Raw genomic sequence first — 57671 nt, 5'->3', positions numbered from 1 at the left:
TGTTTTAGCAGTAGCAGAAGTTTTAGAAGATTTAGCAGCAGTAGTTTTAGAAACTTTAGACATGATATAGCTCCGATTAACGCTCGGATGACGAAGAAAATCCCAAATTTTCTTCACCACCAAACGCCAACTAAAAAATAATTAACGATTAAAATTTGGTAAAGAAAACTAATATTGGGAAGTTTCCTGTCTTTATATTAGGTTCTTTTTTATACCCATGCAATAACGGCGCAAAAAAAAAGCCAATCCTCGAAAGAATTAGCTTTGATAAACGATGATAGTGAAATCAAGGTTTTTGGTAAATTGTAAGATATAGGAATGGCAACAATGTTAGGAAACATAATCACCATCACACATAAACTCACAATATTCTCGATGCAATCTTAAAGCTTCATTCAAAGAATGAATGTCCTCAAGACGTTGAATGTCCGAATCCCCTTCTAAAAAGTGTCTTTTAAGAAGTAATGATTGACTAAGAATGTGAAATTCTTGAGCCAATAATTCAGGTGTTGGAAATTTTCGATCAAGAAGAAACTCTGCAATTGAAACAACAATATTGCGATAACGATCTGAAAGATCATCGTAAACAACATCTTCACCGACTAAAGAAGCCAAGTACACAGAGTAATTTGACGAATATTCAGAACCTTTAATAAGTTCTAAAAAAACATCATTGTCACAGTAAAGCTTTTGGCAGTCTGCAACAACATCCACGAATTGATCAACAGTAAGTGCTTTAAATGATCCTTTACGATCATAAGCATAATTGATCTGTTTTAAAGTAAACATAAAATCACTAGGACTATATGCATACTCTTTATTTAAACGAGAAAAATAAAACTCGCTAAATAAATTCGCAAATGGGAAATTACTCGATTTACGAAACCAAGCTTTAGAGGTAATTGCCTCAACTTGAAAATCACCGACCTTAAAACTACAACAAGCATTAAAAGCTTCTTGTAGGAATAAAACATCATTTAATGAATACGAATATTCATTAAGAATTGAATTAGATGCAACATAATCCAAGACCTTGTGATGTGTCCACCCAATAACAGACTTACCCTCTTTAATTGGATAAACTTTACGGCCACGATTATACAAACAATTCATTGTATAAACGTACAACGAATAAATACCGATTAATTGGTAAATATTCATATTTGGCAGTTTTGACCAATCAAAAGAAATTGATTCAATTGTTTTGGATGAACCAAATATTGAACCTAATGGAGTGAGGTCGGTCTTATATTGAAGCAAAGCCTCAACATTTAAACCATTTCTATTCAGATGGAAGATTGGACGCTGATTAACAGCACCACCTTGAACAAATTGAGTAAATAAAACACCCAATTCGGTAGATACAGGTTGTGCAGCAACAATAGCGATTGCATTAGACATAATATAGCTCCGATTGACGCTCGGATGACGAAGAAAAATTCCAAATTTTCTTCACCATCCAACGCCAAAACAAAAAAATGATTGACGAAAACATAGGTGAAAAAAATCTAAATTAAGAAGTTTCCTTGAGATTTATCTTACTGACTTAACTTGCATAAATCAATGATGTACTTTTCTTGGCCATAAAAAAAAGCCACTCAACGAATTGAATGGCTTTTATAAATTAATGTAGTGAACATTAATCTTGTGATGAATCTTCAAGTGAAATTCTGTCTTTAATTCTACGAATAAGATCAGGAATTAGAACGACAGGAAAGAATACGCCAAAGGCTAAGAATAAGTAGCTTAACCACTTATAAGTTATTGCAATTCCTGTGTCTATGTCGCTAAAAACATCAATTAGTTTAAATGCGACAAAAGGCGTTCCTATTAGGAACATTGCCATAAATAAAACTATAGCACCTACTTCTAAATCCCAACTACCTATCGCCATAAAGACGATAAATAAAAGACATCCCACAATAGCGAGTTTTAAGCCAAAGAAGAAAAATGGCGAAATGACTAAAGCGAGAAAAATTCCGAAAACAATTGAATCTTCGGTTGTTAAATTTGCGAGTAAGTTTTTCATTTGGATAGCTCCGAAAAAATCGGATGATCAAGAATTTTCATTCTTATCATCCGATGAATAAATGATAAGAATTAAAAAAAATTGTTGATCTAGGTTCGTTCTAATTACCGAGAAGAAAAACAGAATTTTCCATCTTTGGTAATTTTCAGTAATTTCTTACTGAATAGACCCTTAAGCCTTTTAAAATTTAATGCGGATTGTTCATCCTCAAAAAACTTTGAGTTTTCAATGGACGAGAAATTTCCTGAAATAATTTCAGAAAACTCCTGTTCAGAAACCAACCAAACTTTAGTTGTGCAAATGTTTGACATGATATAGCTCCGATTAACGCTCGGATGACGAAGAAAATTCTAAAATTTCCTTCACCATCTAAACGCCAACATAAAAAATTAACGATTAAAAATTTGGTGAAGAAAACTAAATAAGAGAGCTTTCTTAAATTTGATATTACTTATTTTTTGTACATTGTTCAATTAGTAAAAATAAAACATTTTAAAAATATTTCTGAATTAAAAAGGCCACAACAATTTGCATTGTCGTGGCCTATTGCTCGATGATGAGGTGGTGCGTACTTCCACCCACTTTTAAGCGATCAAAGTCTTATTCATCTTACATATATCCGATTAACGCTCGGATGACGATAAAAACCTAAATTTATTCCAAAATGTGACGCAGAGCTAACTTACATCACCATCCTTAAAGGAATAAACCTACTATCAGGTTTGTATGGATACATATTAACATCATTAAATATATACCACAATATTATATTTATCTATTCTATTGATTTTTATAAAATACGCCGTGTATTTTATTTTGTGATTTGTATATCTATTATTATCTTTACATGCTTCATGTAAAAAAAAACCAACTCGAAAAAGTTGGTTTTATTAAATCTAAAAAGTGATTTTAGACTTAGTATTAAAATAGATTTCTTTCAAGCAAATGAAAGTGTAAAGAATCCATAATGCGACTTTACCGTATGTACGACAAATCTCATTATTCACCGCCCAAAATGCAAAAGAAACTTTGGCATTGGTTAGCCTTTTTTTGAACTGAACATAATTATCCACGATAGTGAACAGAGTAATAGCCTCTCTTTCACCGTTTCGATATTGTTCAGCAAAACTCACGTTAGTACGTGGGTTTCTTACTGAATAAGGCAGAGAATTGTATTCTTTTTCCTTTTCCGCATTTTTTGTAAAACCACGCAAAAAAGCGAAAATCTTTGCAGCTAAAAGAACAGCAACATAAAACGTAGCAACCCAAAATACATCATAAATGAATGGGAAGTAGTAGGCTATCCAAATAACACTTGAAAACAATGACAAATACATAATATAGCTCCGATTAACGCTCGGATGACGAAGAAAATCCCAAATTTTCTTCACCACCAAACGCCAACTAAAAAATAATTAACGATTAAAATTTGGTAAAGAAAACTAATATTGGGAAGTTTCCTAATTGAGATATTAATAGCGCACTATTTTTTTTGCAATAAAAAACGTGCAGATCGCACGTTCTTTAAATTCGATAGGCTTAAGCTTTAATATCGCCGTGTGATTCTTTGATCTTAATCGTGTGCTTTTTACCATCCATGAAAAAGACGATAACACGGTTCTTGCTATCCACCCGAGAAATATCATTGGCAAACTTATTCACTTTTAAATAAGCATCTTCCAAATCAAATTCCTTGCCATGTTCAATGCAATATAAAAAATACTTCTTAGCAACCTTATCACGTGATGTTAGTGCGGGCTTAACATCACCTTTCATTGATTCGGGTTTCGTAAAAATCACAGAAAGGATGAAATAGAAAACTATTGTTATAAATGTAGCAGCCACTCCAAAGAAATAAAAAACTGCAATGAACAAACCAATTACGGCGATATTCCATAATGTAGTCATCCCCTGCTTCACCTGTTGATTCAATACTATTGCTGTCATCTTATATACTCACTATCAACAAATACACTCTTTTTTCTATACCTCACACAAGCCTTTATTAAATCTATCTTGTTTCGTGTGGTATATATAAATTATATTCGTCTTGTGTTTTATGTCAACAATAAACACTATATGTTGTGGTTTTGGCTTTGACAGAAGATGTGAGATTTTTGACACAAATCTTAGGATTGATACCTGAAATAAAAATGTATTTTTATTTTTATCATACACTTATGACAATAATCATCAGGAATAGTCTTAACTTACACGGCGAAATATCAGGATTAATCTTAAACTATATGACACAAGTAGATTGTGGGGGATTATCAAATTTCAGGCAAAAGTAAAGCTCAACAACAAGTGATGAGCTTTCTTTGGTGAGAACAATGTCCTCTGCAAAATATAAAAATAGGTTAAAAACCCTAATATACTTTGTCCACGTTCATTCAACCTAATGCTGAATGACTAGAATGTAAATCAATTATGCCACATCAATCCCGACTATAAAAGCGGTTTAGATCGCAATATCAAGATTTTGAATCTCTATTTCAGGTTCAAAAAACTGTAAGTGGCTTGTAGCGGGTAACTCTCTCGTAAAGTACGGAAGAATTTTACCCTTACGCTCATAATCGGTATGCACATTAAAGAATTTAAGCTGATTGTCTTTGGTTAAGACCATATCGCAAGACACGACATAACCAAGTGTTTGTAGTGCTTTACGTGCATGGCTCTGATACTTATAGAACTGTTTGTCATGCGACACAAAGTTCCTTATGCGTGGATACATCACCATCCCAACAATCAAACCATTATGTAATGCCACCCATGCGTGTGCGATCAACTTAGCATCTAGATATTTTTTCTGATGTTGATTAGGGGGAACTATGTCACCCTCTTTAGAAACAAGGTTATGAGCAAGGAAGCGTTTTTTACACTTCTGAAAATTATAAAACTTATGTTTCACTAATGGTTTTTCAACTGCTGATGTAACCTCTACATTCACAGTACCATCTTCATGTAAACACAATTGCCCTGATGTAATACTTCTAATACGATCTAAACCCAACACATCATTTAACTTGTTCATCGTGAATGTGCGTTGCTGTTTATTCAAATGCTTTGTATTAGGAAGCATGACACACGAAAGGATTTCTGTCTTTTTGACACAGATCAGGAAAATACTTTTTGTCTTTTTCATCATTCAATAATATTCCCTGCATCAAGAACAGGCTTGGTTGTATCAATCTTACGATAAACCAATGATGATACGTTACCCGCATTCGCAATTCGATAGTTGTCCTTGCCTCGTTTAATATCATCTTGGGTTGGGTTGTAAGCCTTATACATCTTGATTGCCAATTGGCGATATTGATTGGTTGTATTCTTTGAGTTCAGCATGACCTCTAGGTAATACACCATTGTAGCTAAACTCTTGCTTAATACGATCCCCTCTGCTGCTAATCGTGCGAGAGTATATGATGCTTCTAAGTCACCTTGTTTAGAGGCGATTGTCAAAATGTTAATTACTCGTTTTGCTTCTTCGGGCTTAAGGCGAATCTTGGTTACGTTTAAAATACCGAATCTTGTTTTACATTGAACGAGATAATTCACGTTTAAACAGCGTGTATATTGCTGTATCGCTTGTGGGTACTGTACGTTCTTTTCCATAAGCTGACCACGCATGTAATATGCACGATACATTCCTTGCCCTGCTGCTAAGGCAAACAACTTGTCGGCTGTATCAAGGTTTTGAGGAACACCTCGACCATTCAAATAAAGAATACCTAAGTTGTATATTGCTGCTGCATCATTCGCTTGTGCTGCTCTTTGCCAATATTGACCCGCCTTAGTTGAATCTGTCTTAATCAGTTTGGGTTCCTGATCCAAGATATAACCACTTAGAACCAATGAAGCAGCATGACCACGTTTCACTAATTTTTCTAATTCGGGTAACGCCGTTTTGTCGTGATCTTCTAGTAATCGCTTTCTTAGCTTTGTGTAAATAACAGAATCGGGCGCAAATTTTGAGTTATCCATTGTCGGAAGTTCGGGCAACCAACTTGGGCGTTCTAATAACTTGTTAGAATTTGGCTCAATCGGAGCAGCGTAGGTGATACCGCCATGTATTAATGAACCCGCCATCAACACAAATGACGCTACGATACCCTTCTTTATCTGTAACATCGTTTAATTACCCAATAATAATTTTATTTTATTTTATATTTATGTTTGATGTTTTTCTATATTCCATAATAAAATATTTTTTAATCATTTCTATTTTGTTTATGCGCCATGTACAAAACATTTGAGTTATTTTATAAATCTCTATATATCATTGCGTTTTGGTCTGTAATATTTTTCATTCTTGAAACAAGAAAAATTAACGAATCATTCTTAGATGTTGCAACATCGACTTTACTTGGTTGGTGCTTGTTCTTTATTGTGTTTAGCTTGTTTACACTCTTTATCTCAAGTAGCTTCCACCTTGAAACAGAAAAAAATAAGAAAAGCATTACAGGTGGTGTGGTTGAAGATGGAATGAAGTTTTCTGTCGGTGGCCATATTAAGTTTTTAGATTTATTACCCCCATCACTTTCTATTGAATCGAATATTCTTAATGATTATTCAAATAAAATACCCAATGAGCAGAAAATCCGTGATGCTCAAAAACAAAGCCTAGCCATTAATGAATTATTAACCCATGAGGAAGATTTATCTTTTTCTGAAAAAGAAACCTTTTTAAAGAATGAGGGGGATGGTGCTAACATTTACGTGAATGAGGTGACAGAAACTCCTCTACAAGCCCTTACAGATGAAGAAGTTGTTAATAAAATGCTTAGTGGCTTTGAGGGCCAATCAAAAGAAGATATTGAGCGTGAAGCTAATGAGGTTGTCCAAGTAGAAACCCTTTCCGACTTAGATAAATCTCGGAGTATCACCAAAGGGATTCTTTTCTACCAATATCAATTTAATGCCCTATTGAGTTATGTCGTAAACAAAAAGATTGATGAATTTAATAAAGACATTAAGAAAAACAAAATCAAGGTAAATGGCAAAGTTATCTCTAGCGCAGAGCGTGATAAACGCCTCGCCGTGTTAGTCGATGAAGCAGCCGAGCTTAAAGCTAAGATTGAAGTCACTATTAAACAAGTATTAGACACCTTACCAAAATTTACATATAGCGGTATCGTGAGTACGACACCCGCAATTAAGCCTCGTAAGCAGTTAGACCTCAAACACTATCAGCTTGTTATCTTTACAGCCTTATTCCCTTATATTTCTTGGTTCGATCTACGCTCACATAGATCACTAAATACGATTGATCCTGAAAAAATCAAAGATTTCATGGAAAATCTTACCGAAGAAGAAAAACTTAAGCTCAACAAAAAAGAGTTGGGTTTAAGTTTGCGTGATAAGCGTGTGCTTTGGAGCGCACGTAAAATGTATGACGTATATCTAAACCGTGATAAGGATATTGTTGAAAAAGGCTTTAGCCCATTTAACATGCCAATCTCTATTGATGAAAACGGCGAAATGTATAACCCACTAGAGGAAACAGTTGCTCTATGTGAGTTATTGCGACAAGCACTAAACACTCAACCTGTCGCATTAGAAAAACCAAAACCAAGAGTTAAATACCACGTACTGAATGACATGGATATTATGGGCCTTGTCACTTCAATCTTTTATGAAAAAAATCGGTTTATCCAAACCCAAACTCAAGATCGTATCGGCTTAATTCGTGATGGTTATATCTATCTCGACATGGATTCATTTATTCCTAAATTTAATGGTCGCCTAAGTCAGCGTTTCCCTCACTACGCCAACTTAAAAGATTACAACGAGGCAATTTTTAACTTCTATAAACGATTAGTGAATATGAATCTCTTGGCTATGCGTGAACTAAGACCAAGTGATAGTCATATCGAAATCTATGACTTTAAAACCAATGGCGAGTTGTTTACGATCCGTTGGGATTACCCTAAAGGTGCTACTGTCACCATCAAGAACACGCTCATTATCCATGCTGCTCAATTGTTCCATGATCTTCAACAGCAGTTCCAAGATACTGTCGCAACACCTACTTTTGAGGGTGTAAGCGAGTTCTTTGCAATTCCAAACTCGCAACACATGCTCATTGTTAAGGATGCGATTCAAAAGCGTGAGGAATTGGAAAAACAGCAAAAGGCTCTTGATGCAACAGTTAAGAAAGATGCCGATAAGCAGAATCAAAGAGGCACAGAAAATGCCAATGATTTTGATGGAATGAATGCTAATTCAGAAGAACCAACTACAGAGCCAAAAAACACTACACCAAGCAATCCTAAAAACACTAATTCAGGTGTTACAGGTGGTGCAAATGGCAAAGGCTTAGAATTAGATGTTACCCCTGATATTGAGCAGTATATTGAATCAAACCCTCAAGCGTTATTAGAGGTCAATCAAGGGGCCATAAACCAAGAGAAATACAATATTATTGATGCTGATAAGAACATCAACTTACAACATCAAGTCTTATCCCTACACAAGATTGAGAAGAAAGATCGTAACAACCCTCAAGATAGCTCTAGAGTTTTTGTTATCTATAAGAAGAAGCAAAAAGAACTCTTTACCCTTAAGTATGATCGTGGTCGTGTGGATGAGTATGCAAAAACAATTGATCTCACCATCATTAAACTACTCCACTCTATACATAAAGGCATGAGCGTAGGTTTACCCCTAAGAAATATTAATAAGCTCCCTAATTCATCAAGTAGAGGCATTGCTATTGATGGTAATCACATCCACAAGATATTTGACCTCTATGAACAAATGGCTATGTTCTCTAAGAAAGGTAGCTCTAATCTTTGGCGAGTAAGCAAACAAGAATTTATCAATAATGCTGATGATAAGTTTGGTGAAACTTACGACCAAATCGCCGTGATTGAGTGTGTTCAGATCACAGACACACAAGAAGAATACTTGGTGAAAAAACTCAAAAATGACCTTTGGGATGCCAAAAAAGCTAAAGCCTTATTTCAGATGCTTAGTCACAAGTTAATCGAAATTGAACCACAACATAGTCGCCTAAAAATCAATTATGACAGACAGGGAGCGTTCTTTATTATGCCGAAACGAAATCTAGGTCGTTTACATCGGGTTGGTTTAGAAATTAATAGCTTTCTCACTTACGTGAATCAGTATTCAGATGAGATTCCACAAGACATGCAACGGTTCGCTAATGCATTAGATTCAATCATTATCAAAGAAGAACCTTACATCAAAGTTAATCTCATTGAGGGTTAAAATGAAAAAATTATTTAGTTCTTGGAACCGATTGGCGAACATTCAAAGAAATTTCAATATGACCGATTTGCGTCATCTTGCTTTGGGTGGACGTAGTGATGGTTGGATGCTGTTTTTCTTTATCGTGGGCTGTGTTGCTGCTAATCCATTCTTTATTGAAAACATCTACTATCGTATTTGTATCATTGTTATATGTGCTATTCCTTGCGCTATTTTAGCCTTCTATAACAAGATTAAGTTTTTCTTTGAAAAAGAGTTTATGTTTGAACCCATCATGGAACAAGATAGAGCTAGGCCATTCCAAATGGTATCTAGTGATACGATTGGAACCGTAGAAGATAATGCAGGGAAAGGTATTTGCATGGGTTATACCACAGATACAGGTGAGCCTGTATTTATCCCATACAGCCATATTTCACAGCATATCTCTATCAATGGATCAACAGGTACAGGGAAATCCGTTCTTGCAGCCTCAATGATGGCTCAACAGATGCGTAACGGCGGTGGCTTATGCTTTATTGATGGTAAGTTATCAAATAAGGAACTCTTGGCTGTATGGCAACTCGCTTGTTGGGCGGGCCGAGAGCTTGATCTACTTATTATTAATGCAGGGAACCCCGCTTTTTCTAATTCGTATAACCCAATCTTACAGGGTGATGCTCAAGAAGTATCAAGCCGAATTATGATGCTTCTACCTGACACAACAGGCAATGCAGCAGCAGATCACTATCGTAGTTCCGCACTTGTTGCTCTACAAACCATTATTGGTGCTTTCCAATGTATGAAACTACCATACTCGTTTGTAGATATTAATGCGGTGATTTCTGATATGGATGCTCTAACCCATATTCAGCATAAATTACTTATTGAGTACCCCGATGCTAGTGAAACAAAAGCATGGCAAAGCTTAATGAAGAACTATACCAAAGATGGTTTTTTTAACTTTGATAAGTTTACTGAACGGTTATCAGGTCTTGCAGGGCGTTTATCACAATTCGCAGAGGGTACGTTTGGTCAGGTCATGGGAACCTACAACCCTGAAATTGATTTTGAGCAATGTATTCTACAAAACAAGATCATCTATGTGATGCTCCCGACTATGGCTAAAAATGAGCAATCAGTCGCCCTAGCTAAGATTATTATTGCTGATATTCGTACCGCTATTTCGCACTTTCAGGCACTTCCCGCAGATAAACTACCTAACCCGCCGTTTATGATTATCCCTGACGAGGCAGGATCGTATATTGATGAGCATGGTTGGGGGCGGATATTTGAGCAAGCTCGAAGCAGTAGGATTTTCCTCTCTCCATGTTACCAAACATACGCAAACCTTAAGCCTAATGGCTTAGAAACACTGTCAGAAGTGGTTATGGGTAACACCTTGTTCAAAGTGTTCTTTAAGCAATTATCTACCCTTTCAGCACAACAGGCAGCAGATGAGATCGGAACGTATAAGGATACAACTTGGTCTATTGGTACAGGTGAGGGTAAAAGTCGAAGCGGTGATGAAGTCGATACCAACCCGATTCAAAATCAAGGTGACAATCGTGCGTTAAACATCACGCAGCGAGAAGAAGAAGTTTACCATGTGAAACCTGAACAGTTTAAATACATCCCTATTGGTGACTGCATCATGTATTACGGCGGTACTCACTTGTATCACTTACGTGTTCCTTTATCTGAACTCACTCCTGATGCCATGAAAGAATTTGGGCCTGTTCAATTTAATCACTATGCAATGGATGAACTTGAGGGATTAAACCTCATTGAAGTTATCCATAATTCAGTCTAGCGAAAATGGGTGTGAACTATGTTTGATACTGTCGGTATTCAATTGTTCCTAGTAGCTCTAATCGCTGCTTTGCTACTCATTTTAATTATTAAACCATTGAGGGAGTTATTCTTTTGGTTCATTAAAGACATTGTTATCCCTTGTGGTACTTGGCTAATGCGTTATGTGCTTTTATTTGGACTAAAGGCAGTCAAGAACATCTTAATTGGTCATTTGGAAATAGCCAAAAATATGCTTTACCCACGAAGCATTATCTTTGTGAATTTGGACGATCAACGTAAAGACCGTGATAAAGCCATGAACCGTAAGAAAGGGAAATAACTTTCCTTTCTTACAATAAATATCTATTTGATATTCACCGATCCATAGGATCGCAATTAATACTTAAAATGCGTTAGATCGCAAATAGGAATTTCTAATGAAACTTAAATACTTACTTATCGCTGTTCCATTTGTTTTTGTTGGATGTGGTCAAAAACAAGATCGTTCTCAAGAACAAGCTCAAGCCCAAGCACAGGCGCAAGAAATGAACCAAGCTCAAGCCCAAGCACAGGCAGAGCAACCAACTCAAAACCCACAATTACAAGCTTCTCTACAAAATATTAAAAGCGGTTTAATTGAGTTATCAAAACGCCAAGACCCGCAAGTTTCACAAATTTATGCTGAAATTGGGCGTTTACAGCAAAAAGGCGTTGCTAATGCACAAGAACTTGATGCAGTTCAAAATACGATTAATAGCCACCTTGCACAGCTTCCGACTACAAGTGCGGGTGTTGCTCAAGGTGCTGATGGTAATTCATCACAGATCGTTCAAGATATTAACCGTAGCATGGGTAATGCTCCACAAGGCGATCAGCAACCTGCTCCACAAGGTACAACAACTAGCGACCCTCAAATCGAACAATTAATTGTGAATTTAAGCAAACAAAACAGCCCGAAACTTGAAGCTGTATTAACGGCGTATCAAAACGCAAAAGCCGATGGTATCACCCCTCAAGAACGTGCCAACATTCTAAAATTGGCTCAATAACCTCGCCAATATCCAAACAATATGGTGTTATCCATATTGTTTGGGTAAAAATAAGGCAATATGTTTCCATTTGTTTCAATTGATCACAAAACAACCAAATAAATTTAAGCCAATAAAAGACTGTTTTTTAATCATTATTTACTTTTCCCTTGTCATTTCCCTGTATTTATCCGCTAATTTTGTGAATATCTTTCTTTAAATTAAAGCTCAAAGAATAGACTTTATCTGTCTTGTATGTTAGTTCCTATTGATTAAATAGCTTAGTTTTTTTTACTGTATTTGTGCAGAGTTTATTTAGGCTTAATATTTCGCAAATTATCGCTTTATTCATACACTTAGCCAAATACAAAAAAGATGATTTATTTCTATATGTGTGGTATATTTGCTGTATTGAAAATAGAATTACAGTAGGATTTGGTATGGCTGAATTATCAAAAGATGTGCGTGAACAACTTTCTGAATTGGTGAATAAACCAACTCCTGAACAGGAAAATTGTCTTGCACACGCCTTAGATATGCAGCCATTTAAAATGACTGCTTATGCGGGTACAGGAAAAACATCAACACTTACTATTGTGAGTAAGGTTTTAGGCAAAAAAGGGTTAAAAGGTCTTTATATTGCCTTTAATAAATCTATTGCAGTAGAGGCGAGTTCACGTTTCGACCCAAGCGTTAAATGTGTGACATTCAATGCTTTAGCGTTCCGAAGTGTGCCAATTAAAATCAGTACCAAAATTAAAAATCCTCGTAATTACCCAAAACAATTAGCAGAGATATATGGATTATCAACCGAATATTGCAAATACTCTGAAAACCATTTGCAAGAAATTAAAAACCGTTCATTGAAGTCTTATTACAATGTTATTGAGCAAGGCTCTAAGAACCGTGTAACAGGTGCAATGAAGATGCAAATCGTGAATGAGGCTATATTCCGTTATTGCAAATCAGATTCTAAGGAAATAACACTTGACCACTTCCGTTGCCCTGATTGGATGAATCATTCTGATTTTGATTTCTTGTCTGCTAAATTGCTTCCTGTGGCTCAAAACCGTTGGAACGACTTAATCAGCACTGATAACGCATTCAATATTCCACATGATGTTTATGTGAAATATTGGGCCTTAACCGACCCTCAAATTAGTGGTTACGACTACATTATGATGGATGAAGTTCAGGACGCAGATAAGTTAATGAGTGCGATCTTACAGTCGCAAAAAACACCTGTTTTTTATGTCGGGGATAGTCACCAATCCATCTATGGTTTTCGTGGAGCTATTAACACGATTAAGAACCTTGATCTCAAAGATGCTCGTTTAACACAGTCATTCCGCTTTGGTGAACAAATTGCAAATTACGCAAATAGCATCCTATCGTTACTTGGTGAAACTACCCCACTAATCGGGAACCCAAAGGTTGAATCAGGTGTTTACTTGCAACATGGTGATGGAGTTGAAGTTGATGCTATCCTTTGCCGAACCAACAAGGGTGCTTTCAGCGAGTTCATGCTTCAAACCAAGCTTAACCCTGATCGCAAATTTGCAATGGTTGCTGACATTAAGGAAATCCGTAGTTGGCTCGAAGCTGCACAAATGTTGCAAGACAAAAAAACAGTCAATCACCCCGACTTAAGCTTTTTTACAACATGGGATGAGGTACTTGAATATACGCAGTTAAACAAAGCTGATAATGATTTCAACTACATGGTTAGCCTGTTAGATCACTTTGGTAATGATTTTAAGCAGTTGTTCTCTATCCTGAATAACCTAAATGAAAATGAAGATGATGCAGACACGGTTATCTCAACCATCCATAAATCCAAAGGCCGAGAATGGGATCGGGTTTTATTGTCTAGCGACTTTAATCTTGAGCTTATGACTGATAAGTTTGCAGGGATTAATAACCGTGCAGAATCACTAGCATCTTGGAAATCTGAAAATCCAAATGTGTACATTGAAAATTGGGAAATTGTTGATTTTCCTGAATCACTTACACTTTACCCAAGAGAGAATGAAGTTATTGAGGGGCAATTAGAGAAGTACCTCACTCTAAATCCAAAAATGGCTGAACAACGCTTTCGGATTATGGATATTCTAGATGAAGAATTGCGCCTTATTTATGTTGCTGTTACCCGAGCTAAAAAGGCGTTATATGCAAAGAATCTTACTGACTTCTTTGTTTTAATTAAGAAGTTAGAAGAAAACCTAGATTGAAATTTATAGGCAATAAAAAAGGCAACTTTTAGTAAGTTGCCTTTTTTTATGACCAATCGTTACCGAGCAGCACCCGCATAAGGTGAAATAGGTAATGATGATGCTTCAATTGAAGCTCTCATTAATGTCGCATACATTTGAAGCGAGTTTGAAATATCAAATTCCAACGGCGGTTGATTACGATAAGTATTTAACGCATCTTCAAAAGCTTTGATGTTGGCATCGTAGTTTTGCGGTTTTACAGTGGAAATATTTGTACCGTTATATAAACCTTTTGATGCACTCAAAACAGCCTCACCCAATTTAATTGCTTGGGTGCGCTCTGTTACCATCCGTAATTTTTCACTTAAAGTTGCAGCCATATATGGTTGTGCTGCAAGTGGGGCAATATAAGTTGGTATTGAGAAAGGATCGTTCATTGAGAAACGCAGTTCCCCTTCATTTAAAGTTGAGTTAGCAACCATTGATTTACCAATGATGCCATTATTTCTACCATTGCTTATTTGAGCAAGGATACTCTCAATTGGTTGTTCATCAGGCGAATCAATATTGTAAAAAACTTTATTTAGATTTGCACGAATGCCTTTATAGAATGCACTCAACTTTGTCGAAACAAGCTTATTACAGGCGTTTTCATCATCCGTTTGAAAACCGTTGTCTTTTGCACAATAGAAATAACGATCATCGTTTTTATCAGGTGCGATCAAATCATTAAATTTCAATACCGAATCATAAGTTTTGGTTTTTGGCTCACAAGCACCCGCACCACCTTCACATTTATCATCAAGAGGTTGCTCATTCTCATAAACCGTTGTTCCTGTTAGGTTCATAATTAACATACGAGCTTCAAATTTTGTTTGCTCATCTTCTTCCTGACCATCAGGAATTATGGCTTTTTCATTACGGTTAGCTACCATTGCACGATATGCAGGGTTTCCGTAATACGGATTTTTTTTCACCTCTTTATCGGTACGAGTTTCATTCGTCCCATTTTCTTTTCCTGTTAAAGCAGCCCAACCTGTTTTCCATCGTCTTGCAACACCTGTGAAATAATCCTCATCATCACCATTTTCAGTGCCTTTTAACTGTTTAAAGCTTTCAGTTAATGAACCCATCATGTCACCCGATGATGCGATTTGGAAAATCTTTCGAGCAGCTTCACATGAGTTTTTCAAAGCAGCATTCATTTGTTGAAGCTTATTCGACCACACGCTCAACATTGATGATAATGGCTGACTAATGGCGTTAATACCTAATTGGAACAACAAACCCAACGCATTTTGAGCAACAGCACGTAATAAGGCAGTTAGCTCTTTCGCATTAATGAAAGAGAAGCTACCACCAAATAGGTTGATCCCGCCACATCCCGCACTCGCTCTTGGAATATCTAATGATGCAATATTAATTGGCTTGATCGGCACACGCCCTACAAAAGAACCACCACTCACAACACCTCGTTGCTGTGCTGAAAAGTAGCCCGCACCTGTGGTATTGGTGTACATATCACCCATAAAGTCATCAAGAAATCCCGCATTACCTACGCCGACTTGACTACTTAAGCCTACAACAGTTGCTAATAATGCACCAATTCGCATAGAGCGAACTTGTGATGGTATAGCACCCAATTTAAATTCAGTTACGTCTTTCATATATGCTACCTATCATTAATAGCCCATTGTCTGCTGTATCAGATCAACAATTTTGCTTGGGTCTTTATCTAAATCACTCTGTACTTTTTCCATCTTCTTCATTTCATCAGGTGTTAATACCCCTTTCTCATACGGATTCAGAAGTTTTTTCATGTCTTTTGACACAACATTGTATTTGTCAGCGACTAATAAAATTCGATTGGTTAAAGCCCCACTCGACATTAAACCCTGACTAATCACATAAAAGTTGTTAGGTGGAGCCAACATTACAATTGATGGTGTGATCCGAATACGCAAAGTTTTAGCTTGACCACGATCAGGATATACAACCTCATTCGGTGGCATATTTGATAAACGATTTCCATCTGTTGATATATTCATAACCTTGAAGTTATGAGCAATTTTTAAGTCTTGTAAGTATTGATATTGTGCCACACAAAATGAGCATGTTGAATCAAAAATGAACCACAACCCTACATTTTTAGACAGATAATCAAGTACCTTTTTCTCGTTTTCAGCATTCTCTCTTGTGAAAACACGGTTCGCAGCGTTATCAATTGGAACCCGACTATTTTCATCCAATAATGGATCAAGTTGAGTGATTGTTGTCGCAGCGTTTGCAAAGTTTTGAGCCTTATCTAGCACAACTTTTTGTGCATACATATAAGCTTGAGTTTCTTTACTTGGATTACCTTTCTCATCATAAGGACGATCCATTGCAGCTTGAAGCATTTGTGGCATTTTGGCTTTTAGCCATTCTGCTGACATAGGCTTGGCTGTTGGTTCTGTTGCTTGCATGACAATAGGCTGATTAAGCAACCCTGTCTTTTCATCACGAATATCAACTCGTCTAGGTTGATTATCACCAATATTTACAACATTATTTGTTGGTTGTTGCTGCTGCTGTTGCTGTTGCTGTTGCTGTTGCTGTTGTTTGAGAATTATTGCCTCTTGTTGCTTCTTTAAAGCCTCAAGTTTCTTTTTCCGTTCAGCTTCTTGATCTTCATACCAATACCACCCTTCACTACGTCTATCGTAGAAGTTAGGTGATTGTTGTGTGCTAGGTTGGTTTTTTATAGCCTCTTTACGTTGCTCTGAAATATCTGCATTTGTTGCAGTATTCAAAGCAAGCAAAGATAACAAGCATAACGTGGTCTTTTTAAACTTCATCATTCAACCACCTACCTTAGAATAAAATTGGCGTAGCCAAATTAATCTTAACATTCTGTTTTATTGGTAAATAACCCCAATAGCGACTGTCATAAGATCGCTCATAACTACCCATAACGAACAAGGCGTTTTGAGGAATGATGTAATCCTGTTGAATCTCGGCTTCGGTCTTGTGTAATTTCACCAATGCCTCTGCATGGATTTGTCCATACTTTTTTCCATTCACAAGCACATCCATACCAACAACCTGAACGTGATCACCTTGTTTTCCAATCACCTTTTTAATGATTGATACATTGCGACTAATGTGTGGTTCCATCTTGTCTGTATGGAACATGATGTATTGGCCACGCTGTAGCTGATCGTAAGAGATATAATTTTTCTTAACCGAGAAGAAGATATGCTCATTTGAGGAAATATTACTTAAATCAACACCTAAGCTATATTTATTCGAGAAAGCAACAAAGTAGTATTTAAAGAAAACGATAAAGCCAAAGAATATCGCTATCGTCCATAAAACTGCTAATTGCTTACCTTTGGTTGCTTTAGCAATTTCACCAAAAAAGTTGGTGAAATTTTTAAAGATCATCCCGAGATAAAGAGAAAATTTAGATTTTTTAATATCCATATACCCCCCAATTACTCAACATCAATCGACTGACCATTTGGATTAGTCATTACATCTGATTGTTGTAATTGTTGTTCAGCAGCTTGATTGGCTTTAAATAAAGAATCGGTTTGAGCTTGTTGTGCAACTTGTCCAATATTTGCATTTGAGAAATTCCGCAATGCGTCATATTTCTGAACACTGTTGTAATTAATATCAAACTCATTAGGGCTTACAGGCGGGATACCCATTTCTTTAAGAATATCTAAAGTCACATCTTGATCGTCATTTACAGCATAAATTGCTGATCTATCCATCACGACATAACCTCTATCTGTATAACCCTCAATCACACGGCGCAAATTATCACGATACTTGTTGGCGTATTCTTGGGATTGTTCAGCAGAAAGTTTTTTATGCACCGCATCCACAGTCGCAGAAGTGGCAAGTTTATCCATATTGATTACGATTACTTTTGATCCACTTGAAAACGATGGAAGTTTTAAATAACCGAGATAATTTAGAACACCAAGTACCGCAGCCAAAATAAACACACCAAAGCCTATCGTCCAATAACGATTTTCCTTTTCCTTTTTACTGTAGTATTCGTGCAACTGATCTTTAATATTCAGGTTTGAACTAATCTTTGAAACAAGCACTTTGTACGATAAGTTAGTCTTGTTTTTCTTTAAGTAATCAACAAAATCCAAAAGGCTGATATTTGTTTTTTTAGCGTCATTGAGTTCCTGTACACTAAAATTAACAACTGTTTCCTCGCCCTCACTTAGCGTTTCAGGGCTTACAACACCTTGTATGATTTGCAAGAATTTAGTCTTGTCATACTTGCCATCAACATACGCATCTTCAAAAATCTTATCGTTAATATTCATCACTTGTTACCTAAATCAATTCAAAAAGAGCGAGGCTTCTTTAATCCACCTCACCCGACTTAATTAGCGGATTGAAACGTCCTCAAAGTCAAAATCGTCATCTTCTTGGACTACCCTACCTTTTGCGGATCGGGCTTCTTTCTCTCGTTTCTGAATATCGGCAATAATGTCGCTAATCACTTCGCCATTTGATAAGCGTTTAAGTACAGGTTTGAAGTATTCACCTGTTGATGAGAATAGAATGCGCTCATAATCGTTCAGAATTAAGCGAACAACTGATGTTGTTCCATCATCATTAGAGAAAATTAATGCTTCTGAATATTGTCCTTTAGCAAGCTTCAACGACTTGAATAGGTCAATCGTGTAAGGATCAGTATTGGTTAGATAACCCTCTTTAACGAGTGAATCAATCTCATTGGCATGATATGGCAAATAGATTGTGTAGTTCGCATTGACAAGAATCTTACCAATACTTTTTGACTTAGCCACACTCTGAATATTTTGAGTAACAAGCCAAACACCCGCAGAGTATTTACGCAAACGAGCATAGAAGTCGGCAATATATTCGGCAACTACAGCCACGTTTAGATAACTTGTCACTTCCTCAAAGAACACGAATTTACGAGGGAATGTTTCATTGAAGTACATATCTGCTTGGATACGAGATAACAAAAGCATCATTACAACTGTTTTAAGCTGTTCATTTTGCTTCAAGCCCTCTAATTCCAATACGATTAGCTGTGCATTCAAATCAAGGTTGTTATCACCATTGAAATAACGAGCATGTTGACCACGTTCTGTATAGTCATGCAACTGACGACCCATACGAGAAATTTCAGGTTCAGGTTGTTTATTTAAGAACTCGGCAACATCGGTAATCGTTGTCTTTTGAGCAGCCACACTAAACGATGATGTAATCGCACGTTTAATTGATGAAATTTCAAAGTCATTCAGAGGTGTACTTGGTGATGCCATTTGCATGACAATTTTAGTCAACCAATCCAAGTCCTCATTAATATCAACGACTAGGGTGAATGGGTTTAAGCAGACTTGGCTTGATTCTGAAAACTCAATATAAGTACCGCCTAGAGCAGCACAAAGTTTTTCATAAGAACGACCTTCATCAAGCAATCGGATCATTGCACCCGATTCATATTCTTGCTGAATAAAGTTGTTCGTAAATACGGATTTACCACCACCCGTACCACCAAACACCATGCCATTATGGTTTTGACCGTGCATAGGATCAAAACCAAAGTAGTTTCCTCTACGTGTGTAGTAGATTTGGCTGAAACCTGATTTTAGGTTTTGGAAATCACTAAACACAGGGGCGAATGTTGATGCATGTGCCGTTGTCATTGTTTGAATACGTGAAGTATTCCGTAATGATTCAATGCTTGGATAAAGCGGTAACGTATTCCAAAACAACGGAAATACGATTTTAGTATCGAGTGTTAAATTTAGGTTTTGTAGCTTGTAATAGTTATGCAAGGTAGCTGCTACACGTGAAAGTTTAGCTTTATCCTTGTGCATCAACACGACATTGAAATACAACTTACATGGGATTTGCCCTTGTTTTGTATTGTTGAACATCACCTCAAGACCATCTAGACGATCACGAAGTTTTGGACTCATTTTACGTGCGAATGCTGTAGCTGTATCTTGCGTTTGAAGATAGTTTAACTCGATTGAGTTGTTTTCAGCTTGTGTATCAGGAATGATGATGGTGCAGTTAATCACATAAGGACAGCCCACTTGCATGTGCGATCCCATTGCATCCCCGACTAAAGCATCCATAAGCGCAATCGTGTTGTACTTAGGCAATGCCTTAACAGACAGAACGCCAAAATAAGTATCATCAACTTGAACGAATTGTTGATCCGAGTTGTTGATAGTCGTAGTTTTTTGGAAAATCTGTTCTGATGTTTTTTGAAGATCATCATACGTGTAATCGTAAGATGAGTATGGGTAAATGATAGAGCGAACTTGAGCTACATATTCCTCTTTACTTAATTGTCGAATGTCATAGAAAATCGAGTTTTTAAGTGCATCAAAAACAGTGAAAACCGTTTCCTTCGCTCGTTCTAGATCGTATTCACTTAACTTTAAGTCGGCAGGGACTTTGACACTGATTAATAATCGGTTGTCTTTTAAAGTAACCTCATTAGCCAATGGCGCATATTTGGTTGAGCGTTTAAATGATTTAACTCGCTCTGTTAATGTACCCAACAAGCCTTCTTTTTGTTTTTCACTAATATTGCCATTGTCTAGAATGGCCTGTCTTTTGATTTTGAAATAGTTATCAAGAGGCTCAAATACGTGATTGGTTGCGATATGCGTCAATTGAACAATTGAATTGGGTGGCAACTGTGACGATAGCGCACCAACAAGCAGTCTAAAACGCTGATCATCCATACCGTTAAGGGTTTCTGCTGTAAAACACGCACCAATATACGATTGCTTATTATTGTTTTGGCAATAAAAAAAGTTATCTTCCGTAGGGCTTTCCACAGGCGTTAAACCCGAAACACGCTCCCTTTTCATCATTTTTGAAATACGTTTTGATGCTAGTTCAGCCATAAATGTTCTCTGACATTCAAAAATATTAAATTAATGTTATTATATTAAATATATGGCAAATATCCACATAAAAAAGAAAATTATTTTTATAATATTATATATATTCTATTAATAATTTATTTTAGTTTATAAAAACATTACTTATCTTTTTGACTTCTTTTAATTAATATTTAAAATTATTAAGATTTTATTATTAATCATATTTTTCATATACTTACAGAAATTTCAAAAATTCACACCACGCAAGACCACCAAAAACCACCAACAGCACCCACATAAACTTTTCTATTGGTTTAGTTACAAGCCTTTCCACAAACTTAATCCCCAACCATATATGCCCCAATACTTTTCTATAGACGAAAAAAAACCGCTTAAAGCGGTTTTCCTTCCGATAAAACTATCTAATTAGATAGTTGCACCGAAGAATGCCATTAGAACTTTAGGGCCATATAAAGCAACAAGAGCAATACCAACAGAAAGAATAGCACCAACTAAAGACTTAGCAACGAATGCAGAGTAAAGAGTTAATAATAAGCCAAGCATTGCAGCAAGCAAACCACCTGTACCATTCATAAATGTTAATAACCAATTCACAGGCGCACCAAGTACAGTACCCGCAGTAGCAACGTCACCCGCTTCACCTGTAGTTGCATTCAAGTCAGTACCTAATGATGATTCCTCAATCGCTAAAGCATTGTTCATCATAGCGAACAAAGTTACAACGAATAGAGAAAGACATACATAAGACGCAAAACGGAACGCTTTGGTTTTTGTAACTGCATCAAGATTGAATTTTGACATCACTAATTGCATGGTTTGATCCTTTTTAAAGTTTACATTTTTTTCGTAGCTACATTTCGTAGCTACATTTCGTATGTAACTACTTTGTACGCATGTTTGATTTTACCTACTTTTTTATTAATTTCTAGTCTTTCAACAGGTTTTTTTTAAAAAATATTATTTTTTTGTTTCGCCATTTATTATTTATATTTTTATTTATATTTATCTAATAATTTATTTTACATTTGTAAATAAAAAACAAAAGTTATCAGCACACGCTTTGATCAATAAAATTAAAAACCCATAAAAAAAGCTAACTTACGTTAGCTTTTTTGCTTTTCAGATGCAAAACTATTAAAAGTTTGCATCCTGATTATCTTCTTGACCCTGACCAACTAATTCATTTTGTTTCTGTAATGATGGTGAAATTGGTTTAGGTTGTTGCGGTTTTGGATTATTAGCATCATTAATACTTTGTGTAATGTTTGCTACCTCTTTATCACTCGCATTTCGTGCATCTTCACCCGCTTTTGATGCAGTCATAGATTCACTTGCCGACTTAAAATCAGCTTGGTTTGGTGCAGTTATTGGTGTATTACGCATTACCGATTCACCAAAGTTCCAACGGCGAGGCGTAATCTCTGTAAACATATATGAACCCCAATTCAAGGTTTCATTTTCATCTTTCCACGGAGCTACCCAAATACGCAGTACACGTGGTTGCTCTAGAACAGGCATCGGGTTTGAATTTGCTTGGAATTGTGGTTTAGCAAAAATATTCATCATTTCTGCTTCATTACCATTGCTCACACCTTTTACTTCTGTAGTTTGAGCTTTTCTAAACATACCCTGTTTCTGTTGGGTTTCATGGCCATGACCCGCATGATCAGTACCATCTAGAGTGTTTTGATAAACACCCAATTGGTCGCCATTGGTCATGTCATAAATTTGAGTAGGTGTTTTACATACCACACCATCAGGCAGACCTGAACAACCATACTTTTCGTTGTAGCCATTCATTGTACAGCCTGTTGCAAACACCGATGCAAGAGCGATTGCTAGATAAGTTTTCATTTTCATTCTTTAATCCCCTTCATCGGGTTTGTTAAAATCACCGTAACATTACGACCCGCATCAATTTCTACAACTGACACCATTTGTTCAGCCATATCCATATAGAAGTTTGCAACACGATCCAAAGCATTACCAACACCACTAGCAGCAGCAATTGCACCCGCATCACCGATGTTTGGAGCTTGGTATTGAGTTTGACTACCACCTGAAATGTTTAACGATGGAACACTTGATGGTGCAAATTGCTTACCTAGACCCGCAAGAGTACCCGCAAAGATAGAACGAGCAATCGCAGCACCTTGTTTAGTCACTACACGACCACGCATACCACCTTTACCATCTTCACCAACCACGTAAGCGGAAATTGTTGTATCAATAGAAGTACCATCTTTAAAGATACAAGAGATTTTTTCACCACGCATATCGGCACGTTCTGTTGCCAAGTTACCCACCCCTGATACAAGGACGAAACACTCTTTAACCATTTGTGCATAACGGTTTGGCAATACAGCATTTGCTTTCACACGAACCAAAGCGGGTACAGCAGCAGATGATCCACGACCACTTGTAGGTGCATCCATACCGTTAAGCAAAACACCTTGAAGCATACTTCCTGTTGGTAAACCTTTTTTCAAAATGATTTGCGCTTGAACCGCAGGATTTTGTGCTTTTGGTTGTCCCGCAGGGCGATAACCATTACTTTGAAAATTAGCCGACTTCTTATCACTTCTAATCACTTGGAACGGATCAGCTTGTGGAGCAGTTTCTCTTGGCGCAATCACTTCGTCAGGCGTAGCAGTTTGCGGTGGCATTTGAGGCTGTTCATAAGGGTTTGGTGCGGGTTGTTGCTGATTACCTGTATTCGCTACATTTTGATCAAGACCTTGCAATGGTGGTAAATTCACACCGCCATTTGATGAATCATCACGACCTAAACGCATTGATTTAACTTCATCCGTAACAGATGCAAGTTGTTTAGATAAATCAGAAATTTGTTGGCCAACAGCCTCATTCCCTGTTTTATAGTCACTCGCAATTTGCTGTTGATTTTGGAACAACGCTTCTTGTTGCTTACGCTGTCTTTCGATCTCGTTTTGGTTTAAACCACGTAGATCACCAATCCCGACTTCACCTGTTTTTGGTGCAACCATAGAAGTTTTTTCTACTGTAGAAACACTTGGATCAGCTTGGCGTTTTTCAGTTGCTTCCGCTTTTTTCTTATCGCCTAAGTATTTGGCAAAGAACAACATAAGCAAAACAACCACAACACCGATAATGATTCTTCGTTTGGTCGGATCAATGGCTAACCATTTTTGTTTCATTTCACCCATTTGGGCTTTGGTTTTATCTTTAATACTCATTGTTCCACCCCATTAATCATAAACCGATTCATCACCATTACCTGTATCGGCAATAATGATGACTTCTGTGCTTTTACTTGGAGCTAACTTAATATCGCCATTAAACGAAACCGCACGTACTCCTTTATGCCAAAAAGATGGTTCAGACAGTTCCACATAGTTACTTGATACGTTTTGAGCAACATATACAAAGACATTATTTTCAACACCTGAATAAATAGTCTTTGGACGCAACACTACAGCACCAATACGAACAATCGCTTTACCTGACACATTTGAACGAGAGTAACCATCAGGTAGTTTCCCTTGTGCAACAGCAGCCATTGTTGAACGAAGTACGTCTGTATAATCCGTAGGGATTTTTCCATTAGGATTTGACAGGCGATCTTTTAACGAGCTTTCAAGTGTTAATGTAATGTTTTGAGTAGCAATCGCTTTTGGAACAAGCGTAAGTGATGCAACAGGACTGTTATTCGCTAAATTGTCATCTTCACGAACAAAAATACCAATTGGTTGATCACTTTCCATGATCAAGTAAACATCTTGACCAACGACTTTGTATCGTGCGCCACCATTAACTAGAACGATTGGATTTCTAAACGGCGTATTGATACGGTTAATGTTGCCTTGCGAAACAGGAACAACGTGTGTGTCATCATTATCAATAACAACAGTTTGTTGCTTAAGCGTAGCAGCATCTAAAGTAATAGGTGCGGGAGTTACATACGATGGGCGTGTTAATGTCGTATTTGGCTCTTGGGAAATCGCAGTACGTTGATTCCCACCAACATTCATACCTGTTGGTAATTGTGGTGTTGGTGGTGTTGCGTTTTGTGGTAATGCAATATACCCATTCGCACCTTTTTGTGGTGGTGGAATATCATTGGCATTACGGAAAATTGCCTGATCCGCACTTACTTGTGTACTCACACCCACAGTACCGACAACAGACGCAGATAAGGGGATGCTTAGTAATAAACGCTTGACGATGCTTGTTTTAATGTTCATTAATCAATCCTCTTAGTTACTAGATTGTTGTTGTTGTGGTTGTTTTTGCATTTGCTGTTGAGCTTGTTCAGCACGGATATAAGCAAGTGTGCGTGGTTTATTACCATCATAAGAATTGAAGTGGACAACCATTGGCTTCCCTGCATTCATCTTAATAATGTATTCATAAACAACAGGCTGTTCTAAGACACGTGAACCCACCATTGAAGATTGCAACATCCCTTGAGCAAAGATTTTTCCTGTTTGTTTTTCATAAAACATATTCTTTAGAACAAACCATGAAGTGAAGTTTTCTTTTGGAAGTTTGTTTGCTAAAGCAACAAGAGATTCATCCATTTGTCGTTGTAAAGCGGGTGACAAAAATTGGTTGATCGTTTTGCGAGTATTTTCAATATTTTTTGGTGTAGTTTGACCAATAATATTAGAGAAAACAGCAGCCATTGCCTGATAGTATTCAACATTGGCACTGTCTTTTTGGATTTGGTATTCCTGATCAATGATCGGTGGCGCAATAATGATGCGCTCACTTTTTGTTGAGATCGTAATTGCTTGAACAAGTACAACTATCGACAAAACAAACGTGGAAAACAACGCACCAATTGCTACTTTGTGGGTAGTATTCCAATCTCTATTAAACAAAGAATATTTCATTCTTTATACTCCATGATTGATCCATTTCTGAAATATTTGTTGAGAGGAACGATACCCCACCGATAAGGATAGTGTATGTAAAACCCATCCATTGATTTTTTCTTAAATTGCACATAAAACTTGTAGAACACGAATAGCAATCCGATCATCACGAAGAAGTTTGTGTGCGTGAACAAACAGGCAAAAATAATCACAACGATAAAGCCAAATTCATCCATTTCCATAAACAGTAGGAATGGTGGGCCATCTATGTTGTCAGGAATTTGCAAAGGGGTTAGTGACATAGCTTACTCCACAACATTAATGGTAATAACAGCCCTACGGTTTTTCGCACGACCCGCTTTTGTCTTATTGCTTGCAATCGGTTCTAACTCACCTTTACTTGCACTAAGAATGCGCTCCGCACCAATACCTTGTTTAACCAACCAACGCTTAACAGCATCGGCACGTTTTTGACCTAAGCGTTGGTTGTATTTTTGAGTGCCGATAGAATCTGTGTGACCAACAATATCAACTTGAATGTCAGGGTTATCCAAAAGACGTTGAGCAATTGCTTTTAGCTTGCTTAAGTCGCCTTTCAAGATCGCCTTATCAAAGTCAAAATGTTTTTCATCAATAATGGTTTGTTCTGTGACTTGTGTTGGGGCAACACGAATCCAAATCACATCATCCTCTTGCTTTAAACCGCTTGAGATTTCATCACAGCCATTGCATACAACGGTCTGCTCTTGCGGTGGAATAATCACAACAGGACTTTCCGCAAAAACTTTCAATTGATTAAAAGTTGGTTGAGGAATTGTTTGAACAATAAGTTCAGGCGTTTCAACCTGTTTGGTTGCACAACCTGTAACAGCTAAGGACGCTGTAACCATTGCACCTAAAAGCAATTTCATTTTCATTGGAGTGCAGCCTTATTTTCACTTATATATTTGGATGTAATCGCATTAGCAAAATCCACGAATGAAGTTCTGCTATCCGCAATTGGTTCAGGGTTGATTGTGTAAATCCCACCAACGGTTAAAGTTGGTGTGTATCTAATGTTGTATTTCGCACCAAGAATGGCAGCGTTTTTTACAAGGTTTTTGGTTTTGGTTGTACTCCAAGCATCCATATAACTTTTGGCGTTATATCCCGCAGCTTTCGCAGCAATTAAGAAAGTTTTTTGGCTTGATGGATCAAAGTTCTTATTCTTAATTAAGTAGTAGGCATTTTTCTGAAATGCATTAATCTTCGATTTATCTACCGACCATGCAGCGTAATAAGCGAATGCCCCGACTAAACTATTTGGCTCTTGGGTTAAAACAGGAACTCGTACATAGTGAAAGTTCTTTGGTAACGTACTTCCCCAAATAGACATTTCCTCGTCATACTTTTCACCAAAATCACAGGTGTAGGTAAAAAAGTAGCGAACCACGTTGTACTCATTCCCAACATTCACACGACCAAAAACTTCAACAGATTGTTTTTCTTTGGTGCTTGGGTTTACAGCATCTATACGCCCTGTTTGCATCAAATCATCGGCATGAACTAATGTCGAAGCTGTAGCAATAGCTAATAATGTCGGGATAATTTTTTTAAGCATCAGGAACATCCCCACATTCACGGATTTGTTCAAGCGAACAAAAGTGCATTTCCACCAACGTGTCACTTAACGATCTACGTTGAATCAATGGGGTGCTTCTTAATAGTTCCTGAACATACTCAAGTTGATATGGTGTGATATAGCCAAGTGCAATTAAGCATTCGCTTAAAACCATACCTTCCATACTTGCACTAGATTTAGAACTAGAAAGCGACATTGCTTCCTCTAGTGAGGTTTTACCTTCCTCTGCTAAACGAACAACACAGGCATCTAAGGTTTCATACTGTTTTTGTTGCTCTGCAAGATCATAAATGCCCTTAACATTGCCAAGTGACAATTGCTCACGAATTTCATCATTCATTACAAGGTATTCAATTACAGGAATACGCCCCTCGTAATATTCGTTAGAGAAGCCACGACCAAAAAATGAGTTTGCCTTATCAGGGAAGCCACTCTTACGAAGCCACTCTTTTTGTTCAGGGGTAGCTTCCTCAACATTACGAACATCTTTACACTTACGAACCAAACGCTGTGCGCTCACCGCAATTAGTGTTTCATTGATGTGACTTGCATCAACACCCAATTCCATTAAACGAGATAAAGCACCTACAGATGAGTTAGTGTGCAAGGTACTTAAAACCAAGTGACCTGTTTGTGCTGCTTCAATCGCAGTCTTAGCAGTTTCAGAATCTCGAATCTCACCGACTAGAATAATGTCGGGGTCTTGTCGTAAGGCAGCACGTAAAGCTTGGTTAAATGAAATATTGTTTGAAACACTCACATGCTGAACATTACGAACTGTATATTCAGGTGGGTTCTCAATCGTGATAATTTTTTTGTCGATTCCATTAAGCTCATTTAAGAAGCTATATAAGGTAGAGGTCTTACCTGAACCTGTTGGGCCTGTAATTAGAATCAAACCATGAGCCGATTGGATATTCTCTAAGATCGCCGATCTAACAGATGGGGACATATCAATCGTATCAATACTACGCCCCGAGTTTGACTGATCCAATAAACGAATAACAATCGAATAACCGTGAGTTGTAGGAATACTACTAATACGCAAATCTAAACGGTGGTCGTAACGCAACCATCCATTTGCATCTACCGCATGACCTTTTGCAAAAGATTCCTCAATCATTGCTCTCGCATAAATCTTTTCACGAATCGCACTCATTTGAAGATCAGTCAAAATATTTCCGTATAGGTGTAAAGAATTGTCTTTACGGATTCGACAGATGTTGCCTTGTTCCAATGATTCAAAATGAACATCGGACACCTTTTCTTGCATGGCAACCTTGAACAGTTCATTTAGGAAATTTACGGCAAAGCCTTCAAATTTGTCTGTCTTTTCTTTTGATTGAATAAAACGTGGTGGCAAGCGACCATACGATCCCTCTATCTCAACCACATCAACATTATCTCGTTGGTTGTAAAACAGAGCATTATTTGAATGGGTTTTATCATTTAAATCTTGTGACATAATCAAACTCACCCTTAATAATTATTTGTGTTTTCGGCTTTTTTGCGGTTTTCAGAATCTTTTTCCTCAAAGTAACTTCCATCACCAAGAATCTGATCTTTGTACGCATCCCAATCGCAAACTACAGGTGGTACTCGGTCTGAATAAAATTGGATTCTAAAAAACAAGGCAGCACGTAATCTTGATCTCGCACTAAAGCGATCAATCGCATTTAGTGTTTCAGCATCACCCCACGGTTTTACGATTACCTTAGTAACGTCAGTACCAAGACGAATAGGCAGGGTTGCACGATCAATACGCTCACAAGGACTGCTCGTAATAAGCACGTAGCAGAAATAAACAATTAAGGTTAAGCAAACGACAGCAGCGATTAGCATTCTAATAATAATCATAGTTGCCCCGCATGTAGCCTATCGAGATTTGCACTAACCTTTCTGATATAGATAAGTTGCTTCCATCGGGTAACTGCATTATATGCGCCAACGGCATCACTCCAATTTTTGTACTGAACATAGTTATGAGCAAGAATCCATGATGCAACCTCTATATTTGTGCAAGGCTCATAGAGTTCCGACATTGAAATATTGAACTGTCGCTTTAAACGAGGTATCCAATATTGATTGATTTGCATTAATCCGTGATCCGTACCTTTTCCCAAACTTCCACTAATGCTTGGTCTAAAAGAACTCTCTGTTTGAGCAATCGCTAAAAGCAAATCAACAGGTACGCCGTATTTTCGAGAAGATTGATAAAAACATCCCATATATGCAGGGGGTGTTTTCATTCTGAATTGGTTGTTTGGTGTGTATGCCACTCGTTGTAATGCTGTGTTTGCTTGTCCATTTGGAACAACATAATTAGCATTTTGAACTACAGGCATTTGCTGACCAACCACAGGTGCGGTGCTAACCACATCTTGAGTAGATGTATTAGTAGCATTATCAGAATTACTTGCGCTTTCCACTTCTACAGGCTTTGGCTGCTCCTTACGGATAACAGTAATTTCAGCGTGAGAAACAGACGCACACATTGCAGATGCAACCGCAACATAGCCTAACTGTCTAACAAACTTTTTCACATCAAACCCAATTAGAATAAATATTAACGAAACTTATTACTAAGTATAATCTGAATTTATTTAATTTTGAATATTATTTTAAAATGATTTTATAACTTTATAATAAATATTATTAGAAACTTTGATTAACTTTTATAAAAACCTTTCCATAAATGATTTTTTATTTTTTTACAACATTAAAAAAAAGATAAGGCCACCTACAAAAGTAGTGTGGCCTTGAGAAACTTTACGAGTTTCCAACGTGTGCGATTCAGGCACAAACCGATAAGGACATAGTTTCTGTTCAGTACCCTTACCCTGAACCTGTGGTTATCAACTCACAGACAATTTCCTCATTAGAGGCAAGCGACTATTGGTAAGCTCAGGACTTGACTAGGCTAGTCAAAACTTCGGTGCTTAAACCCAATATAGGCATGAATCGTATTTTTGTTCCACGATCAGGACTTCGTGATTGTAAGGACGCTAGGATTTAAAATCCATCGGTGCAGAACTTACCACAGGGGCAAATTTAAAAACTAATTTAAATAAGCAAATCCTAACTGTTTATCGGCGCAAACCGAAGCGTGGTCATCGCTATTTTTCTTACGAAATAATCACTAACCTGAATATATATTGTGCCACCAATAATATACCCAATATCCGTTAGCTTTCTTCTCTTTGCCAATGAGTTTGCATTGTTTCATAAATGCCGAGTATTTCAATCCTCACTCACTATGATTTAGTGTGATCTTTTGATAATCACGCATTGCCTTTCGTTCAATATTCGCTTACGTTTTTATTCGCTCGAAAATACCTAATTCACATAATCAGAAATAAATCCAACTACATAAAACCTAATCAGCAATTCTCCCCCTCTCATTAATCTAAACTTATTCCCCATTCAAGACAGGTTTTCATTCAGAACATCTATATCCTAGAGCCACTAGGTATAATCATTGATGTGAGAGGTTCCCACGTTAGCATTAACGATCTTCGTCATTATAAGTCCCGACTTAATATTCAATCGAAATTGAAACTAAACAAGAAATATAATCGACAGTCAGTACGCCTATCCAATCCACCATATATTAACACTTCCCGATTTTTACGATAAAAGTTCCGAAAACTCGTATTATTGGTCAATATATAATTTCATTTTGGGTAAAGCACTTGACTTACACAAAGCAACATCTCGATAAATCAAATCAGTATTATATGCGTAAACCGCAAATAACCATTTATAAGATTATCTTCTACGTGTCACCTTTACAGGCTTGAGCTATCCATTGATCTTAAAAGCCAACTGAAAACGTCATCTCGACAAGTCATTTCAGCCAACCTCGAAGTACCGAACAATCGAAGCTTCCTCTCATGTCCCTAGTATGTCGCCATACTCTCAAAAGCCCACCTGTGTGCCATGCATACCGCCCTTCGTAGAAATTGAAGCGGTAAACAGAGGTTATTAACGCATCTAGCAATCCGTGCAGATACTCACCTTCTTCGTTAAGCAGGGTTAGTTATGTCACCATAACGCCCGTTTCCGTGTCGCCCAACTTATCAAAAACACACCAATCAAGTTCACATTTCATAGCTCACTCATTTAGTGGATTTTTTGGATTAGGTCAAAAGAGAGAATCTCACTCTCTAGTGCCTTTCGCAGCCGCACCAACTAGGTTTCCCACGTATGCAGCTTCGCATGATTGAATGCAAAGTATGGCTGTACTTACACACAAAAAATCACTACTAAATCATTAAGACCGAAACAGTTGCTACCTCATTGGCAATCCGTAGCAACGCCTTCTCGAATCTTGGATGGCATCGTAAAAATACCCCACCTGATACTGAAAAACAAGCCGACCAACCGCCTGACAGGAACTTTTATTTACTGAAACCGCCTGAAAAAGCAAAAAAACCTTAAAATAACTGAAAAAAACCTGTATAACGTATGTAAACCGATGGGGTACTTTTATTCAAACCGCCAAAATAGGGGTAAAAACAAAACATGATTAAATATTGCACAAAGCTTGGAAGCCTGCTGAATGAGCTAATTCGTGCCGTTGCGAATGGCGGTGCGAACTATTGGATGCAGTCATCTATCCCTCTTGCTAATGTAAATACTGTCTTTCCTAAACTCATAGCGAAATACAACCTGAACGATTCAGACCACCCTAGAAAGTTAGACCTAGAGAAAGGAAAACCTGTTTGGACAATGATCGTTTACAGTGATCCGTATGAACTTGGATACGTGAAGTTTTGGTTACTCACGACAGGATATAAAAACGCTCGTAGAACGTCTGATAAAGAAATACCTTTGATCCCACAGTTAAATAAAGACCTGTGTAAAAGGGAAAAACTCAAACCGATTCACACCGCAAACCCAAACGACCTGCTAAGAGTGAAAGAGTACGTTTTGGGGCAATATGTGCATTACACAGACCTTCGGGAAACATTTGCTAGAACCCACCTGTATCCTGAAAAATTCGGACTTACCCTCACCTCTGAAAAGTTAGACCACCTGAACAGTGAAGCGGGTAGCTCTCTGTCAATTCAGTCAATAGGTCGTGGGGAAAAGGAATCCCTAGTGCTTGATGGAAAACCTACCAACAAGCTAAAAGAATCCTTTGAAAATAAGCGAAAGGAATTTGGTTTTATATTCCTACAGGAAGATTATGAAAATAAAAAATATACTCCTGAACAAGTTAAATCATTATTAAAATCTACCTTTGGGATAATCCTACCTGATGGAACAGACTTTAATGATGCTCTTAAGCTACTTACGCTCAAATACCGTACCGCAGAAGAAAGACACCAATACATTTTCCGTTGTAATTCCAATAAGATAGTGCGTTTTACTTGGTATCTATCAGAAGATTACATTGAGAAAGCGTATTACACGCTAGATAGTGCAGTTAAGGTATCGGTACGCAATCCTGAAAAGATTGAGCAAGCATTTAAGCGTTTATATGCTAAGGCTAACTTTCATGGAGTGCGTCATCAAATTGGAGTAATTTCAGCAAAAACAAGGGCTAAGATACATAAGCTCACACCAATTCTTTACAAACGCATGGTGTTCCCTACTACCTTGCATTATACCCGCTTCTCTAAAAACGATATTAGTAACTTCCAAGAGTTTATCGTTGATACTGTTATTGTCTATATTGAGGATAATAAACGTAGCGTCCAAGCGGAAGAAAGAAATAAGCGGTTAAAATCTTTGAGAACAGGTATTCGTAATAAATACCCACAACTCAAAAATGCCACTCCCGCACAAATTGAAAAAATCATTAATGATTCAGGTCATAAACTTGATCCATTCAATGTTGAAGTTACGGAATTGGAAATATACGATTTCTTAGCAAAACATAATCAAATGAACCCAAATTTATTCTCAAATCAATTCTAAAATCTAATTTAGAATAAAATTTGAACAGCACTTTTTTTTAACTTTCCCTTTGAGAGAATTTTCTCGGGGAAAGTTTTTTGCATTTTGGCACTCTAGATCACTAGCAGTATAGGTTAGAACTTTCCCATCTTTTTAAAAAAAGTTTCCCTTCTTTCTGTGTTTTTTTTAATCACTTTCCCATCTTTTTAATTTTGTCTAAAAAAAGCGTTGTAAAGATATGAAAGTATTGCTGTTTTTGGCGTTTTTGAGATGGGAAACTTTTTGCCCCTTCGCCGTTGATTATAGTTATCCATAAAATTAATGATAGATCACTATTATTCGTGGCATAAACTTTTTTTCTCTATTTAATTTTTGGGTGATATTCATTGGGTGTTGTATTCCTATATACAGGGAAATGACACTTTCAATGATTTTATAAAAACAAAATATCTCATAATCCATTGTTTTATATTCATATCATTTGGCTATTATAGTTTTTACGATTAAATGTCGTTTTTAATCACAAAAACTTATTGTTGGTTTAATATCGCTATATATCGCTTCTTTATCCCATATACAGCCATAACTACAAAGATTGAACTCGCATGATCTGCTGTCTAATGGAATTTCAACGGCGTGATTCCCCGACTAAAACTATCGTGATAGATCGTATTTTTGTATATGTTCCACGCTTAGGAAATTGAAAAACAGAGAATGCTTTTATGCTCTTTTGGGTGATGTTGCAGCTAGAATTTTGGCTTCGAGATTTCAAAAAGTCGTGATCGTTTTACTTGGTAGAATGACACATGGATCATCAAAAATAGATTCCTATCTGAAAGCATTGGTTGCCTACCTCTAGGACATTGGTTCCTGATCTTGGGCCATAGATTGTTTACCACCTATAAAGCAAAACTTACCAATCACTCTTTTAATGTTTACCAATACGATTATTTTTTTACCATTTTTAGGTTTTATCTTTACCAAGATCACGGAATGGGCTTACCACACAGATCGGCTTCCCCTCACCCACCCAAGTACGGCGGTTCGCTTACAGTAGATTTTGGATTAGTTCTTGGTTTTTTTTAATTAGAGATTAGCTAATGTTTCATTAATTAATACCCTTATATATATAAATCATTTCTTAAATGGTATTATTTTTTATACCCCTAAAATAATTATGTTTTCATAATTGAAAAACGGAAATCACGAAATGTTTACGACTGTATGTACCACCCTGTTTGTTTTATCTATTGCGTATTTTACCTTTAGGCGTGGCTATCGTATTGCTTCGGGGATCATTGTACTTATCGCCGTTATTTCATTTGCAATACTCTATCGTGGGGAACAGCAGTACCTCGATGTAGCAGATAAACAGATTGGGGAACGCAGAACAGCAATCCTTGAAATGTCGGTCTATACCTTAGACGCTAATCCAAACAAAGAGCAGCTTTCAAAAGCCATTAAGGTTTATTCAGAAGATGATGGTGTATTCAGTAACCGTGACTATGACAAAGTTAAGAAGTTCCTACTTCCTAATATCGTAAAAGAAGTGAATAGCCACTTTAAGAATGCAGATCAAGAAGAAGCTGCTTTGGATGATATTACAGGGTATAAAGCCCCTAAGTAGAATGGATCACTTTTCACTAGATATAAAAAAAAAGGCTTCAAAGCCTTTTTTTATTCCTCGTCAGATTCCTTTATCAGAGGTTTGGTTTTCTTGTACAGGATTTCAATCTGATCTTCATTCAAAATGAACTTCACAGTATGAATGTAGTATTCAATCGCAATCACAATAAAGCCAATCGCAATAATTAGAAAATAACCCAATGCCACTTTGACATTGAAATCAAGAAACATACTAATCATGGTTAGCGTTAAGTATCCACCACCAATGGCAATCAGAGTTGCTAAACCCAATACAAAATAAGCTTCATTACGGAATACTTTTACAAGCGTATTCCGCTTCTTTTCAGTTTGATAATTGATCTCTTGCATCGGGTAGCCCTCTTTTTCTTTATCCTATAATTGTATCATAAATACTCTATTTTTAATATATACCACAGGAAACAAAATAGATTAAAAACAATGGTTTTGGTATAATGCACATTCACATAAGAACTGTATGGAACCATAGAATGAGTGAGCTTATTACACAGGAATTGAATACGCCGTATCAGCTTATTAAATGTAATGAGCCTGATGTACTCATTATCGAAGCGACTGATCCCAATGGGCCGACTATCACCAATGCAGCGAAAGCAGTTGTGAAAGATGTGGTTCAAAAATATGGTCAGCAATTTAATCACAAGAACGGATTGATCTATTTAGATTCAGATGGCTACTTTGATATTCTCTCTATCGAAAATGGCGAGTTCAAAAAATACCTTCCCCTACGTGCGACTACAGTTGAACAGGCTCTTGATTTGCGTAAAGCAAAATACGTGGCAAGTTAATTCAGCTACAAAAAAATAAAGCCTAGTGATCTAGGCTTTTTTTATACGTGAGATTTAGGCTATTGGTGTAATTAAGGTGTCGGGGTTGCTTCTTTCGAGTTGATCCACCGATTTTTATTCCCGCCGTTTTAAAAACCTTCGCTCACGCTCATTACGACCTCGCTACCGCTTGGCCATGAACAGCAAAAAGCGTTTTCAAAGCGTAAACTCGCCTTTTTTTGAAGTCATTTTAAAGTCATGGGAAATTCATCTAAACACTTGTTTTTGATTGGTTTTATCGGTTAAATATTTGTAATTATCTTGTAAATTTCATTGCTCTAGTGTGGTATATATTATATAATTGTACCTATCAACTAGGGAGCAACACTATGAAACTTAAAGCACATTTCAGACAAATCGGTAAAGTTACAGGTAAGATCGTTGTAATCACAGCCGTAGATGCAAGCGGTTATACCATCACTAATGACGCATACGCCGTATGCAAAGAAGCCTTGAAGCGTTATGGCTCATCAAGCTTCAATCACGAAAATGGCTTGATCTACGAGGATTCAACAGGTCGCTTTGATATTCTCTCAATCAAGAATGGCGAGTTTTCAGATTTTATCCCATTGGGAGCCACATCGGTGAATGAAGCCATTACCATGCACCAAGCAAAATTCAACTAAGGGATCAGGGGAGCAATCCCCACCCCTGACCATTTTTAAAAAGTTCCACTTTTTGCCTAGCCAACCCCAATGGCTAGGTTTTTTTTCGCCTGAAATTCCCTTTTTCCTAAAAAAGCCTTCGCTCACGCTCCGCACGACCTCGCTTCCGCTTGGCCATAAACAGCAAAAGCGTTTTCAAAGCATCGACCCCCGACTAAAAATGCTTGTTTAAATCCACTATCGGTTATCTATATAAATATCGGTTTTTGATTGAAAAAACTCCACTTGCCAACCTATACACTTTTGTTAATTTCATTGTTTTAGTGTGGTATATATTATATAATCAAAAGATCAACTAGGGAGTAACACCATGAATACAACAACAAACAACAGCAACAATACCCCAATCCTAAACTTTGATTTCAGTGATTTTGGCACTGAATCAATCGAGCCAAAAGTTATTCATAAAAAATTCAACTTTGCTATGCACCATACCATTGAGCTATATAACGGCTTTATGAACCGTGCGACTGATGAACTTAAATCAGATACACATGATTTTGATCTACAAGATTACATCATGGGTAAAGGTGATGATTCACTTAAAGGTAATCACCAAGAAATTTACAACCCTGTTGTAAATGGTGACTTGATCGAATTTGACACCCTTTTAAACCCTGCTATCGAAAGCATCCAAATTTGGGCGAAAGAATATTACTTATCATTCCAATTGATTTGTCAGCTTGACCCTGAAAATAAATTGGATGTAGTCACTAAAACCATCTACACCTTTCGATACGGCGAACTTGTAGATTCATTCAGTTTTTCAAAACGTGTTCGATAAACCAATGGGCGAAAGCCCATTATCCAAACCCTGTATTCACCTAATTAAATTTAGGTGAATTTTTCTTTGTCACCCCCTAGTGCAGCTTGACCACGAACACTTAACAGTTTTCGCCGTTGTTATGCTGCTTTTAAGCCTTCGCTCACGCTCATTACGACCTCGCTACCGCTTGGCCATGAACAGCAAAAGCGTTTTCAAAGCAATGATCCCCGACTTACCCATACAATGTATGGTGCGGATATAAGTTTTTTGAATTAATGTTGGTAATTGATCGGAAAAACTAGAACTGTCTAAAACGACTACCACTTGAGTAGTCTGTTTTGAACTTCATTATCAAGCATTCCCCATGCAACCAATAGACGACTATCCATTTCGGCAAGATCAATTTTCTTGTTGCGGTACTGCTTCAAGAATAACCCCTCAATATCCACCCCTTTAAACATTTCAGCATGAATCATGCTGTCGAAATGATTGGTCATTTCCAAACTGTTTTCAAAATGAAAGTAAATATCCTGTAAAGCTCGGCTATCCGCTTCTGTCGGAATACCAAATCTGCAATTCTTAGCCAAATGGCTAGATGCGTATTCAGCCCCCTTACGAACAACATAATCAAACTCGCTTTCATCCCAAAGCATGTCGCTTGGTGCGCTTGATTCATAAAAAACAATCTCACCTGATGACACAGGGATATTTTTACTTACAGAACGTGCGCCCGAGAAAAACGAATAGAACTCGCCATTTTCAGAAATAACGCCCCATGCGTTATTTGCTGATGTGCGATATACAGCCCCACCCTCAATAATGCTATATCCCGCCACAACTGAATTTTTCAAACTACCGCCGTGACGCACGAAAGCACGTTCAAACCATTGCAAGTTTTGCTCATTAAAATTATATCGAGAACGGTTATACGCCCCCTCACCAACGGTATAATAATCAGATTCATTGGCTGATCTGAATTGATCCATTACCGCATTGAATTGTTGTTCTTGAATTTTGAATAATACTTTCATTTTTTAGCCTTTAGCTCTCTAGTTGATGTAACCATTTTAAGCCAACACAAAAGCAATTCCTTTTTTCGCAAGCTTGCGGTGCTGATTAAAATATAATCACAATTCGCCATATTCACTAAAAAGCCTTCGCTTGCGCTCAATACGACCTCGCTTCCGCTTGGTCATCAACGGCGATCCCAAAGCGTAATCCCCGACTTGGGTTTTGATGGGTTAGGTTTAAATATTGGGTATCTTAATAAGTTGCTGAATTTGATTGAAAAAATAACGTATATAATCAATACTTTTTTGTGAATTTCCTTGTTTTGGTGTGGTATATATTATATAATGCCATTATCAACTAGGGAGTAACACCATGACTGTTCAATCAGCTACACCAATCGCAAAAGAAATTAGTTTTAATACAGGTTGCGAGTTAGAAAACCTATATCTTTATTCACCTCAAAATGAGCAATTCGTTAATACCATTATTGCTTTTATGAACCCTGATAAAACAGCATACGAAATGCTTGATATTGACCTTAAAATCAAGCGACTTGCGACTAAGGCTGCTTTGCATCTTGAAAATATTGTCTTTGCTTTGGCTTCAAAAATTTCTGATGACTATAACGGCGGTATGTGGGCGTTTAACGATAGTCAAATTTACATTTTAGATTCTGACGATCAATTTACAGTATCTAACCCAAATAAATACAGTAACGAGAGCTTAAACAATATTGAGTTTAGCTTGTTTGTTCAAATATCAGCACTTCATTATGTGGCTGCAACGTCTGATTGTGAAATCACAAATGAAGCCCTTTCTTATTGGTGGGATAAAACACGCCTTATTGCATTTAATCCTGATAATGGATTTGATTCTTCTACACTTTATAGCATTGAATGATAATCAGCCCTTTCAAAAGTCACCGCTAAGGTGGCTTTTTTTTGCCTTGATGTTTTACCTTGCTATTTTTCCACACAAAAAGGCCTTCGCTTGCGCTCAATACGACCTCGCTTCCGCTTGGTCATCAACGGCGATTCCAAAGCATGATCCCCGACTTGGTTCTTGATGGGTTAGGTTTGAACATCGGATATTTTAATAAGTACCTGAATTTGATTGTAAAAATAGCATAAATAATCAATACATTTTTGTGAATTTCCTTGTCTTGGTGTGGTATATATTATATAATTGCATCATCAACTAGGGAGTAACACCATGAATACACAAGCTTTAATTCAGAATATGAAGTTTCAAGAAGTTTCTAAAGAAGAAATGAACGAAAAATTAAATTTGCTTCCCCCTTGCCGTTGGGAGCTAGAGCGTGGATTTGAAGCGTTTGCCATGATGGAACCGCTTTTTTCTGATATTCACACATTCTATATGAATTTGGGTGGTCGCTTCTTTCGATTCCAAGCACCATACAAAACACCGTATGCAGTTACACAGTACCTTTGCAATATTTTCATGCAGGGTAAAACGGCTTAAGCCAATCTCGTTAAGATTTTCGCAAGCTTGCGGTTTGTGAGAATCTTAACCTAAACACTTAAAATAGACACATCAAAGCAAATAGCACGGAAATTTAAAAAATGAAAACTATCGTTAATTTAACTCAACATTCTGCATCACAAGATCAAATTGCTGTGGGCGTGTTCGACCTTGCTGATACAACAGCGTTAAAAGGTCTTTTAACCTTTGCTGATCTACCAACGGCGCAAGACATTCAAGAACGTGCGGAAAAAATCGCACAGCTTGCGAAAGCTGAAAACGTCACTTCCGCTATGGTTGGCGGTGCGGGCTACCTTATGCCTAAACTTGAAGCTGAATTGATTAAGGTTGGCATTAAACCGCTTCATGCTTTCTCTCAACGTGTATCCGTTGAAACCACCAATGATGATGGTGAGGTTGTGAAAACAAATGTGTTTAAACACGTTGGCTTTGTTGATGGTTCGCTATCTTAAGGGGATAGCTCATGTTGAAATTAAAAAAGCACTTCAACCAATACAAGCAATTTTATTTAAAGCTTTCTTTTCTCTTGGGTTGGGCTTGTGCATTGCTCTTAGTCCTATCCATGAATAAGCCTTTTGATTGGGTTGATGTTTTATTAAGCTGTCTTGGTACGTTGTTCCTATCTGTGACGATTGTATGTTTCGCCACGCTCAATAAAGATCGAAATACTTACTAAATTGGAGTATCGCCGTGAATCTTGTAAAAATGACCACCATTAGCCATAGCCCAACAGCTATGCAGAAGAATCGTGATGCTTCAATCGCATTTAAACAAGCTGAATCATCAAATCAAACCTTAGCTATGATTATTAACCCCTTTGAGGTTGGCGTGGTTGATGGTTATAACGTGTTTAGTCGTGCCAAAGCGTCTATGACTGATTACCTAGATGCTTTAAATCTCACATTAGAGCAAGCCAAGCAACTTGACGCTGAAAATGAATATATTGAATTTCATCTTGCCGACTTTGCAGAGCAATCTTTTACATTCAATGTAAATACACCTATCGAGTTTGTTGAAGATGGTATTTTCCTTGCCACCGACATTTATGGAAAAAAATATCAGATCATCATTGATTATCGGATATAAAGCCCCATATATATATTATAGGTTGATCCCTTTTTTATATCCTAACAGTCCCCCAACCGTTAGGATTTTTTTTGCCTATAAAAAGCCTACACACCCAAAAGCCCCTCGCTCACGCTCGATACGATCTGCGCTCCCGCTTGATCTTCAACAGCGACCTCAAAGGTTGGTTCCAACTTTGGCTCTTGCGCCGTGCGCTCGAACATCGGTTATCTAAATAAGTGCCTTATTTTGATAGGAAAAACTATTGATATAATCAATACTTTTTTGTGAATTTCCTTGTCTTGGTGTGGTATATATTATATAATGTCATTATCAACTAGGGAGCAACACCATGAATACATTAGCTTTAATCCAAAAACCTTTCATCATCCAATCGCTTAACGGCTTGTTCTGCTATGGCACGTATCAAGCGGAACATGACCGCTTTTTGCGTCATTTCGCTGATGACGAAGCTTCACAGAATGAAGCTTCTAAGCTGTATCATTCAGGTGCATACACTGAATACCATCTAGGTGAAAATGATGCTCATGTCATTTTTGCAAATGACGCTGAAATCACTTTCGTTAAGGATGGCTTATTCCTTGCGACTGACATTTGTGGTGATACCTACAAAGTTGCAGTCGTTTATCAGCCACAGATTGAAATCAATCTTGATACGCTGACAAACCACGCTTAAGCCTTTCGCCTAGCCCTTTCCATCGGCTAGGCTTTTTTTTGCCTGTCGCACGTGCGCCGTGTGCCAAAAAGCATTCGCTCACGCTCATTACGACCTCGCTTTCGCTCGGCCACCAACGGCGATCCCAAAGCGTAACCCTCAATTTTAATTCTTGATTTTATAGGTTTTCATATCGGTTATATAAATAAATACATGGATTTGATTGGAAAAACTTTAATTTTTATCTAATAATATTCCATGTTTTTCCTTGTTTTGGTGTGGTATATATTATATAATTGCATTATCAACTAGGGAATAACACCATGTATATCAACCAATTAAATGCAGTTAAAAATGCTTTTGCAGAAAACAAAGTTTTTGCTTTGGATTCAAATGTCAGCAGCCACCTTTTTAATAAAGGTAAATCAGTTATTGAGGTTTCAAAATCTTTTGTTGTGGTCGATCAAGATCAAAATAAAATCGTATGCCGTGCGGTATGTAAATTCCCATTCACACGTAATGAACTTGGGGAAGTAACTTCATTCCAAAACAACGCTCAATTTATTCAAAACCCAATTTTAACGACTGATTACCCTTATGCGCTTCAAATCACACTTGAGGGTATGTCTGTTGAATTTGGCTTGTTTATTGATAAATCTCTAGCTGAAATCAAGGCTCATATTGAGAGCTTCCTAGATTATGAAAATAGCTTTTATATCGCTATGGACTACCTGAACCAATTGAACTTAAAAAAAGTGGCTTAAACGCCACAGTACCAATAACCCCACCATTTAAAATAATGGTGGGAAAGTCATTAAACCCCGCCCCTAGTTTGATACCTAAAGGGGTTTGGCATCTCGCTCCGTGCGAGGTGTGTTTTTGGCCATTCGCTTGCGCTCCGCACGATCTACGCTCCCGCTAGATCATCAACGGCGATTTCAAAGCACTGATCCCCCGACTAAAAATTTGGTGAAAGGTCAGATTCCCTTTATTTTTCATGGTTCGGGATATTGTTGTATAATATCTTTAGTTGCTAAATTTCTAGTGACACATCACCCATGTGATTAGATGGTCGGTTAAAAAAAATAGACTGCATGGCTCATAGCGATATATCACTTATGTGATTAAAAATAACCTATACATTTTTGTGAATTTCCTTGTCTTGGTGTGGTATATATTATATAATTACCCTTATCAACTAGGGAATAAACACCATGAAAACACCCATTATTAAAGAAGTTCACATTAGCACCATTGCCGTTGGTGATACCGTAATGCACAAGGGACAAATGCTTACAGTTTGTCGTAAGGATATTTCAAAATCCTTTTGCGGTCACTCAATTTTTGGTGATTCTTATCGTTCAGGTCGCATACCTGTTAAGCGTGTCTTATTCGCCCAATGGCGTTCAGGTCAATTTAGTCATTACGCATAAACCAACAAAAAGGGATAAAACAATGAATCAATCAAAAAAGTATGACTTAATTTTACTTGGTTGTGCGACAGGTATTGCAGTTGTCGCACGTAATAAAATAGTAAACGGCGATTATGCAAAACTCACTTTGTTGAGTGGTGTTCATTTACTTAATCCTTATCACTCATGCGCCGTGTATCTCTGATAAGATCATTGCGTTACATCACTTTAGGTTTTGATATGCTTTCACAAGATGAATATCTAGAAAAAGTAAATCCAATTCGACAACCTGTTCAATCTGATACGGTGTGTGGTTTAGACTTTTTAAATGAGTGGCTTAAGTTGGAAGAAGATTCTTTCGGCAAGCCTATTAATATGGTTCCTGATTTTCAGCGTGGTCATGTATGGACGCACGATCAGCAAACCAAGTTCATTGAGAATGTACTACGTGGTTTAGTCGATAAAAGTGGCTTAACCATTCGTTTTAACCACCCAACCAAAGAAGCCCTTAATCATACAAACGATATAACAGGTGAAATTATTTGCCTTGATGGTTTACAGCGTTTGGAAAGTCTTAAACAGTTCCTTGCAGGGAATATCCTACCGTTTGGTATGTCTTATGCAGAAATACCAAGAGTATATCTTTATTGCTCTCATACAACTTGAATAATTATATTATAAACAATTGCTTATGCTAAATCACTATATTTAGCCTTATTTTTGATTTATATTTTTAGAGTGCTGATATATACCAACGTATACTTCTTTATTTTACTTTTAATAAAAAAGTTTGATTTTAAAATATTTAGCTATAAGAATTTGGTTAATTAATTTTTAGAATAAATAGTTATTTGTTTTTATGGATTTTGTGTTATAATATCTATTATAAAGTTCTTGTGTGTTGAGTTATTTATTATGTCAGTTACATTTAATCTTAAATTTATTGGGCAAGATAAAAACAATACTATGAGTGCGTTTCAAGGGAAAGAGATTGAGATAGTGAACCCTTATGTAATTTTAGATAATGATACATATAAGGGATTATCTATTTTTCCAACTAAAAAAATAGCTGCTGAATTCTGTCAGAAATGGAATTTTCAAAAATCGTTGATCAGGAAAGTTGAATCAAGATTCCAATCTGGTTGGGCTGTTGGTTTAGGACGTAATCTTTATGTTCCTGATCTTGGTGAGGGTATGCTTATCGCAAAAGCACTCGGTTGTGTTATTGAGTCTGTTATTGATGAACGTAAATATGTGAATCAAAAAGCTACTACTATTTTTTAATATTCCTCCGTGCTAGGTCGCAACTGGTACTTGCTGTGGTTGAGTTCTTTATTGCTCTCATACAACAATGCTCATTATCCGTAAGTTCTATTGATGTGTTAATGGGATACTTTTCAGATGAGTATGATGTAAATTTTGGCGTAACTGCTCCATCTTTGGCAGAAGCAAAATCTTTGCTGCACCCTTATTTAATCAATCTAACTGAAACATTTGATGAAAGTGCCTTTGCTTTAGATATTGATTATGCAAAATTAAGTCTAAGTGACGCTGTTAAAAAAATCGTCCTAAGTGATGGTGTTGATGGTAAGGACTTTGGTTATATTCAATATAAAGATAGTGGTGATGTTATCCTTACCCTTTTTAGCGAAGATGATCACGGTATTGAAAAGACATTCACCATAACAAGCGACATTGAAGAAATCTCGGCTGAAACGTGGGAAACCCTTAAAAAATACTCTGCTGTAAGGGACGTAACCGAGCTTGCCTTAAAAGGGAAAGAGCTTAGTCAAGAGATCAGCCTAGCATAAATCATAAGTGAATCATCATGGTTCAAGTACCCATGATGATTCATTTCACATACAATGAATAAAGATTCATTTAGCAATCTTGGGGGGTAAAATGAAAGAAGTTTTTAGTGTTAAAAATATGCTAAGGGCGATTGTTTTTCCTGTGATATTTGGCGTGATCTCAATGATATTCATTAATATGATCATGCCTATCGCCAATCTAGATTTTATTGGAAGTTCAGAACAAACTAAATTCAATATAATTTTCCCAATTTTTTGTATTTTCGCAATGGTTGGGGTTGTACATATTTCTATGTTGATCACGTATAAACTCATACCCGAGAATAAGGAAATAGATACCGCATCTGTACCAAGAGCAAAAAGTAAAATTACCTTAAAAGATTGCTTGGTACTTGGGGCGATTGGTGTCATTTTAATAGCCTATTCCCTTATTTTTAGCATTTTTGATTTATCAACGATGCAAACAGTCGTTTACCTATTGTTTGGAATGTTCCTAATCTCATTTATTACGATCTTCCTTCGATTCTATGCTGCAAATAGAGAAAAAGAAAAAACGACCACCGATGAAGCTCCATAGACAAAAATCAACTTGCCTGTCACACGTGCGCCGTGTGGCATAGGCCATTCGCTTGCGCTCCCTTCGATCTTCGCTCCCGCTAGATCATCAACGGCGATCTCAAAGCGTTGGCTCCGACTTTGGCTCTTGGTGGTGGTGGGTTTAATATCGGTTATCTATATAAGTATCGGTTTTTGATTGGAAAAACTATAAAAAATAACCCATACATTTTTGCTAATTTCATTGTTTTAGTGTGGTATATATTATATAATTACCCTTATCAACTAGGGAGTAAACACCATGAAAACGATCAACACTATTACTTTACTTGGCAACATCGGCAAAGTTGAGATTGTCGAGTTCAAAGATGAATCAATCATCACCAAAATTTCATTAGCGACTAATAACCTTGTGGGTGGTGCAGAACAAACCCAATGGCATACCCTTGTCTTTAAAGGTCGATGCGCTCATGTAGTGTCTTTGCTTCAAAAAGGCGATCAATTGATGGTGAACGGAATGATGACTTATCGTTCTTGGAAAGATAATCACGGTCAATCACGTATTGCGCCCGAAGTCATTATTACGGATTCGGTAGGCGAGTTCTCAATTATTACAGGTCAAATCGGTCAAATTCCTGATCACCTAAAAACAAACTTCCAACGCCAAGCACCACAGCAACGCACACAGGCGCAACCACGCCAAGCACCGCAACAGCGTACCCAACCACGCCAACAAGCACCGCAACAGCGTCCACAGGCGCAACCACGCTACCAAGACCAATACCAAGATCAGTACCAAGATCAGTACCAAGATCAATACGACCCGCAATTTAATGATGGGCCGTTTGATAATGCGCCGTTCTTTGATGAAGAACAGTATGCGCCACAGCCACAGGCGCAAACACGCCAAGCACCGCAACAGCGTACCCAACCACAGGCACAACCACGCCAAGCAGTTTCAGCACCACGCCAAGCACCACAGCAACAGCAACAACAGCCGACCTACATTAACAACTCACAGCCACAGGCTCAAACAAGTGTTAAAGTTAATCAGGTCAGCTATGGCAAGCCAACAAACATTAGTTACAACTACAACAGCAATTAGTTGTAACACCACCCACCATTTAAAATGATGGTGGGATTCTCTTTAAACCCCGCCCCTAGTTTGATACCTAATAGGGGTTTGGCATCTCGCTCCATGCGAGATGTGTTTTCGGGCCTTCGCTTTCGCTCCGCACGATCTTCGCTCCCGCTAGATCATCAACGGCGATTTCAAAGCGTAATCCCCGACTTGGCTCTCAAGGGGCTAAATTTAGTATCAGGTATTCTAATAAGTTGCTGAATTTGTTTTAAATAATTACAAAAACAAGCAATACTTTTTTGTGAATTTCATTGTCTTAGTGTGGTATATATTGTATAATTACCCTATCAACTAGGGAATAACACCATGCAAGCAAATCTAACAATTAACGTAAAATCAAGAACCTCATTTGTTGTGGTCAATCATAATATTAATCGTAGCGGTAAAGGCTACCTCACTCAAATCAACAATAATGGCGTAAGTCCTTTAAGCACTGTGACAGGTGAATTGGTCGATCAGTTCATCAAAGTGAATCTTGATGTGTTCGCACAGTCTATGGAAGCCTATGCAGCCACCAATATTGCAAACAAAGTTCCTTTTGGAATTAAGTTCAATGATAAATCCCTTAATACAAACGATGCCTCAATCCCTGAAATCCTAGAAGCGGTTAAAACAGGTCAGTTTATCGTTGATGGTCAGGTTGGTATTGGTGCTGTTAGACGTATCGCAGCCATTGCAGGGCTACAAGTCGAACAGGTTTACAATAAAAAAGCGGTTACGGCTGTCACCCTAAAGGCTGAATAAGCCACCCCTTTAAAAAAAGTTACCCTTTTTGCCTAGCCACCCCCAATGGCTAGGTTTTTTTTGCCTGAAATTCCTGTCGCACGTGCGCCAAAAACCATTCGCTTGCGCTCCGCACGACCTCGCTACCGCTTGGCCATGAACAGCGATTTCAAAGCGTTGGCTCCGACTTTGGCTTTTGATGGGGCGAGTTTTAATATTGGGTATTCTAATAAGTGCCTGAATTTGATTGGAAAAACTTTAAAAATAATCCATACTTTTTTGTGAATTTCCTTGTTTTGGTGTGGTATATATTATATAATTGCATTATCAACTAGGGAATAACACCATGAAAACTTTAAACAAATCAGAACTTAAACAACACATCGAAAAATTAGCTCAAGCGAGAGCTAATTTCAGCAAAGAAGCTTTTTTGAGTTATATAGATGATTCAGAGGCTTTATTAAAGCGTCATATTCATACCATAATTGATGGTGATATGTTCGGTTTCCGCTTTACTGTTTCAAATGACCATAAAGCCATTGAACCAAACGCCGTTCAGCATCTTAAAGTTGGTCAGATCGTCACTTTTATCAATGACTACGGTTGTGCATTTCCAAATTTAAAAGTGCTTGGTTTTGACCATGATAAATACGGTAATACTGTTTACCTCAATACTGATGGTTATTGGGTTGGTCATCAAGCATCTAGCCTTGTCGTTCAAGATGGTTGGATCGGAATCACCCAAGATCAGATTGATTCAATCACCCAAGATCAGATTGATTGCTTTAAGCCTTACGATTACGAAATGAAAAAAGAACAATCGTTATTAAAGAAAGCAAGCTAATTGCTTTCTTTCCCTCTCAAATTCTCAATCATTAAACCCCGCCCCTAGTTTGATACCTAAAGGGGTTTGGCATCTCGCTCCGTGCGAGGTGTGTTTTCGGGCCTTCGCTCACGCTCATTACGACCTCGCTTTCGCTCGGCCACCAAGAGCGATCTCAAAGCATTAGCCCCGACTTTGGGTTTTGATGGGTTAGGTTTTAACATCGGGTATCCTAATAAGTACCTGAATTTGATTGGAAAAACTATAAAAATAATCCATACATTTTTGTGAATTTCCTTGTCTTGGTGCGGTATATATTATATAATTACTCTTATCAACTAGGGAGAAACGCTTATGTTTCACGGTAAAAATGCAATTCAATCAGAAGCAACTTACATTGCTTCTTTCATTGGCGAAAACAGTATTGCTTTGGATATTTACTATATCCGAGAGGAACACTGTCTTGCTATCGTTCATAGCGATAATGAGAGCCGTAACCGCATCATGTCGGTTGATACCTTAACTTCTAATCCTAGATTAGATGGTGATTGGCTAAGAGCTTGTGACGCTCTTAAATCCTACAAATACGCTCACCGAGCAAGCCTGAATTAATCAGGCTTTTTTTTTGTTATTTATTTAAGAGGTCAGCCTATGTTTATTCCTGAATTAGCCGTGATTACAAATATTATTATTCCGCAAAATTTGCGTGATGAAGTCCTTGAGATTGCTAAGGACTTGGAAAAAGATATGCCCTTAGATGATCAGTATTTTGAGGGTTTTCAAATTGAAAACGTCAATAGCAAAGGTGCGTTATTAACTCATTTACTTTTAGAAGATCAATTAAATGATTCGGGTGCTAGTCATGCTGAATTACTATCCAACAAACTTATAGAGCTTAAAATTCCACACAATTTCATTGTTAATGGTTCAGAAGAAAGACTGACTTTTATTAAGTTATATCGCCCTTCATCTGTTAATCGTGAAGAACTACAATGGTCGGCTTGCCTGAATATCGGTGATGATTCTCTATTTGTTGATGACCAACTCAAAAATAAGATTTCCAAATCAAGCGAGTTGCCACAATATTCAATTGATACCATGATCAAAACCATTTTTGCCGAGCTATATTAATAGCGAATCACGCCAAGCCTTGTACTTGGCAACCCAAAACCCGCCTTCGCTTTCGCTCCGCACGATCTACGCTCCCGCTAGATCATTAACAGCGACCTCAAAGCATTAGCCCCGACTTAGTTCTTGATCGGTTAGGTTTTAACATCGAATATTTTAATAAGTGCCTGAATTTGATTATAAAAATAACAAATAAAATCAATACTTTTTTGTGAATTTTATTGTTTTGGCGTGGTATATATTATATAATTACCCTTATCAACTAGGGAGTAACACCATGACTTATTTAAACAGTGAAATTATCGAAAAAATAAAAAAATGTTTTGAGCTATCAAATTCTAGCAATAAAAATGAGGCTGCTGTTGCTTTAAAACAAGCTCAAAAATTAATGAGCCTTTATAATATTTCTCACTTAGATATTGAAAAATCAAAGATCAAAATTAATGAATATCACCTGAATAAAAGAGTGAAAATTTGGGAAGCGCAATTAACGGCTAAAGTAGCCCAAATGTTTTATTGCGAGGTGGTTTATATTCAAACACCGAAAATGACTTATGCCTTGTTTGTTGGTAATAGCATTAATACTGATCTTGCACAATATACGCTAGATAGCCTATTAACCTTTGCCAAATATGATCGCAAAAAATTCCTTAGATCAATAAAAAATTATGGATATTCACCAAGCCGTAAAACAAAACTTGCTGATGATTATCTTTTTGCGTGGGTGGGTTCTGCTTTCCAAAATATTGAAGTAACACCTATTACAAGTGAAGATACAAATCTGTTCCTTCAAGCCCTTTATGATCAGCGAAAAATCGAAACGAGAACAAGTTTTGGACGTGAGCATAAGGTGAACGCTTTTGCTACTGCTAAAGGTCGAGAAGATGGTAGTAAAATTTCTGTGCGAAATGCTGTACCCAAAGGCAATCAAGCCTTGATCGCTTAATTTGGTTGAGCCTAGCTAATAGCTAGGCTTTTTATTTGTCGCAAAATAAAAATTTCTTTACGGCTTGCGGGTTCGCTTACGCTCCGCACGATCTTCGCTCCCGCTAGATCATTAACAGCGACCTCAAAGCATTAGCCCCGACTTAGTTCTTGATCGGTTAGGTTTTAACATCGAATATTTTAATAAGTGCCTGAATTTGATTATAAAAATAACAAATAAAATCAATACTTTTTTGTGAATTTCATTGTTTTAGTGTGGTATATATTATATAATGTCATTATCAACTAGGGAGTAACACCATGATTATTAATCAATCTTTTATCTTTATCAAAAAATCAAACAATGATTATTTAGTTCTAGTGATGGACTATCCAACATCACTAGGAAAAGTTTTAAACCATTTAGCCGACAATAATCTATTCAAAAAAGATGATTTGAATGTTGCCGATCTAAACCCTGATTTCCCTGATCAAATTCGCCTTACAACAGCGTCATTCTCTGAATTACCATCATTCTATGAAAACGTAACCAATATCAATCATCCGACCCAAGATTACGATGAGCTTACTCATACTCATACTTTCGATTATTTGATTGTAGATGCTTACGCATCTACAGTTACGCATGTTGCGGATTTTGATTTAAATGATTTTGATGGTGATGGTTCATTACCACAAGACACCACAGACCTTGAAACCTACATCAAAAATAATAAGGCTTCTTTGGCTCGATTGGCGGAAATCGAGCGTGAAAAAGCGGAGCGTTTAGAACTTCAAAGATCATCTGAATTGCCGTTCTAAACACTCAAAAATGTGAAGTGATAAAAATCACTTCACATTAAATCAAAAGCTCGGCATTCGCTGATTGCTCATACTTCTATAGGCTCATACGTCCATGTATTTCGCCATGCCATTTCAAACTTACAGAGCAGTTTTCAATGGGATTTAAGCGATTGTTTCCAACCAATCTTGGTTCACATAAAGTTTTTTTTAAGGTGAAGCAAAAAAAACATTTGTGAATGAAAACCGCCTGACATAATTTTCCCCTACTGAATCGGGTTCCCAAGCCTAATTCTAAGCCTACGGTTGCACCCGCCTAACGCCCCGCAGCCTTCGCTTTCGCTCAATACGACCTCGCTTCCGCTTGGCCATGAACAGCAAAAGCGTTTTCAAAGCAATGATCCCCGACTTGGCTCTTGAGGTTCTAAATTTAATATCGGTTATCTAAATAAGTGCCTGAATTTGATTGGAAAAACTATAAAAATAATCAATACTTTTTTGTGAATTTCATTGTCTTAGTGTGGTATATATTATATAATGTCATTATCAACTAGGGAGTAAACACCATGAATATTCAATCACTTCAATTACAAGGTAAAAATATTATCATCGTTGGTGATGATAGTTTTGTACTTCGTGCAGGGGTAAAGGGAATTAGTAATTTTAAGAATCCAATTATTATCCCTAAAAAAGATTTAAAAGCATCGTTACTTGATTTGCTTGATAACGATGAAAAAGCCTATGATGAATTTCTAGCTAAAACATTTGCTGATCTTGGGCGTGATTATTCGTTCAATAATTCAGAGCTAGAGGCAATTCAAACCTTATTACAGCAAGTAGATGGTGATAATAAGCTTATTTGCTTTAATTCAATCCGTAGTCGTCTATTACGCTCTCACCTATCTACACCGATACTTATTCTTAAAATGTTTCGTGCCATTGGTAAATATGCCAAATCCAATGAAGTATCAGCTAAATACGCTGACTATGTTGATGTAAAAAATGACATTGAACTTATTAAGGCTTGGTCTAACTAGGATCAAGCTAAAAAGTTATCCTTTTTTTGCCTAGTTACTCCAATGGCTAGGCTTTTTTTTGCCTGTCGCTCATGCGCCGTGTGCCAAAAAAGCCTGTCGCTTACGCTCTCTAGCCCTACGCTTCCGCTTGGCCATTAACGGCGAGTTCAAAGCATCACGCCCGACTTAAAACCTATGGTGAGAAGTCAGATACCCTTTATTTTTCGTGGTTCGGGATGTTGTTGTTTTTATTGGTTTTCCTGAATCGTTTTAAATTATTGGGGTAAAATGGGTTTATAGTCCTAAAACTATGTTTTATAATCTTTTTAGTCGCTAATGTTCTAGTGACATATCACTCATGTGATTAGTTGGATCTGCTTTCAAGGGGTGACGAGCCAAATTCAGTGACATATCACTCATGTGATTAGTTGGAGATGAAAGAAATCTTTAGAAATGAAGAAATTGTGACATATCACTCATGTGATTAGTTGGAGATCAACAAAGCAACGGCTTTCGTTAAAGCAGTGACATATCACTCATGTGATTAGTTGGTTATTCATCAATATGACTGCTTTTATTTGAGTGTGACATATCACTCATGTGATTAGTTGGACATTTAAATAATGTTGTAGATTCTAGTAATTGTGACATATCACTCATGTGATTAGTTGGTTATAAGGCACAGGTAAATCATTGGCGTTATCGTGACATATCACTCATGTGATTAGTTGGTTTTTCTTTGTTTCTCAAAGAAAGTAATTAGCGTGACATATCACTCATGTGATTAGTTGGCTAAACAGACTAATTTTGAAAATTGCTTTAATGTGGCATATCACTTACGTGATTAGGTGAACATGAGGAAATAATGGCGCACATGGCATTAAGTGACATATCACTTACGTGATTAGGTGAAGAAATAACTGTGCTACGACAGACACAGGGAGTAACATATCACTCATGTGATTAAGTGGATGGTAACTGCTATAAGTTTTCCATAAATGTGTGACATATCACTTACGTGATTAGATGGTATTACAACTGATTTTTCTAATCCTTCGAGTTGTGACATATCACTTATGTGATTAAAAACAATACATACATTTTTGTGAATTTCCTTGTCTTGGTGTGGTATATATTATATAATATTCCTATCAACTAGAGGAAAAACACCATGTTAGACACTATGAACGCCATTCCATCTTCGTTTATTTTTAACCGTGAAATGCCTTTACATGCACAAATTGTTGCTGAAATTAAAGCATTGGTTGAATCGTATCATTACAACTTAAAAGAATTACATAATTTCATTCAGACCCAAGCTTCAATAACTCAAAGCTCATTAGTTTTGCAGCGTATCTTGCAAAGTGACCCCTACTATATTTCACACAAAAAAGTGAATAAAAGTGCATTGGTTGAACACGCCATCTTAAATGCCACTCAAGATACGAATAAGTATTTTTGGGATATTGTCAAAGAGGCAATCTACGATAAATATTATCCATTCAGTAGTCTTGGAATAAAAGCTCAATTTTCTTATCAAAACTATACGAGCAACTATAACGGCGCACATTATTTAGATTTCACTTTAGAAAATGTTGTCGCTTTTTTGGATGACTATGTATTCCAACCTGTCACAAAAGAAATCGCCGTGTCTGTGCTGAATAGCTTTAAAGATCAGTTTGGTGAGGATGCGATCTACTTTGCTGTAGAAGATGTTAAATACTTCGTGAAAGAGTTAAATACTTATAGTGGTCACACCGATCTATTAATTTCCTTGATGTATCTGCATTATTTAGAACAAGATAGCTCTCAAGATTGGTTAAACTTCATTAATTCATACCACTTAAAGTTTATGAATGATGCTGATAATAATCTTTTCCGCATCAAAAAAGGTAAAGAGCCGAATGATACCGCTATTACCTTTAAACAGCCCTTAGTGGCGTTATTTGAGAAATATACGACTGCAACCACAAAATCACCTGAAAATGTATAAGGAAGCCAACCATGCGATTTAAAGCCCTATTTAAAGCTATTGATGCGAGTTTGGAGCCTCAAGTGGTTGTTTTGACCGTTGCTGACGATCAAGCCTACCTTTCCCCCGACTTTCTTGGAGCAGCTTCATCAAAGTTGGATAACCTTAAGGCAATGTCAATCTTGGGGTTGTTACAGCACCGTTTTGACATTGTGAATATGGAAAGTTCTGAAATTGGTAAGGTTTACCAACAGTACCTTACAAGTAAAGATCATATTATTGTCGATCAGGTGACTTATAGCTTGAACGATATTGAAATATTGGCCTTTGGTTCAGAGCCATTTGATAAAAAGGCACAAAGCTTTTCAGATGTATATATGCAGATGTATGTTGAATCTATTTCAGGATTAGCTACTGATGATATTGTTTGGATTTATGAACAATCCAAAACTGTTCCTATTGTGGCTAACTACCTAGCTGATTTTCACAAGGACGCATTAAGCAAATTCCATTACGAGTTAAATGAATCGGAAGCGGTTATTTTCGCTAAAATATAAATCCTCAAACACAGTTAAGGCGATTGTTTTAACTGTGTTTTTTCAATACTCTAGTAGCAAGTTGAACACATAAAATTCACATGAAAGGAATAACAATGTCCAATCCGAGTTTGAATGACTTTCGCAACATGGCAGCGACAGCAAGGGAGCTAGATGAACATGCGCCAAAAGCTGAAATAGCCATTGCGATTGCCATGTTTGCTTGTTTTAAATTCATCTATCTTTTCACTACAAATGCATTAGTCGTGATGAAGAATGAGCATAATATTTTCTTGAAAGTATTTTATACATTCCATTACTACACCACAGTACCGTTACTTGATCTTGTTTTTAATTCTTATTTTGCCGTATTTAATATTTTAGTTCGATTTTCATTTATTGGGCCGATCTTAAGCTATGTGATTACAACGATTTTCTTTCTTGCCATTATTGTTTATTTGTTTGTCAGCATATTCTTGGTGTTTAGAGTGTTGTTTCAGGGGTTCCCTGCTCTTGTTGGTGGGTTTCTCTTACTGTATATCCCTTCGCTCATTTACTTTATGTATGTAGCGGTTTTGCGCTAAATTTAGGTTAGGTTGTAAAAATGAATAAAGAGCTATTATCTGAAAGCTTGCTCACTGTATTTGCAATGATCCTTGTTCTTATGGGGTTAAACTATTATGCCTTTAAGGATTTAGATAAGAGCAAGCAGCTTAAGTCGATTACGGATAAAGATGTTGCTGTGATCTCAAAAGAGTTCGGTCATAAATTTAAGTTTGTTAAAGCGGATATGTCAGCCTGTGTATCCAAAGATGATCCTGATAAACCTTATACCCGCTACGACTGTAATGTGTTTCTCTTGGTTCAGGATGATAAAGGTAAATATTTAAACTTACGTTTTGATGGTATTTATGATTATTGGAATGGTATGGGGGAAATGTTTGATAACCCATTGCGCTATTACAATCGAAAAACCTCATTTTTGGATTCAATGAAATAACTCCAACGCAAAACCCAAATTTCTGTTTTTTTGATATAATTAACAACTTAAGCCTATTTGCCTAGCCCTTTCCATCGGCTAGGCTTTTTTTTGCTTGTCGATCATGCGCCGTGTGCCAAAAGCCTTCGCTTGCGCTCTCTAGCCTTACGCTTCCGCTTGGACATTAACGGCGAGTTCAAAGCATCACGCCCGACTAAAAATTCATGGTGAAACGTCAGATACCCTTTACTTTTCGTGTTTCGGGATATTGTTGTTTTTATTGGTTTTCCTGAATCGTTTTAAATTATTGGGGTAAATTAGGTTTATAGTTCTAAGGCTATGTTTTATAATATCTTTAGTCGCTAAAGTTTTAGTGGCATATCACTTACGTGATTAGGTGGAAGCAAAATTGACTACAACAAGCCTATTCGTGGTGGCATATCACTTACGTGATTAGGTGGTTTCCCGATAATCGAGTCGGTATCTGAATAAAGTGGCATATCACTTACGTGATTAGGTGGATACAGCTTGCCTCATTTCTGATGGACGGGTAGTGGCATATCACTTACGTGATTAGGTGGAAGGTACTGTATGCTTTCGTAGTTTTCCCGAAGTGGCATATCACTTACGTGATTAGGTGGTTTGTGGTCTGTAGGATAGATGTACATATAGTGTGACATATCACTTATGTGATTAGGTGGTCGGGGTTGTATTGATTACCTAGTAGCACACAATGACATATCACCCATGTGATTAGGTGGCATCTTTTTTCGTATTTGCATATAAATTTAAAGTGACATATCACTTATGTGATTAGGTGGCATTATCTTTGGTTCTGATTGATTAGCAATCAATAACACATCACTTATGTGATTAATAACAATCAATACTTTTTTGTGAATTTTATTTTCTTATTGCGGTATATATTATATAATTAACCTATCATAACCGTAATTTTTAATAGATAAAAACATGCAGGGCCAAGAATGGGTGATGTGTGCTGATCTTAATCATGTTGTTCACGTGGCAAAGGTTATAGATGGTAAATACAAGCCAATTTGCTCAAGCCGAGCAAGACGCTTAACTATTAAAAATAAAGCATCGGAAATTACTTGCCCCGACTGCTCTTACATTTATCGACCTCAATAGTTTAAATAATCACAACAAAAGCAATTTACCTATGCGCCGTGTACCTATCACGGCGTTTTAGCGAGTTCAAAGCTCAAACCCCGACTTAAATTCTATGGTGAAAATTCGATTCCATGTTTTATAATGGCTATTGGTGGCACATCACTTATGTGATTAGGTGAAATGCACTAACTGTTGTGCGAGTAACGCTTTTTCGCCACATCACTTATGTGATTAAATGAAGTAAATTGACTTGCCATTAATGCAGTAGAGCAAGATATATCACTTATGTGATTAACTGATATTACGCTGATAGAGGTGTCAGTTGCTCAAGCTGATTTATCACCCATGTGATTAACTTTTTTAAGATAGCTTGAAATTCAAAGCCTACATGACAACTTGTGTCGTATATAGCTTGTTGGTTCAAATCTTTGTTATTGATTCTGTGATATAAATTATCACAAGCAAATAATATCAGGGCCACCCACAATGTCAGATCAAGCTCCGTTCTTTATAATTCAACATACCTACGTTGGCTCACACCCACACTTAAGTAGAAATATTGATTCAGATTTTGCTTTTATCTCAAATAATCCTGTATATCTAAAACACGATGAAATCACATACAACGGTGCTGATTTTTCTTTTAATGAAGATGATTATGACTCTAGCAGACTGATAAATGATGAGTATTCCGATGATGAATGGAAAATCTCTGTTTTCGGTAAATACAAAACCTTTGAAGATGCCCAAAAAGCGATACCCGAGTTACTAGGCGAGGTTCGCTATGCCAATCCATATAAGGATGATCCTGTATTAGCGCACCCTGAAAGTGTTTATTACCGTTTTAATAGTCTATTCCGTTATTTAAAACCTACTTAAACCTACTTACGTGGGTTTAATGTTTAATTCCTACTTCATCATCAAGAACCAATTGCTATTGCGCTTGGGATTACCTCAATTCCATAGGCTG

62 protein-coding genes and 1 CRISPR repeat array (1 of these 63 running past the window's edge) are annotated in these 57671 nt (G+C 37.1%); of the genes, 37 read left to right on the top strand and 25 right to left on the bottom strand.

The features are described 5' to 3' along the window. From ACSC97_RS00970 to ACSC97_RS00940, 7 genes are all read right to left on the bottom strand, one after another. Positions 1–63 carry the 5' portion of a zincin-like metallopeptidase domain-containing protein gene (locus tag ACSC97_RS00970; protein ID WP_436658785.1) on the bottom strand. The gene continues 984 nt to the left of window position 1, outside the view, so the window shows 63 of its 1047 coding nt (coding positions 1–63); the start codon lies at positions 61–63; the stop codon falls past the left edge of the window. Positions 64–330: 267 nt separating this feature from the next. Further along, the gene (locus ACSC97_RS00965) at positions 331–1401 is read right to left on the bottom strand and encodes a hypothetical protein (RefSeq protein WP_436658783.1); all 1071 of its coding nucleotides are present in this window, start codon (positions 1399–1401) and stop codon (positions 331–333) included. 238 nt (positions 1402–1639) lie between these two features. Further along, complete coding sequence (locus ACSC97_RS00960; protein WP_436658781.1) at positions 1640–2029, bottom strand: hypothetical protein; 390 nt, start codon at positions 2027–2029, stop codon at positions 1640–1642. An 896-nt stretch (positions 2030–2925) separates the two neighbouring features. Beyond that, positions 2926–3366: a hypothetical protein gene (locus ACSC97_RS00955; protein WP_436658779.1), complete on the bottom strand. Its 441-nt coding sequence runs from the start codon at positions 3364–3366 to the stop codon at positions 2926–2928. Between the two features lie 202 nt (positions 3367–3568). Beyond that, positions 3569–3976 carry a hypothetical protein gene (locus ACSC97_RS00950; RefSeq protein WP_436658777.1) on the bottom strand — a complete coding sequence of 136 codons (408 nt, stop codon included), beginning with the start codon at positions 3974–3976 and terminating at the stop codon, positions 3569–3571. A gap of 514 nt (positions 3977–4490) precedes the next feature. Next, positions 4491–5177, bottom strand: a complete 687-nt coding sequence (locus ACSC97_RS00945; protein ID WP_436658775.1) for a hypothetical protein — start codon at positions 5175–5177, stop codon at positions 4491–4493. Then, the gene (locus ACSC97_RS00940; RefSeq protein ID WP_436658773.1) at positions 5174–6160 is read right to left on the bottom strand and encodes a tetratricopeptide repeat protein; all 987 of its coding nucleotides are present in this window, start codon (positions 6158–6160) and stop codon (positions 5174–5176) included. The genes ACSC97_RS00945 and ACSC97_RS00940 overlap by 4 nt, the downstream gene beginning before the upstream one ends. 108 nt (positions 6161–6268) lie before the next feature. On the opposite strand from ACSC97_RS00940, the gene ACSC97_RS00935 reads away from it, so the two are divergent. The 5 genes from ACSC97_RS00935 to ACSC97_RS00915 all read left to right on the top strand — a co-directional run bounded on the left by ACSC97_RS00935 (position 6269) and on the right by ACSC97_RS00915 (position 14294). Continuing rightward, on the top strand, positions 6269–9262 hold the full coding sequence (locus ACSC97_RS00935; RefSeq protein WP_436658771.1) for a hypothetical protein: 2994 nt from the start codon (positions 6269–6271) through the stop codon (positions 9260–9262). A 1-nt stretch (position 9263) separates the two neighbouring features. Continuing rightward, a complete protein-coding gene (locus ACSC97_RS00930) occupies positions 9264–11054 on the top strand; it encodes a hypothetical protein (RefSeq protein ID WP_436658769.1) in 1791 nt (596 codons plus the stop codon). An 18-nt stretch (positions 11055–11072) separates the two neighbouring features. Then, positions 11073–11375: a hypothetical protein gene (locus ACSC97_RS00925; RefSeq protein ID WP_436658767.1), complete on the top strand. Its 303-nt coding sequence runs from the start codon at positions 11073–11075 to the stop codon at positions 11373–11375. A 97-nt stretch (positions 11376–11472) separates the two neighbouring features. Next, on the top strand, positions 11473–12084 hold the full coding sequence (locus ACSC97_RS00920; protein WP_436658765.1) for a hypothetical protein: 612 nt from the start codon (positions 11473–11475) through the stop codon (positions 12082–12084). A gap of 419 nt (positions 12085–12503) precedes the next feature. After that, on the top strand, positions 12504–14294 hold the full coding sequence (locus ACSC97_RS00915) for a 3'-5' exonuclease (RefSeq protein WP_436658763.1): 1791 nt from the start codon (positions 12504–12506) through the stop codon (positions 14292–14294). A 59-nt stretch (positions 14295–14353) separates the two neighbouring features. On the opposite strand, the gene ACSC97_RS00910 is transcribed toward ACSC97_RS00915, so the two are convergent. The 16 genes from ACSC97_RS00910 to ACSC97_RS00835 all read right to left on the bottom strand — a co-directional run bounded on the left by ACSC97_RS00910 (position 14354) and on the right by ACSC97_RS00835 (position 30210). Continuing rightward, entirely contained in the window at positions 14354–15943 is a 1590-nt protein-coding gene (locus ACSC97_RS00910; protein ID WP_436658761.1) for a conjugal transfer protein TraH, read from the bottom strand. A 15-nt stretch (positions 15944–15958) separates the two neighbouring features. Beyond that, positions 15959–17116 carry a conjugal transfer protein TraF gene (gene traF, locus ACSC97_RS00905; RefSeq protein ID WP_436658759.1) on the bottom strand — a complete coding sequence of 386 codons (1158 nt, stop codon included), beginning with the start codon at positions 17114–17116 and terminating at the stop codon, positions 15959–15961. A gap of 13 nt (positions 17117–17129) precedes the next feature. Beyond that, complete coding sequence (gene lepB, locus ACSC97_RS00900; RefSeq protein WP_436658757.1) at positions 17130–17741, bottom strand: signal peptidase I; 612 nt, start codon at positions 17739–17741, stop codon at positions 17130–17132. Between the two features lie 11 nt (positions 17742–17752). Continuing rightward, positions 17753–18610 (bottom strand): hypothetical protein, encoded by an 858-nt coding sequence (locus tag ACSC97_RS00895; protein WP_436658755.1) that lies wholly within the window; start codon positions 18608–18610, stop codon positions 17753–17755. Positions 18611–18673: 63 nt separating this feature from the next. Continuing rightward, positions 18674–21190: a TraC family protein gene (locus ACSC97_RS00890; protein WP_436658753.1), complete on the bottom strand. Its 2517-nt coding sequence runs from the start codon at positions 21188–21190 to the stop codon at positions 18674–18676. A gap of 405 nt (positions 21191–21595) precedes the next feature. Beyond that, positions 21596–22003 (bottom strand): hypothetical protein, encoded by a 408-nt coding sequence (locus ACSC97_RS00885; protein WP_436658751.1) that lies wholly within the window; start codon positions 22001–22003, stop codon positions 21596–21598. Positions 22004–22324: 321 nt separating this feature from the next. Further along, complete coding sequence (gene traV, locus ACSC97_RS00880; protein ID WP_436658749.1) at positions 22325–23050, bottom strand: type IV conjugative transfer system lipoprotein TraV; 726 nt, start codon at positions 23048–23050, stop codon at positions 22325–22327. Then, positions 23047–24405: a TraB/VirB10 family protein gene (locus ACSC97_RS00875; RefSeq protein ID WP_436658747.1), complete on the bottom strand. Its 1359-nt coding sequence runs from the start codon at positions 24403–24405 to the stop codon at positions 23047–23049. Before ACSC97_RS00875 ends, traV begins: the two co-directional genes overlap by 4 nt. A gap of 12 nt (positions 24406–24417) precedes the next feature. After that, entirely contained in the window at positions 24418–25413 is a 996-nt protein-coding gene (locus ACSC97_RS00870; protein ID WP_436658745.1) for a hypothetical protein, read from the bottom strand. A gap of 12 nt (positions 25414–25425) precedes the next feature. Continuing rightward, positions 25426–26064, bottom strand: a complete 639-nt coding sequence (locus ACSC97_RS00865) for a TraE/TraK family type IV conjugative transfer system protein (protein WP_436658743.1) — start codon at positions 26062–26064, stop codon at positions 25426–25428. Continuing rightward, positions 26061–26348 carry a type IV conjugative transfer system protein TraL gene (locus tag ACSC97_RS00860; RefSeq protein WP_436658741.1) on the bottom strand — a complete coding sequence of 96 codons (288 nt, stop codon included), beginning with the start codon at positions 26346–26348 and terminating at the stop codon, positions 26061–26063. Before ACSC97_RS00860 ends, ACSC97_RS00865 begins: the two co-directional genes overlap by 4 nt. A 3-nt stretch (positions 26349–26351) precedes the next feature. Beyond that, the gene (locus tag ACSC97_RS00855) at positions 26352–26963 is read right to left on the bottom strand and encodes an OmpA family protein (RefSeq protein ID WP_436658739.1); all 612 of its coding nucleotides are present in this window, start codon (positions 26961–26963) and stop codon (positions 26352–26354) included. After that, positions 26960–27646 carry a hypothetical protein gene (locus tag ACSC97_RS00850; RefSeq protein WP_436658737.1) on the bottom strand — a complete coding sequence of 229 codons (687 nt, stop codon included), beginning with the start codon at positions 27644–27646 and terminating at the stop codon, positions 26960–26962. The genes ACSC97_RS00855 and ACSC97_RS00850 overlap by 4 nt, the downstream gene beginning before the upstream one ends. Then, positions 27639–29132 carry a GspE/PulE family protein gene (locus ACSC97_RS00845; protein WP_436658735.1) on the bottom strand — a complete coding sequence of 498 codons (1494 nt, stop codon included), beginning with the start codon at positions 29130–29132 and terminating at the stop codon, positions 27639–27641. The genes ACSC97_RS00850 and ACSC97_RS00845 overlap by 8 nt, the downstream gene beginning before the upstream one ends. A 14-nt stretch (positions 29133–29146) precedes the next feature. After that, complete coding sequence (locus tag ACSC97_RS00840) at positions 29147–29524, bottom strand: hypothetical protein (RefSeq protein ID WP_436658733.1); 378 nt, start codon at positions 29522–29524, stop codon at positions 29147–29149. Continuing rightward, positions 29521–30210, bottom strand: a complete 690-nt coding sequence (locus ACSC97_RS00835; protein ID WP_436658731.1) for a lytic transglycosylase domain-containing protein — start codon at positions 30208–30210, stop codon at positions 29521–29523. The genes ACSC97_RS00840 and ACSC97_RS00835 overlap by 4 nt, the downstream gene beginning before the upstream one ends. A 1981-nt stretch (positions 30211–32191) precedes the next feature. Here ACSC97_RS00835 and ACSC97_RS00830 point away from each other — a divergent pair. Together ACSC97_RS00830 and ACSC97_RS00825 are read left to right on the top strand one after the other, a co-directional pair. Further along, the gene (locus ACSC97_RS00830; protein WP_436658729.1) at positions 32192–33592 is read left to right on the top strand and encodes a hypothetical protein; all 1401 of its coding nucleotides are present in this window, start codon (positions 32192–32194) and stop codon (positions 33590–33592) included. Between the two features lie 1189 nt (positions 33593–34781). Then, the gene (locus tag ACSC97_RS00825; protein WP_436658727.1) at positions 34782–35198 is read left to right on the top strand and encodes a hypothetical protein; all 417 of its coding nucleotides are present in this window, start codon (positions 34782–34784) and stop codon (positions 35196–35198) included. A gap of 50 nt (positions 35199–35248) precedes the next feature. Here ACSC97_RS00825 and ACSC97_RS00820 read toward each other — a convergent pair whose 3' ends face one another. After that, positions 35249–35566: a hypothetical protein gene (locus ACSC97_RS00820; protein WP_436658725.1), complete on the bottom strand. Its 318-nt coding sequence runs from the start codon at positions 35564–35566 to the stop codon at positions 35249–35251. Between the two features lie 140 nt (positions 35567–35706). On the opposite strand from ACSC97_RS00820, the gene ACSC97_RS00815 reads away from it, so the two are divergent. The 3 genes from ACSC97_RS00815 (at position 35707) to ACSC97_RS00805 (ending at position 37512) form a co-directional block, all read left to right on the top strand. Continuing rightward, a complete protein-coding gene (locus ACSC97_RS00815; RefSeq protein ID WP_436658723.1) occupies positions 35707–36024 on the top strand; it encodes a hypothetical protein in 318 nt (105 codons plus the stop codon). Between the two features lie 368 nt (positions 36025–36392). Then, the gene (locus tag ACSC97_RS00810; protein WP_436658721.1) at positions 36393–36689 is read left to right on the top strand and encodes a hypothetical protein; all 297 of its coding nucleotides are present in this window, start codon (positions 36393–36395) and stop codon (positions 36687–36689) included. A 349-nt stretch (positions 36690–37038) separates the two neighbouring features. Then, positions 37039–37512, top strand: coding sequence for a hypothetical protein (locus ACSC97_RS00805; protein WP_436658719.1), 474 nt, complete (start codon positions 37039–37041; stop codon positions 37510–37512). Between the two features lie 299 nt (positions 37513–37811). Here ACSC97_RS00805 and ACSC97_RS00800 read toward each other — a convergent pair whose 3' ends face one another. Next, a complete protein-coding gene (locus tag ACSC97_RS00800; protein ID WP_436658717.1) occupies positions 37812–38525 on the bottom strand; it encodes a hypothetical protein in 714 nt (237 codons plus the stop codon). Positions 38526–38877: 352 nt separating this feature from the next. Here ACSC97_RS00800 and ACSC97_RS00795 point away from each other — a divergent pair, with 352 nt between their 5' ends. The 27 genes from ACSC97_RS00795 to ACSC97_RS00665 all read left to right on the top strand — a co-directional run bounded on the left by ACSC97_RS00795 (position 38878) and on the right by ACSC97_RS00665 (position 57580). Continuing rightward, complete coding sequence (locus tag ACSC97_RS00795; RefSeq protein WP_436658715.1) at positions 38878–39405, top strand: hypothetical protein; 528 nt, start codon at positions 38878–38880, stop codon at positions 39403–39405. A gap of 312 nt (positions 39406–39717) precedes the next feature. Next, positions 39718–39987: a hypothetical protein gene (locus ACSC97_RS00790; protein WP_436658713.1), complete on the top strand. Its 270-nt coding sequence runs from the start codon at positions 39718–39720 to the stop codon at positions 39985–39987. Positions 39988–40088: 101 nt separating this feature from the next. Continuing rightward, positions 40089–40460: a hypothetical protein gene (locus ACSC97_RS00785; RefSeq protein ID WP_436658711.1), complete on the top strand. Its 372-nt coding sequence runs from the start codon at positions 40089–40091 to the stop codon at positions 40458–40460. A gap of 11 nt (positions 40461–40471) precedes the next feature. Further along, complete coding sequence (locus ACSC97_RS00780; protein WP_436658709.1) at positions 40472–40684, top strand: hypothetical protein; 213 nt, start codon at positions 40472–40474, stop codon at positions 40682–40684. A 14-nt stretch (positions 40685–40698) separates the two neighbouring features. Beyond that, the gene (locus ACSC97_RS00775; RefSeq protein WP_436658707.1) at positions 40699–41094 is read left to right on the top strand and encodes a hypothetical protein; all 396 of its coding nucleotides are present in this window, start codon (positions 40699–40701) and stop codon (positions 41092–41094) included. 331 nt (positions 41095–41425) lie between these two features. Further along, a complete protein-coding gene (locus ACSC97_RS00770; protein WP_436658705.1) occupies positions 41426–41770 on the top strand; it encodes a hypothetical protein in 345 nt (114 codons plus the stop codon). A 302-nt stretch (positions 41771–42072) separates the two neighbouring features. Then, positions 42073–42513, top strand: coding sequence for a hypothetical protein (locus ACSC97_RS00765; RefSeq protein WP_436658702.1), 441 nt, complete (start codon positions 42073–42075; stop codon positions 42511–42513). Positions 42514–42963: 450 nt separating this feature from the next. Continuing rightward, positions 42964–43182 carry a hypothetical protein gene (locus ACSC97_RS00760; RefSeq protein WP_436658700.1) on the top strand — a complete coding sequence of 73 codons (219 nt, stop codon included), beginning with the start codon at positions 42964–42966 and terminating at the stop codon, positions 43180–43182. 22 nt (positions 43183–43204) lie between these two features. Further along, a complete protein-coding gene (locus ACSC97_RS00755) occupies positions 43205–43366 on the top strand; it encodes a hypothetical protein (protein ID WP_436658698.1) in 162 nt (53 codons plus the stop codon). A 35-nt stretch (positions 43367–43401) separates the two neighbouring features. Next, positions 43402–43827, top strand: a complete 426-nt coding sequence (locus tag ACSC97_RS00750) for a DUF262 domain-containing protein (protein ID WP_436658696.1) — start codon at positions 43402–43404, stop codon at positions 43825–43827. Positions 43828–44076: 249 nt separating this feature from the next. Then, complete coding sequence (locus tag ACSC97_RS00745; protein WP_436658694.1) at positions 44077–44445, top strand: hypothetical protein; 369 nt, start codon at positions 44077–44079, stop codon at positions 44443–44445. 35 nt (positions 44446–44480) lie between these two features. Further along, positions 44481–44972 carry a hypothetical protein gene (locus ACSC97_RS00740; protein ID WP_436658692.1) on the top strand — a complete coding sequence of 164 codons (492 nt, stop codon included), beginning with the start codon at positions 44481–44483 and terminating at the stop codon, positions 44970–44972. Positions 44973–45063: 91 nt separating this feature from the next. Then, positions 45064–45549, top strand: a complete 486-nt coding sequence (locus ACSC97_RS00735) for a hypothetical protein (protein ID WP_436658690.1) — start codon at positions 45064–45066, stop codon at positions 45547–45549. Between the two features lie 279 nt (positions 45550–45828). Continuing rightward, positions 45829–46632, top strand: a complete 804-nt coding sequence (ssb, locus tag ACSC97_RS00730; RefSeq protein WP_436658688.1) for a single-stranded DNA-binding protein — start codon at positions 45829–45831, stop codon at positions 46630–46632. Between the two features lie 342 nt (positions 46633–46974). Continuing rightward, positions 46975–47412 carry a hypothetical protein gene (locus ACSC97_RS00725; RefSeq protein ID WP_436658686.1) on the top strand — a complete coding sequence of 146 codons (438 nt, stop codon included), beginning with the start codon at positions 46975–46977 and terminating at the stop codon, positions 47410–47412. 45 nt (positions 47413–47457) lie between these two features. Beyond that, complete coding sequence (locus ACSC97_RS00720) at positions 47458–47676, top strand: hypothetical protein (RefSeq protein ID WP_436658684.1); 219 nt, start codon at positions 47458–47460, stop codon at positions 47674–47676. A 61-nt stretch (positions 47677–47737) separates the two neighbouring features. Then, positions 47738–48235 carry a hypothetical protein gene (locus tag ACSC97_RS00715; RefSeq protein WP_436658682.1) on the top strand — a complete coding sequence of 166 codons (498 nt, stop codon included), beginning with the start codon at positions 47738–47740 and terminating at the stop codon, positions 48233–48235. Positions 48236–48568: 333 nt separating this feature from the next. Continuing rightward, positions 48569–48826, top strand: coding sequence for a hypothetical protein (locus ACSC97_RS00710; RefSeq protein WP_436658680.1), 258 nt, complete (start codon positions 48569–48571; stop codon positions 48824–48826). A gap of 39 nt (positions 48827–48865) precedes the next feature. Then, complete coding sequence (locus ACSC97_RS00705; RefSeq protein ID WP_436658678.1) at positions 48866–49345, top strand: hypothetical protein; 480 nt, start codon at positions 48866–48868, stop codon at positions 49343–49345. 208 nt (positions 49346–49553) lie between these two features. Next, positions 49554–50288 carry a DUF2786 domain-containing protein gene (locus ACSC97_RS00700; protein WP_436658676.1) on the top strand — a complete coding sequence of 245 codons (735 nt, stop codon included), beginning with the start codon at positions 49554–49556 and terminating at the stop codon, positions 50286–50288. A gap of 299 nt (positions 50289–50587) precedes the next feature. Beyond that, positions 50588–51088, top strand: a complete 501-nt coding sequence (locus tag ACSC97_RS00695) for a hypothetical protein (RefSeq protein WP_436658674.1) — start codon at positions 50588–50590, stop codon at positions 51086–51088. Positions 51089–51633: 545 nt separating this feature from the next. Further along, positions 51634–52104 carry a hypothetical protein gene (locus ACSC97_RS00690; protein ID WP_436658672.1) on the top strand — a complete coding sequence of 157 codons (471 nt, stop codon included), beginning with the start codon at positions 51634–51636 and terminating at the stop codon, positions 52102–52104. Between the two features lie 1150 nt (positions 52105–53254). Continuing rightward, positions 53255–54076, top strand: a complete 822-nt coding sequence (locus ACSC97_RS00685; RefSeq protein WP_436658670.1) for a hypothetical protein — start codon at positions 53255–53257, stop codon at positions 54074–54076. 11 nt (positions 54077–54087) lie between these two features. Further along, positions 54088–54612: a hypothetical protein gene (locus ACSC97_RS00680; protein ID WP_436658668.1), complete on the top strand. Its 525-nt coding sequence runs from the start codon at positions 54088–54090 to the stop codon at positions 54610–54612. A 95-nt stretch (positions 54613–54707) separates the two neighbouring features. Next, positions 54708–55175: a hypothetical protein gene (locus ACSC97_RS00675; RefSeq protein ID WP_436658666.1), complete on the top strand. Its 468-nt coding sequence runs from the start codon at positions 54708–54710 to the stop codon at positions 55173–55175. Positions 55176–55195: 20 nt separating this feature from the next. Beyond that, positions 55196–55591 (top strand): hypothetical protein, encoded by a 396-nt coding sequence (locus tag ACSC97_RS00670; RefSeq protein WP_436658664.1) that lies wholly within the window; start codon positions 55196–55198, stop codon positions 55589–55591. A 352-nt stretch (positions 55592–55943) separates the two neighbouring features. Then, a CRISPR array of direct repeats spans positions 55944–56391; the repeat unit is 28 nt; unit sequence GTGGCATATCACTTACGTGATTAGGTGG. Between the two features lie 796 nt (positions 56392–57187). Then, positions 57188–57580, top strand: coding sequence for a hypothetical protein (locus ACSC97_RS00665; protein WP_436658662.1), 393 nt, complete (start codon positions 57188–57190; stop codon positions 57578–57580). Positions 57581–57671 lie beyond the last annotated feature (91 nt).

Source organism: Acinetobacter sp. P1(2025), assembly GCF_051390655.1.
Classification (GTDB): Bacteria; Pseudomonadota; Gammaproteobacteria; order Pseudomonadales; family Moraxellaceae; genus Acinetobacter; species Acinetobacter junii.
This window is presented reverse-complemented; position numbering and strand designations above follow the sequence as displayed.

Bases quoted from the DNA above. Each gene is read 5' to 3' on its own strand.
- ACSC97_RS00965 (WP_436658783.1), bottom strand. From the start codon at position 1,401: ATGTCTAATGCAATCGCTATTGTTGCTGCACAACCTGTATCTACCGAA.
- ACSC97_RS00960 (WP_436658781.1), bottom strand. From the start codon at position 2,029: ATGAAAAACTTACTCGCAAATTTAACAACCGAAGATTCAATTGTTTTC.
- ACSC97_RS00955 (WP_436658779.1), bottom strand. From the start codon at position 3,366: ATGTATTTGTCATTGTTTTCAAGTGTTATTTGGATAGCCTACTACTTC.
- ACSC97_RS00950 (WP_436658777.1), bottom strand. From the start codon at position 3,976: ATGACAGCAATAGTATTGAATCAACAGGTGAAGCAGGGGATGACTACA.
- ACSC97_RS00945 (WP_436658775.1), bottom strand. From the start codon at position 5,177: ATGATGAAAAAGACAAAAAGTATTTTCCTGATCTGTGTCAAAAAGACA.
- ACSC97_RS00940 (WP_436658773.1), bottom strand. From the start codon at position 6,160: ATGTTACAGATAAAGAAGGGTATCGTAGCGTCATTTGTGTTGATGGCG.
- ACSC97_RS00935 (WP_436658771.1), top strand. From the start codon at position 6,269: ATGTACAAAACATTTGAGTTATTTTATAAATCTCTATATATCATTGCG.
- ACSC97_RS00930 (WP_436658769.1), top strand. From the start codon at position 9,264: ATGAAAAAATTATTTAGTTCTTGGAACCGATTGGCGAACATTCAAAGA.
- ACSC97_RS00925 (WP_436658767.1), top strand. From the start codon at position 11,073: ATGTTTGATACTGTCGGTATTCAATTGTTCCTAGTAGCTCTAATCGCT.
- ACSC97_RS00920 (WP_436658765.1), top strand. From the start codon at position 11,473: ATGAAACTTAAATACTTACTTATCGCTGTTCCATTTGTTTTTGTTGGA.
- ACSC97_RS00915 (WP_436658763.1), top strand. From the start codon at position 12,504: ATGGCTGAATTATCAAAAGATGTGCGTGAACAACTTTCTGAATTGGTG.
- ACSC97_RS00910 (WP_436658761.1), bottom strand. From the start codon at position 15,943: ATGAAAGACGTAACTGAATTTAAATTGGGTGCTATACCATCACAAGTT.
- traF (WP_436658759.1), bottom strand. From the start codon at position 17,116: ATGATGAAGTTTAAAAAGACCACGTTATGCTTGTTATCTTTGCTTGCT.
- lepB (WP_436658757.1), bottom strand. From the start codon at position 17,741: ATGGATATTAAAAAATCTAAATTTTCTCTTTATCTCGGGATGATCTTT.
- ACSC97_RS00895 (WP_436658755.1), bottom strand. From the start codon at position 18,610: ATGAATATTAACGATAAGATTTTTGAAGATGCGTATGTTGATGGCAAG.
- ACSC97_RS00890 (WP_436658753.1), bottom strand. From the start codon at position 21,190: ATGGCTGAACTAGCATCAAAACGTATTTCAAAAATGATGAAAAGGGAG.
- ACSC97_RS00885 (WP_436658751.1), bottom strand. From the start codon at position 22,003: ATGCAATTAGTGATGTCAAAATTCAATCTTGATGCAGTTACAAAAACC.
- traV (WP_436658749.1), bottom strand. From the start codon at position 23,050: ATGAAAATGAAAACTTATCTAGCAATCGCTCTTGCATCGGTGTTTGCA.
- ACSC97_RS00875 (WP_436658747.1), bottom strand. From the start codon at position 24,405: ATGAGTATTAAAGATAAAACCAAAGCCCAAATGGGTGAAATGAAACAA.
- ACSC97_RS00870 (WP_436658745.1), bottom strand. From the start codon at position 25,413: ATGAACATTAAAACAAGCATCGTCAAGCGTTTATTACTAAGCATCCCC.
- ACSC97_RS00865 (WP_436658743.1), bottom strand. From the start codon at position 26,064: ATGAAATATTCTTTGTTTAATAGAGATTGGAATACTACCCACAAAGTA.
- ACSC97_RS00860 (WP_436658741.1), bottom strand. From the start codon at position 26,348: ATGTCACTAACCCCTTTGCAAATTCCTGACAACATAGATGGCCCACCA.
- ACSC97_RS00855 (WP_436658739.1), bottom strand. From the start codon at position 26,963: ATGAAAATGAAATTGCTTTTAGGTGCAATGGTTACAGCGTCCTTAGCT.
- ACSC97_RS00850 (WP_436658737.1), bottom strand. From the start codon at position 27,646: ATGCTTAAAAAAATTATCCCGACATTATTAGCTATTGCTACAGCTTCG.
- ACSC97_RS00845 (WP_436658735.1), bottom strand. From the start codon at position 29,132: ATGTCACAAGATTTAAATGATAAAACCCATTCAAATAATGCTCTGTTT.
- ACSC97_RS00840 (WP_436658733.1), bottom strand. From the start codon at position 29,524: ATGATTATTATTAGAATGCTAATCGCTGCTGTCGTTTGCTTAACCTTA.
- ACSC97_RS00830 (WP_436658729.1), top strand. From the start codon at position 32,192: ATGATTAAATATTGCACAAAGCTTGGAAGCCTGCTGAATGAGCTAATT.
- ACSC97_RS00825 (WP_436658727.1), top strand. From the start codon at position 34,782: ATGTTTACGACTGTATGTACCACCCTGTTTGTTTTATCTATTGCGTAT.
- ACSC97_RS00820 (WP_436658725.1), bottom strand. From the start codon at position 35,566: ATGCAAGAGATCAATTATCAAACTGAAAAGAAGCGGAATACGCTTGTA.
- ACSC97_RS00815 (WP_436658723.1), top strand. From the start codon at position 35,707: ATGAGTGAGCTTATTACACAGGAATTGAATACGCCGTATCAGCTTATT.
- ACSC97_RS00810 (WP_436658721.1), top strand. From the start codon at position 36,393: ATGAAACTTAAAGCACATTTCAGACAAATCGGTAAAGTTACAGGTAAG.
- ACSC97_RS00805 (WP_436658719.1), top strand. From the start codon at position 37,039: ATGAATACAACAACAAACAACAGCAACAATACCCCAATCCTAAACTTT.
- ACSC97_RS00800 (WP_436658717.1), bottom strand. From the start codon at position 38,525: ATGAAAGTATTATTCAAAATTCAAGAACAACAATTCAATGCGGTAATG.
- ACSC97_RS00795 (WP_436658715.1), top strand. From the start codon at position 38,878: ATGACTGTTCAATCAGCTACACCAATCGCAAAAGAAATTAGTTTTAAT.
- ACSC97_RS00790 (WP_436658713.1), top strand. From the start codon at position 39,718: ATGAATACACAAGCTTTAATTCAGAATATGAAGTTTCAAGAAGTTTCT.
- ACSC97_RS00785 (WP_436658711.1), top strand. From the start codon at position 40,089: ATGAAAACTATCGTTAATTTAACTCAACATTCTGCATCACAAGATCAA.
- ACSC97_RS00780 (WP_436658709.1), top strand. From the start codon at position 40,472: ATGTTGAAATTAAAAAAGCACTTCAACCAATACAAGCAATTTTATTTA.
- ACSC97_RS00770 (WP_436658705.1), top strand. From the start codon at position 41,426: ATGAATACATTAGCTTTAATCCAAAAACCTTTCATCATCCAATCGCTT.
- ACSC97_RS00765 (WP_436658702.1), top strand. From the start codon at position 42,073: ATGTATATCAACCAATTAAATGCAGTTAAAAATGCTTTTGCAGAAAAC.
- ACSC97_RS00760 (WP_436658700.1), top strand. From the start codon at position 42,964: ATGAAAACACCCATTATTAAAGAAGTTCACATTAGCACCATTGCCGTT.
- ACSC97_RS00755 (WP_436658698.1), top strand. From the start codon at position 43,205: ATGAATCAATCAAAAAAGTATGACTTAATTTTACTTGGTTGTGCGACA.
- ACSC97_RS00750 (WP_436658696.1), top strand. From the start codon at position 43,402: ATGCTTTCACAAGATGAATATCTAGAAAAAGTAAATCCAATTCGACAA.
- ACSC97_RS00745 (WP_436658694.1), top strand. From the start codon at position 44,077: ATGTCAGTTACATTTAATCTTAAATTTATTGGGCAAGATAAAAACAAT.
- ACSC97_RS00735 (WP_436658690.1), top strand. From the start codon at position 45,064: ATGAAAGAAGTTTTTAGTGTTAAAAATATGCTAAGGGCGATTGTTTTT.
- ssb (WP_436658688.1), top strand. From the start codon at position 45,829: ATGAAAACGATCAACACTATTACTTTACTTGGCAACATCGGCAAAGTT.
- ACSC97_RS00725 (WP_436658686.1), top strand. From the start codon at position 46,975: ATGCAAGCAAATCTAACAATTAACGTAAAATCAAGAACCTCATTTGTT.
- ACSC97_RS00720 (WP_436658684.1), top strand. From the start codon at position 47,458: ATGGCTAGGTTTTTTTTGCCTGAAATTCCTGTCGCACGTGCGCCAAAA.
- ACSC97_RS00715 (WP_436658682.1), top strand. From the start codon at position 47,738: ATGAAAACTTTAAACAAATCAGAACTTAAACAACACATCGAAAAATTA.
- ACSC97_RS00710 (WP_436658680.1), top strand. From the start codon at position 48,569: ATGTTTCACGGTAAAAATGCAATTCAATCAGAAGCAACTTACATTGCT.
- ACSC97_RS00705 (WP_436658678.1), top strand. From the start codon at position 48,866: ATGTTTATTCCTGAATTAGCCGTGATTACAAATATTATTATTCCGCAA.
- ACSC97_RS00695 (WP_436658674.1), top strand. From the start codon at position 50,588: ATGATTATTAATCAATCTTTTATCTTTATCAAAAAATCAAACAATGAT.
- ACSC97_RS00690 (WP_436658672.1), top strand. From the start codon at position 51,634: ATGAATATTCAATCACTTCAATTACAAGGTAAAAATATTATCATCGTT.
- ACSC97_RS00685 (WP_436658670.1), top strand. From the start codon at position 53,255: ATGTTAGACACTATGAACGCCATTCCATCTTCGTTTATTTTTAACCGT.
- ACSC97_RS00680 (WP_436658668.1), top strand. From the start codon at position 54,088: ATGCGATTTAAAGCCCTATTTAAAGCTATTGATGCGAGTTTGGAGCCT.
- ACSC97_RS00675 (WP_436658666.1), top strand. From the start codon at position 54,708: ATGTCCAATCCGAGTTTGAATGACTTTCGCAACATGGCAGCGACAGCA.
- ACSC97_RS00670 (WP_436658664.1), top strand. From the start codon at position 55,196: ATGAATAAAGAGCTATTATCTGAAAGCTTGCTCACTGTATTTGCAATG.
- ACSC97_RS00665 (WP_436658662.1), top strand. From the start codon at position 57,188: ATGTCAGATCAAGCTCCGTTCTTTATAATTCAACATACCTACGTTGGC.